The organism is Pantoea sp. AG1095 (genome assembly GCF_003208415.1).
Classification (GTDB): Bacteria; Pseudomonadota; Gammaproteobacteria; order Enterobacterales; family Enterobacteriaceae; genus Pantoea; species Pantoea leporis.
The window spans coordinates 1-57,671 of sequence record NZ_QKMJ01000005.1 but is presented as its reverse complement, the minus strand read 5'-3'; the positions used below and the strand labels follow the sequence as shown (position 1 = coordinate 57,671).

General features: G+C 55.6%; 53 protein-coding genes and 1 tRNA gene (1 of these 54 running past the window's edge). 37 read left to right on the top strand and 17 right to left on the bottom strand.

Translation table 11 applies throughout. The features are described from left to right. From DEU53_RS12325 to DEU53_RS12315, 3 genes are all read left to right on the top strand, one after another. Window positions 1–266: the 3' end of an ABC transporter substrate-binding protein gene (locus DEU53_RS12325; RefSeq protein WP_370445570.1), read on the top strand. 715 nt of this gene lie to the left of the window's left edge; only the last 266 of its 981 coding nucleotides appear in the window; its start codon lies off the left edge, out of view; its stop codon occupies window positions 264–266. Between the two features lie 2 nt (window positions 267–268). Then, on the top strand, window positions 269–2,005 hold the full coding sequence (locus DEU53_RS12320) for an iron ABC transporter permease (protein WP_110867279.1): 1,737 nt from the start codon (window positions 269–271) through the stop codon (window positions 2,003–2,005). Window positions 2,006–2,205: 200 nt separating this feature from the next. Further along, window positions 2,206–5,049, top strand: a complete 2,844-nt coding sequence (locus DEU53_RS12315) for a bifunctional diguanylate cyclase/phosphodiesterase (protein WP_110867278.1) — start codon at window positions 2,206–2,208, stop codon at window positions 5,047–5,049. A gap of 60 nt (window positions 5,050–5,109) precedes the next feature. Here the strand turns inward: DEU53_RS12315 and ftnA are convergent, their stop codons facing one another. Next, entirely contained in the window at window positions 5,110–5,616 is a 507-nt protein-coding gene (ftnA, locus tag DEU53_RS12310) for a non-heme ferritin (protein WP_101761821.1), read from the bottom strand. 238 nt (window positions 5,617–5,854) lie between these two features. Between ftnA and DEU53_RS12305 the strand changes: the two genes are divergently transcribed. The 11 genes from DEU53_RS12305 (at window position 5,855) to mrdA (ending at window position 18,637) form a co-directional block, all read left to right on the top strand. Then, window positions 5,855–6,958, top strand: a complete 1,104-nt coding sequence (locus DEU53_RS12305) for an amidohydrolase (RefSeq protein ID WP_110867277.1) — start codon at window positions 5,855–5,857, stop codon at window positions 6,956–6,958. A 238-nt stretch (window positions 6,959–7,196) separates the two neighbouring features. Further along, complete coding sequence (gene prfC / locus DEU53_RS12300) at window positions 7,197–8,786, top strand: peptide chain release factor 3 (RefSeq protein WP_101761823.1); 1,590 nt, start codon at window positions 7,197–7,199, stop codon at window positions 8,784–8,786. Between the two features lie 261 nt (window positions 8,787–9,047). Beyond that, window positions 9,048–9,662 carry a molecular chaperone OsmY gene (gene osmY, locus DEU53_RS12295; protein WP_101761824.1) on the top strand — a complete coding sequence of 205 codons (615 nt, stop codon included), beginning with the start codon at window positions 9,048–9,050 and terminating at the stop codon, window positions 9,660–9,662. 93 nt (window positions 9,663–9,755) lie between these two features. Next, complete coding sequence (locus DEU53_RS12290) at window positions 9,756–9,917, top strand: DUF1328 domain-containing protein (protein ID WP_007893192.1); 162 nt, start codon at window positions 9,756–9,758, stop codon at window positions 9,915–9,917. Window positions 9,918–10,096: 179 nt separating this feature from the next. Next, complete coding sequence (locus DEU53_RS12285; protein WP_110867276.1) at window positions 10,097–11,149, top strand: patatin family protein; 1,053 nt, start codon at window positions 10,097–10,099, stop codon at window positions 11,147–11,149. Next, window positions 11,146–11,925, top strand: a complete 780-nt coding sequence (locus DEU53_RS12280) for a TatD family hydrolase (RefSeq protein WP_110867275.1) — start codon at window positions 11,146–11,148, stop codon at window positions 11,923–11,925. Before DEU53_RS12285 ends, DEU53_RS12280 begins: the two co-directional genes overlap by 4 nt. 291 nt (window positions 11,926–12,216) lie before the next feature. Next, window positions 12,217–12,996, top strand: coding sequence for a deoxyribose-phosphate aldolase (gene deoC / locus DEU53_RS12275; protein ID WP_110867274.1), 780 nt, complete (start codon window positions 12,217–12,219; stop codon window positions 12,994–12,996). Between the two features lie 157 nt (window positions 12,997–13,153). Next, on the top strand, window positions 13,154–14,476 hold the full coding sequence (deoA, locus tag DEU53_RS12270) for a thymidine phosphorylase (protein ID WP_101761828.1): 1,323 nt from the start codon (window positions 13,154–13,156) through the stop codon (window positions 14,474–14,476). 94 nt (window positions 14,477–14,570) lie between these two features. Beyond that, entirely contained in the window at window positions 14,571–15,794 is a 1,224-nt protein-coding gene (gene deoB, locus DEU53_RS12265) for a phosphopentomutase (protein WP_101761829.1), read from the top strand. A 33-nt stretch (window positions 15,795–15,827) separates the two neighbouring features. Beyond that, entirely contained in the window at window positions 15,828–16,541 is a 714-nt protein-coding gene (deoD, locus tag DEU53_RS12260; protein ID WP_008103284.1) for a purine-nucleoside phosphorylase, read from the top strand. Window positions 16,542–16,762: 221 nt separating this feature from the next. Further along, window positions 16,763–18,637: a penicillin-binding protein 2 gene (gene mrdA, locus DEU53_RS12255; RefSeq protein WP_101761830.1), complete on the top strand. Its 1,875-nt coding sequence runs from the start codon at window positions 16,763–16,765 to the stop codon at window positions 18,635–18,637. Window positions 18,638–18,711: 74 nt separating this feature from the next. On the opposite strand, the gene DEU53_RS23285 is transcribed toward mrdA, so the two are convergent. Next, on the bottom strand, window positions 18,712–20,034 hold the full coding sequence (locus DEU53_RS23285; RefSeq protein WP_110867273.1) for a PAS domain-containing methyl-accepting chemotaxis protein: 1,323 nt from the start codon (window positions 20,032–20,034) through the stop codon (window positions 18,712–18,714). A gap of 193 nt (window positions 20,035–20,227) precedes the next feature. Here DEU53_RS23285 and DEU53_RS12245 point away from each other — a divergent pair. Next, a tRNA-Phe gene (locus DEU53_RS12245) sits at window positions 20,228–20,303 on the top strand. Between the two features lie 57 nt (window positions 20,304–20,360). On the opposite strand, the gene DEU53_RS23005 is transcribed toward DEU53_RS12245, so the two are convergent. Further along, window positions 20,361–20,510: a hypothetical protein gene (locus DEU53_RS23005; protein ID WP_158527635.1), complete on the bottom strand. Its 150-nt coding sequence runs from the start codon at window positions 20,508–20,510 to the stop codon at window positions 20,361–20,363. A gap of 55 nt (window positions 20,511–20,565) precedes the next feature. On the opposite strand from DEU53_RS23005, the gene DEU53_RS12240 reads away from it, so the two are divergent. Continuing rightward, window positions 20,566–21,024: a GNAT family N-acetyltransferase gene (locus DEU53_RS12240; protein WP_110867272.1), complete on the top strand. Its 459-nt coding sequence runs from the start codon at window positions 20,566–20,568 to the stop codon at window positions 21,022–21,024. 6 nt (window positions 21,025–21,030) lie between these two features. On the opposite strand, the gene DEU53_RS12235 is transcribed toward DEU53_RS12240, so the two are convergent. From DEU53_RS12235 to DEU53_RS12205, 7 genes are all read right to left on the bottom strand, one after another. After that, complete coding sequence (locus DEU53_RS12235; RefSeq protein WP_110867271.1) at window positions 21,031–23,073, bottom strand: pyridoxamine 5'-phosphate oxidase family protein; 2,043 nt, start codon at window positions 23,071–23,073, stop codon at window positions 21,031–21,033. Window positions 23,074–23,083: 10 nt separating this feature from the next. Then, on the bottom strand, window positions 23,084–23,701 hold the full coding sequence (locus tag DEU53_RS12230) for a glutathione S-transferase family protein (RefSeq protein WP_101761859.1): 618 nt from the start codon (window positions 23,699–23,701) through the stop codon (window positions 23,084–23,086). A gap of 129 nt (window positions 23,702–23,830) precedes the next feature. Further along, entirely contained in the window at window positions 23,831–24,343 is a 513-nt protein-coding gene (locus DEU53_RS12225; protein ID WP_110867270.1) for a ferritin-like domain-containing protein, read from the bottom strand. A gap of 70 nt (window positions 24,344–24,413) precedes the next feature. Next, complete coding sequence (locus tag DEU53_RS12220; protein WP_110867269.1) at window positions 24,414–24,596, bottom strand: general stress protein; 183 nt, start codon at window positions 24,594–24,596, stop codon at window positions 24,414–24,416. Between the two features lie 415 nt (window positions 24,597–25,011). Further along, window positions 25,012–26,418 (bottom strand): MFS transporter, encoded by a 1,407-nt coding sequence (locus tag DEU53_RS12215; RefSeq protein ID WP_110867268.1) that lies wholly within the window; start codon window positions 26,416–26,418, stop codon window positions 25,012–25,014. A gap of 161 nt (window positions 26,419–26,579) precedes the next feature. Continuing rightward, window positions 26,580–27,668, bottom strand: coding sequence for a tartrate dehydrogenase (locus tag DEU53_RS12210; protein ID WP_110867267.1), 1,089 nt, complete (start codon window positions 27,666–27,668; stop codon window positions 26,580–26,582). Window positions 27,669–27,686: 18 nt separating this feature from the next. After that, a complete protein-coding gene (locus DEU53_RS12205; protein ID WP_110867266.1) occupies window positions 27,687–28,997 on the bottom strand; it encodes an MFS transporter in 1,311 nt (436 codons plus the stop codon). Window positions 28,998–29,126: 129 nt separating this feature from the next. Here DEU53_RS12205 and DEU53_RS12200 point away from each other — a divergent pair, with 129 nt between their 5' ends. The 12 genes from DEU53_RS12200 to DEU53_RS12145 all read left to right on the top strand — a co-directional run bounded on the left by DEU53_RS12200 (window position 29,127) and on the right by DEU53_RS12145 (window position 39,744). Next, window positions 29,127–30,035 carry a LysR family transcriptional regulator gene (locus tag DEU53_RS12200; RefSeq protein WP_110867265.1) on the top strand — a complete coding sequence of 303 codons (909 nt, stop codon included), beginning with the start codon at window positions 29,127–29,129 and terminating at the stop codon, window positions 30,033–30,035. Between the two features lie 207 nt (window positions 30,036–30,242). Then, entirely contained in the window at window positions 30,243–31,202 is a 960-nt protein-coding gene (locus DEU53_RS12195; protein ID WP_199559714.1) for a LysR family transcriptional regulator, read from the top strand. Window positions 31,203–31,553: 351 nt separating this feature from the next. Beyond that, window positions 31,554–33,008: an NAD(P)-binding domain-containing protein gene (locus DEU53_RS12190; RefSeq protein WP_110867454.1), complete on the top strand. Its 1,455-nt coding sequence runs from the start codon at window positions 31,554–31,556 to the stop codon at window positions 33,006–33,008. Then, window positions 33,005–33,487: a CMD domain-containing protein gene (locus tag DEU53_RS12185; RefSeq protein ID WP_110867263.1), complete on the top strand. Its 483-nt coding sequence runs from the start codon at window positions 33,005–33,007 to the stop codon at window positions 33,485–33,487. Before DEU53_RS12190 ends, DEU53_RS12185 begins: the two co-directional genes overlap by 4 nt. After that, entirely contained in the window at window positions 33,484–34,050 is a 567-nt protein-coding gene (locus DEU53_RS12180; protein ID WP_110867262.1) for a peroxidase-related enzyme, read from the top strand. The genes DEU53_RS12185 and DEU53_RS12180 overlap by 4 nt, the downstream gene beginning before the upstream one ends. 10 nt (window positions 34,051–34,060) lie before the next feature. Further along, window positions 34,061–34,798 carry an amino acid ABC transporter ATP-binding protein gene (locus tag DEU53_RS12175; RefSeq protein WP_110867261.1) on the top strand — a complete coding sequence of 246 codons (738 nt, stop codon included), beginning with the start codon at window positions 34,061–34,063 and terminating at the stop codon, window positions 34,796–34,798. A gap of 20 nt (window positions 34,799–34,818) precedes the next feature. Further along, entirely contained in the window at window positions 34,819–35,634 is an 816-nt protein-coding gene (locus DEU53_RS12170) for a transporter substrate-binding domain-containing protein (protein ID WP_110867260.1), read from the top strand. An 82-nt stretch (window positions 35,635–35,716) separates the two neighbouring features. Further along, a complete protein-coding gene (locus tag DEU53_RS12165) occupies window positions 35,717–36,403 on the top strand; it encodes an amino acid ABC transporter permease (RefSeq protein ID WP_154155525.1) in 687 nt (228 codons plus the stop codon). 15 nt (window positions 36,404–36,418) lie between these two features. Next, window positions 36,419–37,111 (top strand): amino acid ABC transporter permease, encoded by a 693-nt coding sequence (locus tag DEU53_RS12160; protein ID WP_110867259.1) that lies wholly within the window; start codon window positions 36,419–36,421, stop codon window positions 37,109–37,111. Window positions 37,112–37,283: 172 nt separating this feature from the next. Beyond that, window positions 37,284–37,829 (top strand): helix-turn-helix domain-containing protein, encoded by a 546-nt coding sequence (locus DEU53_RS12155; protein ID WP_110867258.1) that lies wholly within the window; start codon window positions 37,284–37,286, stop codon window positions 37,827–37,829. Window positions 37,830–37,867: 38 nt separating this feature from the next. After that, window positions 37,868–39,130, top strand: a complete 1,263-nt coding sequence (fabF, locus tag DEU53_RS12150; RefSeq protein ID WP_110867257.1) for a beta-ketoacyl-ACP synthase II — start codon at window positions 37,868–37,870, stop codon at window positions 39,128–39,130. 191 nt (window positions 39,131–39,321) lie between these two features. After that, on the top strand, window positions 39,322–39,744 hold the full coding sequence (locus DEU53_RS12145; protein WP_110867256.1) for a MarR family winged helix-turn-helix transcriptional regulator: 423 nt from the start codon (window positions 39,322–39,324) through the stop codon (window positions 39,742–39,744). On the opposite strand, the gene DEU53_RS12140 is transcribed toward DEU53_RS12145, so the two are convergent. The 4 genes from DEU53_RS12140 to DEU53_RS12125 form a co-directional block, all read right to left on the bottom strand. Next, window positions 39,727–40,140 carry an ester cyclase gene (locus DEU53_RS12140; RefSeq protein WP_101761876.1) on the bottom strand — a complete coding sequence of 138 codons (414 nt, stop codon included), beginning with the start codon at window positions 40,138–40,140 and terminating at the stop codon, window positions 39,727–39,729. The two genes, DEU53_RS12145 and DEU53_RS12140, sit on opposite strands and share 18 nt — an antisense overlap. A 198-nt stretch (window positions 40,141–40,338) precedes the next feature. Then, window positions 40,339–41,403, bottom strand: a complete 1,065-nt coding sequence (gene uxuA, locus DEU53_RS12135) for a mannonate dehydratase (protein ID WP_110867255.1) — start codon at window positions 41,401–41,403, stop codon at window positions 40,339–40,341. A 118-nt stretch (window positions 41,404–41,521) separates the two neighbouring features. Beyond that, a complete protein-coding gene (locus DEU53_RS12130) occupies window positions 41,522–42,226 on the bottom strand; it encodes a response regulator transcription factor (protein WP_110867254.1) in 705 nt (234 codons plus the stop codon). Then, a complete protein-coding gene (locus DEU53_RS12125; protein WP_233501757.1) occupies window positions 42,223–45,447 on the bottom strand; it encodes a transporter substrate-binding domain-containing protein in 3,225 nt (1,074 codons plus the stop codon). The genes DEU53_RS12130 and DEU53_RS12125 overlap by 4 nt, the downstream gene beginning before the upstream one ends. Window positions 45,448–45,797: 350 nt before the next feature. On the opposite strand from DEU53_RS12125, the gene DEU53_RS12120 reads away from it, so the two are divergent. Then, window positions 45,798–46,745 carry a sensor domain-containing diguanylate cyclase gene (locus tag DEU53_RS12120; protein WP_110867252.1) on the top strand — a complete coding sequence of 316 codons (948 nt, stop codon included), beginning with the start codon at window positions 45,798–45,800 and terminating at the stop codon, window positions 46,743–46,745. Between the two features lie 123 nt (window positions 46,746–46,868). Here DEU53_RS12120 and treF read toward each other — a convergent pair whose 3' ends face one another. Both treF and DEU53_RS12110 read right to left on the bottom strand, forming a co-directional pair. Next, entirely contained in the window at window positions 46,869–48,527 is a 1,659-nt protein-coding gene (gene treF / locus DEU53_RS12115; RefSeq protein ID WP_052026007.1) for an alpha,alpha-trehalase TreF, read from the bottom strand. A 464-nt stretch (window positions 48,528–48,991) separates the two neighbouring features. Continuing rightward, window positions 48,992–49,846: an SDR family oxidoreductase gene (locus tag DEU53_RS12110; RefSeq protein WP_110867251.1), complete on the bottom strand. Its 855-nt coding sequence runs from the start codon at window positions 49,844–49,846 to the stop codon at window positions 48,992–48,994. A 97-nt stretch (window positions 49,847–49,943) separates the two neighbouring features. On the opposite strand from DEU53_RS12110, the gene DEU53_RS12105 reads away from it, so the two are divergent. Continuing rightward, window positions 49,944–50,306, top strand: a complete 363-nt coding sequence (locus DEU53_RS12105) for a helix-turn-helix domain-containing protein (RefSeq protein WP_110867250.1) — start codon at window positions 49,944–49,946, stop codon at window positions 50,304–50,306. A gap of 33 nt (window positions 50,307–50,339) precedes the next feature. Here the strand turns inward: DEU53_RS12105 and yghX are convergent, their stop codons facing one another. Further along, window positions 50,340–51,230 (bottom strand): YghX family hydrolase, encoded by an 891-nt coding sequence (yghX, locus tag DEU53_RS12100; protein WP_110867249.1) that lies wholly within the window; start codon window positions 51,228–51,230, stop codon window positions 50,340–50,342. Between the two features lie 566 nt (window positions 51,231–51,796). Between yghX and DEU53_RS12095 the strand changes: the two genes are divergently transcribed. The 7 genes from DEU53_RS12095 to DEU53_RS12065 all read left to right on the top strand — a co-directional run bounded on the left by DEU53_RS12095 (window position 51,797) and on the right by DEU53_RS12065 (window position 57,564). Then, window positions 51,797–53,218 carry a cytochrome ubiquinol oxidase subunit I gene (locus DEU53_RS12095; protein WP_101761884.1) on the top strand — a complete coding sequence of 474 codons (1,422 nt, stop codon included), beginning with the start codon at window positions 51,797–51,799 and terminating at the stop codon, window positions 53,216–53,218. A gap of 1 nt (window position 53,219) precedes the next feature. Continuing rightward, window positions 53,220–54,224 (top strand): cytochrome d ubiquinol oxidase subunit II, encoded by a 1,005-nt coding sequence (gene cydB / locus DEU53_RS12090; protein WP_064738586.1) that lies wholly within the window; start codon window positions 53,220–53,222, stop codon window positions 54,222–54,224. A gap of 1 nt (window position 54,225) precedes the next feature. Further along, entirely contained in the window at window positions 54,226–54,393 is a 168-nt protein-coding gene (locus DEU53_RS12085; RefSeq protein ID WP_101761885.1) for a DUF2474 domain-containing protein, read from the top strand. A gap of 222 nt (window positions 54,394–54,615) precedes the next feature. Further along, window positions 54,616–55,482, top strand: coding sequence for a helix-turn-helix domain-containing protein (locus DEU53_RS12080; protein WP_110867248.1), 867 nt, complete (start codon window positions 54,616–54,618; stop codon window positions 55,480–55,482). A 252-nt stretch (window positions 55,483–55,734) separates the two neighbouring features. Continuing rightward, on the top strand, window positions 55,735–55,878 hold the full coding sequence (locus DEU53_RS12075; protein WP_233501756.1) for a hypothetical protein: 144 nt from the start codon (window positions 55,735–55,737) through the stop codon (window positions 55,876–55,878). A gap of 274 nt (window positions 55,879–56,152) precedes the next feature. Next, complete coding sequence (locus tag DEU53_RS12070; protein ID WP_110867246.1) at window positions 56,153–56,935, top strand: siderophore-interacting protein; 783 nt, start codon at window positions 56,153–56,155, stop codon at window positions 56,933–56,935. Between the two features lie 89 nt (window positions 56,936–57,024). Beyond that, the gene (locus DEU53_RS12065) at window positions 57,025–57,564 is read left to right on the top strand and encodes a PadR family transcriptional regulator (protein WP_101761889.1); all 540 of its coding nucleotides are present in this window, start codon (window positions 57,025–57,027) and stop codon (window positions 57,562–57,564) included. The last annotated feature ends 107 nt before the right edge of the window (window positions 57,565–57,671 follow it).

Sequence of the window (57,671 nt, the reverse complement as noted above, 5' to 3'; positions counted from 1 at the left end):
GCGTGTCGTATGTCACCGAACCGGTTGCCATCATGAAAACCGCGCACAACCTGCCGGCCGCCAAAGCCTTCGTTAACTTTATGCTTTCCGAGCCAGGCCAGAAGCTGGTGGTCGAGCAGGGCAACCGTCCGGTGGATGATCGCGTCTCAGCACCGGCAGGTTTCACGCCGATCAATAAAATCAAGCTGCTGTCGCCGGACGTGGCGAAAGCGATCAAAGAAGATGCGGCAGTGCGCGATCGGTTCAGCGCGCTGTTTGGTGGCTAAGCATGAGCGTGTTGAGCAACGAATGGCGCAATGTGACGCGCAAAGCGCCGCGCGTTAACAGCGAACGGCTGATTCTGGCGCTGCTGGTGTTGCTGATTGGTTTGCTGTCGGTGGCGCCGCTGATGCGGCTGGTGTGGACCGCCATTGCGCCCAGCGGCGTGCCGGATATCGCACGCTTAACGCGCCTGCTGGCGAGCGATCGCGTGTTGATCGCCAGCGCCAATACGTTGCTCATCGCGCTCAGTTCTACTTTGATTTCCGTGGTGCTCGGCACCGCCGCTGCGTGGCTGGTGGCGCTTAGCGATCTGCGCGCCAAAACCGCGTGGGTGTTTGCGTTTATCCTGCCGCTGATGATTCCGCCGCAGGTGACGGCGCTGGCCTGGCTGCAGGCGCTGGCTCCGAGCAGTCCGCTGGCGCTGCTGTTCGCCACGCTGGAGTTGCCGTGGTTTGCGCCCGGCGAGCAGCCGCTCTACTCCTTAACCGGCATTGTGCTGCTGCTCGGCACGCACAATGCGCCGTTGGTGTTCCTCACCGTGCGCGCCGGTTTGCGCCGCTTGCCCGCCGACTTGGTGGAAGCGGCCCAGGCCAGCGGTGCGTCACGCGCGCGCATCCTGTTCACCATTGTGCTGCCGCTGGCGCGCCCGGCAATTTTTGCCGGTGCCGCGCTGACCTTCGTTGCGGCGGCGGGCAACTTCGGTATTCAGGCGATGCTGGGGATTCCGGCGCGCGTGCCAACGCTGATCACGCTGGTGTATCAGCAGTTGAATGGCATTGGTCCGAGCGCGCTGCCAAACACCGCGGTGTATGCGTTATTGATTGCGGTAATTACGCTGGCGGGCATGGCGGCCAGCGCCTGGTTGGGCGGACGCCATGATGTGCGCGTCAACGGTGCACCGCGCCTGTGGCAGCAATCGCTGGGGCGCTGGCGTATGGCGGTTGAGGGCGTCGCCTGGCTGTGGATGGCGCTGACCTTGCTGTTGCCGCTCAGCGCGCTGTTGATCACCGCGCTCACCAGCGGTTTTGGCCAGGCGCTGAGCTGGCAAACGCTGACGCTGGAGAACTTCTGCGCCGCGTTGTGGGGTTATCCGGCGGTGCGACAGGCGTTTCTCACCAGCCTCGGATTGACCACGCTGGCGGCGCTGATTTTAACGGTTTGCGCGCTGTTTCTCGCCTATTTCCTCAGCTGGCGGCGAACCAAATTAGTGCGCGGTTTGTGGCTGGCGAGTGAACTGACTTACGCGCTGCCGGGCATTGTCACCGGCGTAGCGGCGATGCTGTTCTTCCTGCGTCCGCTGCCGATCGTTAATGTCTCGCTGTATGGCACGGTGTGGATCATCCTTGCCGCCTATCTGGCGAACTTCCTCGCGCTGGTGCTGCGCCCAACGCTGGCCGGATTCGCCCAGTTGGAACCGGCATTAGATGAAGCGGCACGTTTGTGCGGCGCCGGTTTTCTGCGCCGCATGCGCGACATCTTATTGCCACTGGCGGCACCGTCGGCGCTGGCGGGCAGCGTGCTGGTGTTTCTCACCGCGCTGAATGAAATCCAGGTTTCGGTGCTGCTGGTCACCTCGCAAACGCAAACCATCGGACCGACCATCGTATTCCTTGATGAAGGCGGATCCGCGTCGCTGGCGGCGGCGGTGGGCTGCCTGATGATTGTGGTGGTTTGCTTATTAATGGCGGTTGCCACACGCCTGACGCGACGCTTGCCGCACGGCATTTTACCGTGGCAAGCGTAACGCCAGCCTGCCGTCAACGTATGATGATTTGTGAAGTATCCTACTGAACATTTTCTCGCCACTGCCGATAACTTACCTACCAACATTTGTCTGCGGATGAATAGCGCTTGTCAGCGCTGCGTATTTGCGCTTAAGTCTGCTTGATAATTAAGAATTTTCTTAAGTTTCGACGATACCAGCCCAGCAATAGGCGAATAACAATGAATAATAACTCTGACGTCATGTACCGACTTTTGGTACAGAGCGTGGTGGATTACGCCATTTACATGCTCAAACCCGATGGCACGGTGGCGAACTGGAATAGCGGCGCGCAGCGCGCCAAAGGTTACACGCCCGATGAAATCGTAGGGAAGAATTTTGCGCTGTTCTACAGCGAAGACGATCGTAAAAACGGCGCGCCACAGCGCGGACTGGCGACCGCGACAGCAACCGGGCGCTTTGAAACCGAAGGCTGGCGTTACCGTAAAGATGGCAGCGCGTTTTGGGCGCATGTGGTGATCGACGCTGTCCGCGATGAGTTTGGTGAGCTGCTGGGTTTTGCCAAAATCACCCGTGACTGCACCGAGCAGCAAGAGCAGCAGCGCAAACAGCGCGAGCAGGAACAGCGCTTTCGCATGCTGGTGGAAGGCGTCAGTGATTACGCCATCTATATGCTCGATTTGGACGGCAACGTGGAAAACTGGAACGTAGGCGCACAGCGCGCGAAAGGCTACGTTGCCGAAGAGATTGTTGGACAGCACTTCTCGCGCTTCTACAGCGCCCAGGATCGTAAAAACCATATCCCGGAAAAAAACCTCACCACCGCCTTCAAAACCGGTCGTTTCGAAGACGAAGGCTACCGGTACCGCAAAGATGGCAGCGCGTTTTGGGCACATGTCATCATTGACGCAATCCGTGATGATGCTGGCAAGCTGATTGGCTACGCCAAAATCACCCGCGACTGCACCGAACAACAGGCGCTGCTGCGTAAACAACACGAGCAGGAGAAGAACTTCCGTCTGCTGGTGGAAGGCGTGCGCGATTACGCCATCTATATGCTGGATGTGCAGGGCCGCGTGGTGAACTGGAACAACGGTGCACAGCGCGCTAAAGGTTATCTGGCTGACGAGATTGTCGGTCAGCACTTCTCGGTGTTTTACAGTTCAGCGGAACGTCATGCCAATGCGCCCGAAGCTAACCTCGGCATTGCGTTGAAAACCGGGCGTTTTGAAGATGAAGGCTGGCGCTACCGCAAAGATGGCTCGGCATTTTGGGCCCACGTTGTTATCGAAGCGATTTATGATGAAAACGGCAAACTGATCGGCTTCGCCAAAATTACCCGCGATATCACCGAACGGCGTGAGAACGAGCAGCAACTGCTGCGCGCACGGGATCTGGCGCAGTCGCAGAGCGCGAAAATGTCGGAGCTGTCGGGTTTTCTCGACACCATCATCAGCAATATTCCCTCATGCGTGATCGTTGAAGATGCCATCAGCCGTGAAATCCTGATGGTGAATGACAAAGCTGAGCAGCTGTTTGGCATTAACAAAGCGCTGATCATGCACAAGCGCCTGCACGAATGTATGTCGGCGGAGCTGGGTGATTACTTCAACAGCCTGGCAGATGTGGCGCTGCGCAGCGAAGGCATCCACTCGCGCGAACAGCTGCTGCTGACGGCGGGCGGCGAGCGCATTCTGCATACGCGTGCCACCACCATCAGCGGCAAAGATATGCGTCAGAACTACGTGATGCTGATTGTCGAGGACGTGACCGATCAGCGCGAAGCCGATGCGCGTATTCGTCATATGGCGCATCACGACAATCTCACCAGCCTGCCGAACCGCGTGCTGTTCCGCCAGAAGCTGAGTGAAGCGCTGCGCGTCGATAGTCAGAACCACCAGGTCAGCGCCACGCTGTGTCTCGATCTCGATAACTTCAAAAACGTCAACGATGCGCTCGGCCACCAGATTGGTGATGACCTGCTGCGCGTGGTGGCGAAACGCCTGCGCAGCGCGCTGCGCGATCACGATACGCTGGCGCGCATTGGCGGCGATGAGTTTGCCATCGTGTTACCCAATGTTCGTGCTGCCGATGAAGCAGCGGTGGTGGCGCAGCGGCTGATCGAGGCGATTCGTCCGCCGATCAACGTTGAAGGGCATAATCTGTCGGTGGGCTTGAGCGTTGGTATCGCGCTCACCTCGCAGGCCACCAACACGCCGGAGCATATGCTGCGCTGCGCCGATATGGCGCTGTACGAAGCCAAACGTAATGGCCGTAATCGCTTCGAACACTTCACCATTGAGATGGACAATCAGGCGCGCAGCCGTCGCGTGATTGAGAACGATCTGCGTGATGCGATTTCTGGTCGTCAGCTCAAGCTTTACTATCAGCCGATTACCAACGAGCAGGGCATCATCGGCTATGAAGCGCTGATGCGCTGGCATCACCCGATCAAAGGGCTGATCATGCCGAACGACTTCATCCCGATCGCTGAAGAGACCGGTTTGATTCACATGCTCGGCGCCTATGCGCTGTATGAAGCCTGCCGCGAAGCGCAGAGCTGGAACACCGAACAATCGGTGTCGGTGAACCTGTCGCCGCTGCAGTTTAAAAACAGCTCGCTGGTGTCGGTGGTGGAAGGTGCGCTGCGGGAATCCGGGCTGGCGCCGCATCGGCTGGAAGTGGAGATCACCGAATCAGTGCTGCTGGACGACACGCTCGGTAATATCCGCACCTTGCAGAGTTTGAAAACGCTTGGCGTGCAGATTGCGCTGGATGATTTCGGCACCGGCTACTCATCGCTCAGCTATTTGCGCTCGTTCCCGTTCGATAAAATCAAAATCGATAAGTCGTTTATCAACGATATGGGCGACAGCCGCGAGGCGCTGGCGATTATCCGCGCCATTACCGGCATGAGCCGCAGCCTCGATATTCAGATCACCGCTGAAGGCGTGGAGAACGGCGAGCAGTTTGCGAAGCTGCGCGAAGAGGGGTGTACGCTATTCCAGGGCTATTTCTTTGGCCGTCCGCAGCCGTCGGAGTTGCGGTTGAAAGAGTTGGAATAGGCATAAAAAAACGCCCGACATGTCGGGCGTTCTCTATTTTGCTGTGTGTAATCTTTATTATTATGCGCCGTGGCCGTCGACGGACATGTGGCCGAGATCTTTGTCCACCAGGAACAGGCCTTCGCCTTTGTTGCCGACCATCGCCAGTTTATCCAGCACGGTTTTGAACAGCTTCTCTTCTTCATGCTGCTCGGCAACGTACCACTGCAGGAAGTTGAACGTTGAGTAATCCTGGGTGGTTAAGGCGGTGTGCACCAGCTCGTTGATTTTTTTGGTGATCAGCTGCTCATGCTTCAGTGCTTCTTCCAGCACGTCGTTCAGTGAAGTCCAGCTAATCGCCGGCGCCGCAATGCTGCCCAGCACCGGCAAAGCGCCGGCATCGCTGACGTAATCGAACAGCTTCTGCATGTGCTGCATCTCTTCGCGAGAATGCATTTTCAGGAATGAAGCGGCACCTTCATAGCCTTTATCGCTGCACCAGGCGCTCATCTGCAGATAGAGGTTGGCAGAGAAGAATTCGAGGTTCAGTTGGTCGTTTAAACGTGAGGTCATTTCAGCAGTTAACATGGCTGAGTCCTTTTTAATTTGTCAGGTGAAGTACGGCGAATTATGCATCAATCTATACTTTTTTGTGAAGGTTTTTTCGCAAAAAGGTTGAATTTATCTTATTGATTGTAAATGGAATTATTCCACATGTTGAATGCGAGGAGTTCTCATTTTTGACTAATTTTCATTCACGCTGGATTGATTATAGCTGCGCATCGGGCGATGCTGAGGCTTGCCTTTACTTGTCAGGAGCTTAGCGGTGTCGAACGTCTTAGAGCATTACCATTTTCTGCATGAAATTCCCGAACTGGGTTTTCAGGAATTCAAAACCTCTGCTTATATTGCCGAACAGCTGGAAAGCGCCGGAATTAAGGTGACGCGCGGCATCAATAACACCACTGGCATGGTGGCGGAAATCGACAGCGGCGTGCCCGGTCCGGTGCTGGCGCTGCGTGCGGATATGGATGCGCTCGGCCATATCATTGATGGCGTAGCCTGTGCGCGTCACACCTGCGGCCACGATGGCCATTCGTCGGTGGTGCTGACGGCAGCGCAAGAGCTGATGAAAGAGGGCGCGATCAAGAAAGGGCGGCTAAAGCTGCTGTTCCAGCCGGCGGAAGAGCTCGGTGCGGGTGCGCTGGCGATGATTGAGGGCGGCGCGCTGGAGGATGTGGAGATGATTCTCGGCTTCCATGTGCGTCCGCTGGAAGAGTGTCATGTGGGACAGGCGACGCCAGCGGTGATTTACTCTGCCTGCAGCACGCTGGAAGCCACCATCAAAGGTGCACCGGCGCATGCGGCGCGTCCGCATTTGGGCGTCAACGCGCTGGATGCGGCGGTGCAAGCGGTACAGGCCGTCAACGCCATCCATCTGCCGCCGGGTTTGACCTGGAGCGTGAAAGCTACACGCTTTCTGTGCGATGCGGGCGTGACCAACTCGGTGCCGGATGAGGCGCGCGTGGTGTGGGATCTGCGTTCGCAGGAAAACGCGCCAATGGCGGTGCTGAAAGAGAAAGTCACGCTGGCGATTCAGCACAGCGTGGCGGCGCTGGGTGCCACGGCCGACGTGGTGGTGCTAAAAGAGATGCCGGCGGCAGAAATTCATGAAGAAGCCACGGCGGTGATTCGCGCGGCGATTGTCGACGTGCTGGGCGACGCCGGTTTGCTGGATACCAAAACCACGCCGGGCAGCGAAGATTTCTTCTATTACCCGGTGAAAAACCCGCAGGTGAAAGCCGGTTTCTGGGGATTGGGAACCAATCTGGTGCCGGGTTTACATCATCCTGAGATGCGCTTTGAGCTGAGCTCGCTGGAGATTGGGGTGAAGATCTTCAAGGCGGCAGTGGTGCGGGTGTTGGGGTGATTAGAGGGTTAGGGTGAGGGCTAATAGGGCACCGATTCCCCCTTTCTGCGAAATATTGTATGCTATGCCGCCTCAATGCTGACGGGATTCAGGACTGCCGCCAATGTAGATCGCACACCTCTTGCTGTGAACCGACGCCACTGCGTCGCCATTGGCCGCGTTATCCTGCGGAATGACCTCGAAACGATTTATTCGCAGCGCGCTGTCCGCGTGTTGCCCTTGAAGAAGAATTCACTCAATGTCTAATGCCTCCTTTTTAGAAGAAGTGGCGCGCCGCCGTACCTTTGCGATCATCTCGCATCCGGACGCCGGTAAAACCACAATCACCGAAAAAGTGCTGCTGTTCGGACAGGCGATTCAAACCGCCGGTACCGTCAAAGGCCGCGGCTCCAACCAGCACGCGAAATCGGACTGGATGGAGATGGAGAAACAACGTGGTATCTCCATCACCACCTCGGTGATGCAGTTCCCGTATCGCGACAGCCTCGTGAACCTGCTGGATACGCCAGGACACGAAGACTTCTCTGAAGATACTTACCGTACGCTGACGGCGGTTGACTGCTGTTTGATGGTGATCGACGCCGCGAAAGGTGTTGAAGATCGCACCCGCAAGCTGATGGAAGTGACGCGCCTGCGCGATACGCCAATCATCACCTTTATGAACAAACTCGACCGTGACATCCGCGATCCCATGGAGCTGCTGGATGAAGTGGAGAGTGAGCTGAAAATCGCCTGCGCACCTATTACCTGGCCGATTGGCTGCGGCAAGTTGTTCAAAGGGGTTTATCACCTCTACAACGACGAAACTTACCTGTATCAAACCGGTAAAGGCCACACCATTCAGGAAGTGCGCATTGTTAAGGGGCTGGCGAATCCAGAACTGGATGCCGCAGTAGGCGAAGATCTGGCACAGCAGCTGCGCGATGAGCTGGAGCTGGTGCAGGGCGCTTCGCACGAGTTCGATCAGGAGCTGTTCCTGAGTGGCGAAATCACGCCGGTGTTCTTCGGCACCGCGCTGGGTAACTTCGGCGTTGATCATATGCTGGATGGCCTGGTTAGCTGGGCGCCGCGTCCAATGCCGCGCAACACCGACGCGCGTTTGGTGGAAGCAAAGGAAGAGAAATTTAGCGGCTTCGTGTTTAAGATCCAGGCAAACATGGACCCGAAGCACCGCGACCGCGTCGCCTTTATGCGTGTGGTATCCGGCAAGTACGAAAAAGGCATGAAGCTGCGTCAGGTGCGTACCGGTAAAGATGTGGTGATTTCCGATGCACTGACCTTTATGGCTGGCGACCGTTCGCACGTAGAAGAAGCCTATCCGGGCGACATCATTGGTCTGCACAACCACGGCACCATTCAGATTGGCGACACCTTTACGCAGGGTGAAAACATGAAGTTCACCGGCATTCCGAACTTCGCGCCAGAGCTGTTCCGCCGTATCCGTCTGCGCGATCCGCTGAAGCAGAAACAGCTGCTGAAAGGGCTGGTTCAGCTGTCGGAAGAGGGCGCGGTGCAGGTGTTCCGCCCGGTACACAACAACGATCTGATTGTGGGCGCGGTCGGTGTGCTGCAGTTCGAAGTGGTGGTCGCGCGCCTGAAAAGCGAATACAACGTTGAAGCGATCTACGAAGCCATCAACGTCTCAACCGCTCGCTGGGTTGAGTGTGATGATGCGAAGAAATTCGACGATTTCCAGCGTAAAAACGAAGTAAACCTGGCGCTCGATGGCGGTGATAACCTCACGTATATCGCGCCAACCATGGTGAACCTCAACATCACTCAGGAACGCTATCCTGACGTGAGATTCCGCAAAACGCGCGAGCACTAATCGCCGTTACCAGCAGGGCCTGTGATTTTCACTGGCCCTGTTTTGTTTGTTACAGACTCCTCCTAATTCCGCTGTTTTTTTCTCTTTTTGGCGATATATCAACCACAAGAGCCAGCAAAAGCTGTAATCCCTACTACTATTATCCTGTCGGACGAGAAAAGAGACCTTGCGGGTTTCATTACGTCCAGTAACTCAGCAACGCCGTTCGTTGCTGGCGCATCCGCGATAACGGATGAGTTAACTGATAGAAGGATGATATCGATGAATAAGACTAAGATTGCTAAAACCCTGATTGCTGCCCTGGCCGGTTCTGCTCTGCTGAGCGGTGCGGCGTTTGCAGATGAATCACTGTCGCAGAAAGCACAGCAAACCTCCGACAGCGCGGGTGCGAAGATCGATAGCTCTATGAAAAAAGTCGATGGTTATATGGATGACAGCGGCATCACGGCTAAAGCCAAAGCGGCGCTGGTGGACGATGACGCAATTAAAAGCACGGATATCTCCGTCAAAACGCACGATGGCGTGGTGACACTGAGCGGCTTCGTGGCTTCTCAGGATCAGGCTGAAAAAGCCGTCGCGCTGGTGCAGAAAGTCGAAGGTGTGAAATCCGTCAGCGACAAACTACACGTTAAAGACAGCAAAAATGCTTCTCTGAAAGGTTATGCGGGCGATACCGCAACCACCAGCGAAATTAAAGCTAAGCTTTTAGCAGATGATATCGTGCCATCACGCAACGTTAAGGTTGAAACCACCGACGGCGTGGTGCAGTTATCAGGGGAAGTGGCGAATCAGGCACAGTCCGATCGTGCTGAGAAGATCGCCAAAGCCATTGAAGGCGTGAAAAGCGTGAAGAATGACCTGAAGGTGAAATCTTAACGCGAGCGACTCGGCACCAGCAGGTGCCGTTTCGTAATAAAAACAAAGGTGTAAATAAGCAGTTCGATTTTCACAATGGTAAAGGAGAGGCTTATGTTTCGTTGGGGTATTATCTTTCTGGTCATCGCTCTGATTGCTGCGGCATTAGGTTTCGGCGGTCTGGCGGGTACGGCAGCATGGGCAGCTAAAATTGTCTTCATTGTCGGTATTATTCTGTTCCTCGTGAGCCTGTTTACCGGGCGCAAACGACCCTGACTACTTGCGTCTCAATAGACGCTAACCCGCGAGTCACCTAAAGCGGAGACCGGTCTTGTGCGGCATACTACGAAGCCGCAACGATTGCAGAAGCAATTGGTCAGGGAACGACAATGACTGGTTCTCCGGGATGCTGCTTCGGCGACTCCCTCAGAGCAAGCAACACTGAGGGACATCCATTGGGCACACGTATTCCGTTGACATTAGGTTCATTCGAACCGCTGGCTTTAACTCCTTTCAAATCAAATAAAATCGCCTTGGTGTGCGAAGGCGGCGGTCAGCGCGGCATCTTTACCGCAGGCGTGCTGGACGAATTTCAACGCGCAGGCTTCAATCCTTTTCAACTGTTACTCGGCACCTCGGCCGGGGCGCAAAACCTGTCGGCTTTTGTCTGTGGCCAGCCTGGCTACGCGCGACGCGTGATCTCCCGTTACACCACCAGCAAACTGTTCTTTGATCCGCTACGATTCGTGCGCGGCGGGCATCTTATCGATCTCGATTGGCTGATCGATATCACTAAACAGGAATTCCCGCTGGCGCTCAACACCGCCGAAGGGCTGTTTGCCAAAGGCAGCGAATTCTATATGTGCGCCTGCCGCAGCGACGATTACCGCGCCGAGTACTTCAACCCGATCAGCACCAACTGGCACGACATCCTAAAAGCCTCCAGCGCGATCCCCGGTTTTTACCGCAGCGGCGTGCAGATGGACGGCGTGAGCTATCTTGACGGCGGCATCAGCGATGCGATTCCGGTACGCGAAGCTGCGCGCCGTGGCGCGGATACCATTGTGGTGATCCGCACCGTGCCGTCGCAGGTGTCCTACACACCGAAGTGGTTTAAACGCATGGAACGCTTTTTGTCCGACAGCGCATTGCAGCCGATGATCAACATCCTGCATCAGCATGAAGAGAGCTATCGCGAGATTCAGCAGTTCATCGAGCAGCCGCCGGATAATCTGCGCATCATCGAAATCTGTCCGCCGAAACCGCTGGCGAGCATGGCGCTTGGCAGCCGCTTGTCATCGCTGAATCAGGATTACCATTTAGGCCGCCGCAGCGGGCGCTATTTCCTCGCCACGCTTGGTCAATGGTTGAGTGATGCTGAGCCGCTGGTGCGTTCAACCACGGTTACGCCGCCGGCCGCCGTGGCGAATGCGCCTGACAATCGCCCGCTGATTACGCCCGCGTTGGCGGAAAACGATGCCGATTTTGATAAAGGCTCGCTGGCATGAAGTTTATCGACACGCATTGCCACTTCGATTTCCCGCCGCTCGTTGATGATGCGCACGCCAGCATTGCACGCGCTGCGCAGGCCGGCGTGGAACGCATCATTGTACCGAGCGTGGATGCCAGCCGTTTCGCGCTTGTGACGCAACTGGCGCAGCAGCATCCGGCGCTATATGCCGCGCTGGGTCTGCATCCAATCAATATTGCTGAGCATCAGGAAGATGCGCACCTTGATGAATTAGCGCGCTGGCTGAAAAAGCCGGATAGCAAGCGTGTGGCGATCGGCGAGATCGGCCTCGATCTCTATATGGACGATGCGCAATTTGCCAAACAGACGCGGCTGCTCGATAAGCAGCTCAAGCTGGCGAAGCAGCACGATCTGCCAGTGATTTTGCACTCGCGCCGCACCCACGATCAATTAGCGCTGCATTTACGTCGTCACGATCTGCCACGTCGCGGCGTGGTACACGGTTTTGCGGGTAGCCAGCAGCAGGCGGAGCGCTTTATTCAGCTTGGCTATGCCATTGGCGTTGGCGGCACCATCACCTATGAACGCGCCAGTAAAACCCGCAACACCATCGCCAACCTGCCGCTCAAGGCGTTATTACTGGAAACCGACGCGCCCGATATGCCGCTGCACGGTTTTCAGGGCCAGCCCAATCGTCCGGAGCGGGCGCGCAATGTGTTTGACGTGCTGTGTCAGTTACGCAGCGAATCCCCTGAAGAGATCGCCGATGCGCTTTGGCATAACAGCCAGCAGCTGTTCGCCTTGCCTGCCTGATTCTCACCCGACAGATTCTGCATTTACGCTGCCTTACGCCTGATTAGCTACATTGATAAAGCTGAGAGTACACTTTTGCGTCCATTTTTGTGATAATAATAACAATGGCCATCACGGCGCATTCCCGCCTGGTTAGCAATTATTTGTGATAATCATCACTAAATAATTGTATTTAAATGACAGGTTTTCTTTTTCATGTGACGTGAGGCGCAATTTAACGTCGCGGTAGTTGTTAGAATTATCACATTCCCCGGTGGGTTGTGCCCGCCGATCTGAATTTTGGAGAGCATCATGACCGACTTGAAAGCAGCAGCACAGCGCGCATTGCAACTGATGGATTTAACCACCCTGAACGAAGACGACACCGACGAGAAGGTGATCGCGCTGTGCCGTCAGGCGAAATCCCCAGCCGGTAACACCGCTGCCATCTGCATCTATCCGCGTTTCATCCCGGCAGCACGTAAAGCGCTGCGCGAGCAGGGCACGCCGGAAATCCACATCGCCACCGTCACCAACTTCCCGCACGGCAACGATGACGTTGAGATCGCGCTGGCTGAAACCCGCGCGGCCATCGCCTACGGCGCTGACGAAGTGGATGTGGTGTTTCCGTATCGTGCGCTGATTGCCGGCAACCGCGATATCGGTTTCGAGCTGGTAAAAGCCTGTAAAGAAGCCTGCGCGGCGGCGAACGTGCTGCTGAAAGTGATTATCGAAAGCGGCGAGCTGAAAGATGAAGCGCTGATTCGTGCCGCTTCGGAAATCGCTATTGATGCGGGTGCCGATTTCATCAAAACCTCCACCGGTAAAGTGCCGGTCAACGCGACGCCAGAAGTGGCGGCGATCATGATGCAAGTGATCCGCGATAAAGGCGTGAAGCAGCAGGTTGGTTTCAAACCGGCGGGCGGCGTGCGCACTGCAGAAGACGCGGCGCTTTATCTGCAGCTGGCGGACGACATTCTGGGTGAAGGCTGGGCGGATGCGCGTCATTTCCGCTTCGGTGCCTCCAGCCTGCTGGCAAGCCTGCTGAATACGCTGGGCCACGAAACCGCGACCAGCAAAGCCGGTTATTAATCTCTTTCGCTGATGGTTTCGCGATTCGTAGCGACGCGATTTATCGCGCTGGTTTTTACGCTTCAGCCCCGACTTAACATCGCGCGATAAATCGCGCCGCTACGGCAGGTGCAAGCTGCCGTAACATTTCAATTTCTATCCCTTCAGGGAGGCAACCGTGTTCCTGCCACAAGAAATTATTCGTAAAAAACGCGACGGCCAGGCGCTGAGTGAAGCGGAGATTCGCTTCTTCATCAACGGCGTGCGCGACAACAGCGTTTCCGAAGGTCAAATTGCCGCATTGGCGATGACCATCTATTTCCATGATATGACGCTCGACGAGCGCGTGGCACTGACTATGGCGATGCGCGACTCCGGCACGGTGCTGAACTGGAAATCGCTGAATCTCAACGGCCCGATTGTTGATAAACACTCCACCGGCGGCGTTGGCGATGTCACTTCGCTGATGCTCGGCCCAATGGTAGCGGCGTGCGGCGGTTATGTGCCGATGATATCCGGGCGCGGCCTCGGCCACACCGGCGGCACGCTGGATAAACTGGAAGCGATTCCGGGCTTTGATATCTTCCCGAGCGACGACCGTTTCCGCCAGATTATCAAAGACGTCGGCATCGCGATTATTGGCCAGACCAACTCGCTGGCGCCGGCCGACAAACGTTTTTACGCCACGCGCGATATCACCGCCACCGTGGACTCCATTCCGCTGATCACCGCGTCGATCCTCGCCAAAAAACTGGCGGAAGGATTGGATGCGCTGGTGATGGACGTGAAAGTGGGCTCCGGCGCCTTTATGCCGACCTTCGAAGCCTCAGAAAATCTGGCACAGGCGATTGTTGGCGTCGCCAATGGCGCAGGTTGTAAAACCACCGCGCTGCTCACCGACATGAATCAGGTGCTGGCTTCTACCGCCGGTAATGCGCTGGAAGTGCGTGAAGCGGTGCAGTTCCTGACCGGCGAGGCGCGCAATCCGCGCCTGCTGGAAGTGACGATGGCGCTGTGCGCGGAAATGCTGATCTCCGGCAAACTGGCTGAGAATGACGCCGATGCGCGCCAAAAGCTGCAGCAGGTGCTGGATAACGGCAAAGCCGCTGAAGTATTTGCCCGCATGGTGGCGGCGCAAAAGGGTCCGGTAGATTTCATCGAGCGCATGGACAGCTATCTGCCCGCGCCAACGCTGAGCAAAGCGGTATACGCCGATGGCGCCGGTATCGTCAGCGCAATGGATACGCGTGCGCTCGGCATGGCGGTGGTTGCGCTCGGCGGGGGGCGCCAGCGCGCCAGCGACAGCATTGATTACAGCGTGGGCTTGAGCGACGTGACCACGCTCGGCACGCAGATTGACGCGCAGCGTCCGCTGGCAATTATCCACGCCGCGTCGGAAGCGCAGTGGCAGCAGGCCGCCGCCGCCGTTAAAGCAGCCATCACGCTGAGCGATACTGCGCCAGCGATCACGCCGGTAGTTTATCGTCGCATTAGCGAATAACTGGCGCTTCTTCGTGCCAGGCAGCGGCCGTTCGGGTATACTGATCTGATCGCTTTTTTTTGACTTGTCATCGCGCATTGCGCAGGAGACTTGCATGAAACGTGCTTTTATTATGGTTCTCGACTCCTTCGGGATCGGCTCCAGCAAAGACGCCGATAAATTCGGTGATGAAGGATCGGACACGCTCGGCCATATCGCCGAAGCCTGTTTCGAAGGCCGCGCCAATGAAGGTCGCGAAGGCCCGCTGCACTTACCGAACCTGACCAAACTGGGCCTCGGCAAAGCGGCTGAGCTCTCTACCGGTCGTTTCCCGCCAGGCCTCGATCCCAACGCGGAAATCATCGGTGCGTATGCTTACGCCAGCGAATTGTCGTCCGGTAAAGATACGCCGTCGGGCCACTGGGAAATCGCCGGCGTGCCGGTGCTGTTTGATTGGGGCTACTTCAGCGATAAAGAGAACAGCTTCCCGCAGGCGCTGCTGGATACTCTGGTGAAACGTGCCGATCTGCCGGGATATCTCGGTAATTGTCACTCATCGGGCACGGTGATCCTCGACCAGCTCGGCGAAGAGCACATGAAAACCGGTAAGCCGATTTTCTACACCTCGGCGGATTCGGTTTTCCAGATTGCCTGCCATGAAGAGACCTTTGGCCTTGATCGTCTGTACGAACTGTGTGAAATCGCCCGTGAGGAGCTGACCAATGGTGGCTACAACATCGGTCGCGTGATTGCGCGTCCGTTCGTGGGCGACAAAGCGGGTAACTTCGAGCGTACCGGCAACCGTCACGATCTGGCGGTGGAGCCGCCTTCAGCGACCATGCTGAAAAAACTGGTCGATGAGAAGGGCGGTGAAGTGATTTCGGTGGGTAAAATTGCCGATATCTACGCCGAGCAGGGCATCACGCAGAAAGTCAAAGCCACCGGCTTAGACGCGCTGTTCAACGCTACCATCGAGCAGATGAAGAAAGCGCCAGATACTTCGATTGTGTTCACTAACTTCGTTGATTTTGACTCAACGTGGGGACATCGTCGCGATATCGCCGGTTATGCGGGCGGACTGGAGTTGTTCGATCGTCGTTTGCCAGAGCTGATGGAGTTGGTGAAAGAGGGCGACATTCTGATCCTCACCGCCGATCACGGCTGCGATCCAAGCTGGAAAGGCACCGAGCACACGCGTGAGCACATTCCGATTCTGATCTATGGCCCGAATGTGAAGCCAGGATCGCTGGGATACCGCGATACCTTCGCGGATATCGGTCAGACCATCGCAAAATATTTTGGCCTGTCCAGCATGGACTACGGCAAGAGCATGCTGTAAAACAGCGCCCCAAATTTAATAAGGAAAATAACCATGGCAACGCCTCATATTAATGCAGAAATGGGTGATTTCGCGGACGTCGTGCTGATGCCAGGCGATCCGCTGCGCGCAAAGCACATTGCGGAAACCTTCCTCGAAGATGTGGTGGAAGTGAACAACGTGCGCGGCATGCTGGGTTACACCGGGACTTATAAAGGCCGCAAGATTTCGGTGATGGGTCACGGCATGGGCATTCCATCCTGCTCGATCTACACCAAAGAGCTGATCACCGACTTCGGCGTGAAGAAGATTATCCGTGTCGGTTCTTGCGGCGCAGTGCGCGCAGACGTGAAACTGCGCGACGTGGTGATTGGTATGGGTGCCTGCACCGATTCCAAAGTGAACCGCATGCGCTTCAAGGATCACGACTTCGCGGCGATTGCTGACTTCGACATGGTGCGTAACGCCGTGGATGCCGCGAAAGCGCTGGGCGTTGATGCGCGCGTGGGTAACATCTTCTCCGCCGATCTGTTCTATACGCCAGATCCGCAGATGTTCGACGTGATGGAGAAGTACGGCATTCTGGGTGTGGAGATGGAAGCGGCGGGTATTTACGGCGTGGCAGCAGAGTTTGGTGCGAAAGCGCTGACCATCTGTACCGTGTCGGACCACATCCGCACCCACGAGCAGACCACGGCGGCTGAGCGTCAGACCACCTTCAACGATATGATTAAGATCGCGCTGGAGTCAGTGCTGCTGGGCGATTGATTTTTTCCCTCACCCTAACCCTCTCCCGCACGCGGGAGAGGGGACCAGTCGGCGCTTTTTTTCTCCCTCTCCCGGTGGGAGAGGGCCGGGGTGAGGGCACCAGACCGCACCATCCCGTAAACATCTGACACACTTTTACCCAGGCTTGTGCATCTTCGTGCTGGCTCTGAAACAATCTCTGCTTATCATTAGCGTGATAACAAAGAGATTAAGCCCACCTGATGAATTTCCGTAATTTCGAAGCAGAAGAAAAGCTGTTTGCCCGCCGTGCGATTGTCGCTTTTGCCCTGGTTGTCATCTGCTTTACCATTTTAGGCATCAACCTGTATCGCCTGCAGGTCGATCAGCACAGCTATTACCAGACGCGTTCCAACGAAAACGACATCAAAATGATCCCCATCGCGCCCACGCGTGGATTGATCTTCGATCGCAACGGCATTCCGCTGGTGCGCAACGTCAGCTGGTATGACATTCACATCACGCCGTACAAAATCGACAACATGCAGGAAACGCTGAAAGAGCTGACGCCGATTGTCGATCTCACGCCGGAAGAGATTGAAACCTTCGAGCACGAGCTCAAACAGAACAGCCGCTACAAGCCGGTTGAACTGAAAGCGGAACTGACTGACGAAGAAGTCGCGCGCTTCGCCGTCAATCAATTCCGCTTTAGCGGCGTCACCGTCGATACCTATCAGGACCGTGAATATCCTTACGGTGCCGACCTGGCGCACGTGCTTGGCTATGTTTCGAAAATCAACGATAACGACTACAAACGCCTGAACGCAGAAGGCGTTGGCGAGAACTACGCGGCTGACCACAACATCGGTAAGCAGGGCATTGAAGGCTATTATGAATCGCTGCTGCACGGCAAAACCGGCTATCAGGAAGTGGAAGTGGATAACCACGGCCGCATCGTGCGCGTGCTGAAAGAGGTGCCGCCGGTGGCCGGTCAGAACATCACGCTGACGCTCGATCTGCATCTGCAGCAGTACGTCGAGAGTCAGCTCGCCGGGCAACGTGCGGCGGCGCTGATTGAAGATCCGCACGACGGCAGCGTGCTGGCGATGGTTTCCGCGCCGAGCTACGATCCCAATCCGTTCGTCAAAGGCATCAGCTACAAAGCCTATAAAGCCCTGCTGCAGGATAAAGATCTGCCGCTGATCAACCGCGTTACGCAAGGCTTGTATCCACCGGCGTCCACCGTGAAGCCTTATATGGCGATGTCGGCGCTGCTGACCAAAGTCATCACGCCGAGCTTTACCCTATTTGGCGCGCCGACCTGGACGCTGCCGGGCACCGATCGTAAATATCGCGACTGGAAAAAAACCGGTCACGGCATGCTGGACGTCACCAAAGCCATCGAAGAGTCGGCGGACAGCTTCTTCTATCAGGTGGCGTTTATGATGGGCATTGATCGCATCCACACCATGCTGAGCCAGTTTGGCTACGGAAAATCGACCGGCATCGATCTTAACGAAGAGTACGCTGGATTGCTGCCGAGCCGCGAATGGAAGCAGAAGGTGCACAAACACGTGTGGTATCAGGGCGATACCGTTTCGGTGGGCATTGGGCAAGGTTATTGGGTGGCGACGCCGATTCAGATGGTGAAAGCGATGGTGGCGCTCATCAACAACGGGCGTGTGATCAATCCCCATCTGCTGGAGAAATCACAGCGCGGCAAGGAGGTGCAGCTCTACCAGGCAAAACTACCCCAGCCGCAGATTGGCGATGCTAAATCGCCGTATTGGTCGCTGGTGCGCCACGCGATGTTCGGTATGGCGAATGCGCCGAACGGCACCGGCTACAAATACTTTCACACCGCGCCGTACGGCATTGCGGCGAAATCCGGCACCTCGCAGGTATTCAGCCTGAAACAGAATCAGGTGTATAACGCCAAAATGACGCCGATGCGCCTGCGTGACCACATCTTCTACACCGCGTTTGCGCCGTTTAACGATCCCAAAGTGGCGGTGGCGTTGATTCTGGAAAACGGCGGCAACGAAGGCGTCACGGCGGCACCGCTGATGCGCAATATTCTCGACCACATCTTTATGCCGGAAGCCACACCGCCGCCAGTGGCGACGGCGGCGCAGTAAACCATGCGGCCATGGCAGGTTATTGTCATGCCGCATAGTTTGTGGGGTCGCGGTGCATTGCGACCTGCAACGCATCACTCCTCTCGCAATGTCGCGGTAACATGCCCAATCGCGCGTACCACTTCGCTGGAACTGTCACGAATATCCGCCATCATGCCTCCAGCTTCCTTCGCCAACCCCACGCCCTGATCGGCGCGTTTCAGGTTGGAGGCGATACCTTTCAGCGCTTTCTCGGCCAGCGTATGGTTCTGCTGCACCATGTTCTCAATTTCGGTGGTGGCGCGATTGATGTTGGCCGCCAGCGTGCGCACTTCATTGGCCACCACGGCAAAGCTGCGACCATGCTGACCGGCGCGCGCCGCTTCCACCGCGGCGTTCAGCGCCAGCAGGTTGGTTTGATCGGCAATCCGGCGAATACTCTCAACAATGGCGCCAATGCGATCCGACGACTGACTCAGATCGTTGATATCACCAGAAATGCCGTGCAGCTCGCCCGCCAAATCATTCATGGTCTGCACGCTGTTCTCAATCACCGTGGCGCCAAGGCGCGTGCTTTCGCTGGTTTGCAGTGCGGTTTGATACGCCTGCTGCGCCGCGTCGCGCTCTTGCTGATTCTTCTCCACCTGCGCGGTGACATCGGTAGCGAACTTCACCACTTTGTACAGCTCGCCGGTTTCGTTAAACACCGGGTTGTAAGTGGCGCGCAGCCACACCGTTTGGCCGCGTTTATTCACGCGCTGGAACTGGCCGGAGATAAATTCGCCCTGATTCAGCTTGTGCCAGAAGCGGCGATATTCGTCGCTGTTGCGCATCTCCGGCGGGCAGAACTGGCTGTGATGCACGCCGATCACTTCTGACGCGTTATAGCCCATGGTTTTCAGGAAGTTGTCGTTGGTCATCAACACTTCGCCTTTGAGATTGAAGGCGATCACCGCCATCGAACGCTCAATCGCAGTGGTCATGGCGCGCTGCTCTTGCGCGTCCATGATGCGCGCGGTGATATCGCTCGCCAGCTTGACGATTTTAATCACGCGACCGCTGCGATCCTGCACCGGCACGTAATTCGCCTCCAGCCAGATAGGACGGCTGTGTTTCGCCACGCGCAGGAATTTATCGCTGAAGCCTTCGCCGCGATTCAGGCGTCGCCAGAAGTCGCGGTATTGCGGTGAGTTAAGCATATCGGCGGTGCAGAACATGCTGTGATGCTGACCAACAATCTCTTTGAGCGTGTAACCCATACGCTCGAGAAACAGCTCGTTGGCGGTAAGGATCTTCCCTTCTGGGGTGAATTCGACCATGGCGATGGCATCTTGTAATGAACTGAGCGTTGCCTTGCTGTGACCGCGTTTTTGCCACGCAAGGCGTGACAATATTCCTGATGTAATAGTGCTGAACATGGTGGACCTTATTATTGGTATCGGATGTCAGCAAGGTTATCGGCACAAGCGACTAAAAATTCACCTATACCAGCGATAGGCGAATGAATTTTTACCGGTTGGTCTGGAGGTTGCTGTAAAAGGCATCAGTCAGCTGATTTTTGCCGAAAAGCGTTTGACGGTGCCGCGCGAGTAGGGTTTAATGCGCCCCGTTGCCCGGATAGCTCAGTCGGTAGAGCAGGGGATTGAAAATCCCCGTGTCCGTGGTTCGATTCCGCGTCCGGGCACCAACATTCTGAGAACCCAGCTTATGGCTGGGTTTTTGCTTTTCTGGGTTTCAACTCTCTTCATACAAGCATCAATTCCTTGCGCCTGACCCAAGTCTGCGTCATAAAATTCGTCGCCATTCCGATACCTGCACCCAAAGCAATAATCACCAGCAAGCCAAGGTAATTGATGCCGCTGGCGATGCGAATAAAGAATCGCTTGTCGCCCACAACAATCCTTCATAAATTCTCTTACACCCCAACCAAATTAACGTAGGCCGCAGAGATGAGTGAGTTCGTTACAGAGGAGTGGAACAAAGAGGGTTATTTGATCAGCACGGACGAAAATAAACTGGACCTCGCCGCCATACACCGTTATCTCACCACCTCGACATGGGCAGCAGGCATTGATGAAGAGACGGTCAATGCTTCGATACAAAACAGTCTTAACTTTGGTCTTTACCATCAGGGCGAACAGATTGGCTTTGCGCGGTTAATCACGGATTACGCCACCTTCGCTTATCTGTGCGATGTTTACGTGCTCGACGCGTATCAGGGAAACGGCCTGGCACGCTGGTTGATGGCGTGCATTCATGCGCATCCGGTTTTTGCGCGGCTGCGCAGAATTACGCTGTTCACCAGCACGGCGCCGTGGCTGTATGAAAAGTTTGGCTATCAACCGGTTAACCAGCCGAATTACGCGTGGACGATTACCCGGCCTGAGATCTACAAAAACAAAGCGTGATAAATCTCACAGCGCCAGCTGAATCGCCTGCACCTCATCCTCCTGCTGCGCCGGCCGCGCGCAGCAGATCAGCACTTCATCATCCGCCACTTGCGCGCTCGGTGGCGTTGGGTAAGTCACCGCGCCTTGCAGCAGTTTGGTTTTACAGCTGCCGCAATGTCCGGCGCGACAGCTGTACGCTGGGCTCAGGCCACGCGCTTCAGCCAGCTCAAGCAGCGAACCGGTATCCGGCGTCCAACGCGCCTCTTTCAGTGAATCCATGAACTTCACCGGCACCGATTGGGTTGCTATCGGCAACAGCGGTTTTGCTTCTTTAACAATATCGTTGGTGCGCTGCAGCGACGACGGCCCAAAGGCTTCGGCGTGAATGCGATCGTCGGCGATATTCAAGGCGCGCAGCCCGTCGTACAGCGCCTGGGTAAATTGCGGCGGACCGCACAGATAGAAGTCGTAATCGTTAAACGGCAGCACCCGCGAGAGCAGCGCCATATCGATGCGGCCGGCAAAATCGTAATCAACATCCGGTTGTGCATCCGCCGTCTGGCTCAGCACGCGCACTAGCTTCACCGCGCCGTGCGCTGCCGCCAGCAACTGGTCGAGTTCGCGCGCAAAAGGGCGCTCGGCTTTGCTGCGCGCCGACTGGAACAGAAACGTAGGGCGCAGGCGCTGTTTGCGCACTCCTTCGTATATCAGATGTCGCAGCATCGCCAGCATCGGCGTGATGCCCACGCCAGCGGCAAGCAGCACCGCCGGACGCGGTTCGCTGGCGTCGAGAGTAAAATCACCCGCCGGCGCACGCGCTTCCAGCGTATCTCCGGTGTGGAGATGATCGTGCAGGTAGCACGAAACCACGCCATCGCGCTTGACGCTGATGCGGTAAAAATTCTCCGATGGCGCGACCGAAAGCGTGTAGGCGCGCATCAGCGGCTTATCCGTACCGGGCAACTGCAGGCGAATCGGCAGATGTTGACCGGCCAGATGCGGCAACAGACCCGCGCCATCATCCGGCACTAAATGAAACGAGCGGATCGTGGCGCTCTCATCCACCACCTTAATCACCTTGAACGGACGCCAGCGCGATGCCAGATCTGCTGCACGCAGGCGTTCGGCGGCGGCTTGCCAGTCGCCGGTCATCAGCGAACTGGGTGCGACGCCATCCGGCGGCGTTAACCAGCGTAAGGCGAGGGCGGCACGACGACGCACGATACGGCGCGGGCGAAACGTCCACAGCCGCTCGGCACCCTGAAAAGCGGCGATCTCGGGCGAGTCGAGAATCACTTCGGCATCGCCGCTCAGTTGCAGCGTGTCGCCGCTGGCGTAATCAACAAACAGCAATCCCGCTTTGCCATTATGGTGAATGTTGCCCAGCGTGGAGAAAAACAGATTGCCGTTGAAGTCGGGAATGGTCAGCAGACCACTTTCGCTCACGCGCACGAAACCCGGTTTGCCGCCGCGATGCGAGGCATCAACCTGTCGTTCGGCATAGGTGGCGACGTAGAAGGTATCCGCCGCGCCGATGCTGGCGCGCGCGGCATCATCCAGCGCGCTCAGGGTTTCCACCTCACCGCGATAAGGTTCAGCGGGAGGATGTGCAAAGTGAAAGTCACGCAGCTGGATATAGCGCGGGCAGTTGCCAAAACTCTGCTCCACCTGCACGCGAAAACCAGCGCCAATCGCTTGCAGCACGCCGTTCATGCGGTTACGTCGCCGCGTGTGCAGTTCGATGCCGAGCAGCCCAATCGGCGCGCCATCCTGCATGCCCGCCGCCGCGGGATCGCCTTGATGCGGACGCGCCTCGATATCCAGCGTGGTGGCATTGGGCGAGAAGATAAAACCGGGTTGGCCTTCCAGCAGCGTGGCCCACGCATCGCCGTGCGCATCCACGCTGCCCGCCACAATAAACGGCAGCTGCGCGTAGAAGTCGCGGTGTTGATCGGGCATGTGATCGCGGATCACGCGCTGGCCGACGTCCGCCATGCGCTCCGCCACACCCGCCTGTTGCTGAAGCGCAATTTCACCCTGATGCCAAACCGGTAGTTTCTTGCTCATGATGGTGGACTCAGGCGATGCTGCGCAGGCCAGCCGCAGTTTGAGGGAAGGGCACAAAGCCCGGCAGCGCTTCGATGCGACGCAACAGCGCGTTCACCGCCGGATAGCCGGAGAGATCGACATTGCCTTCTGGCGCACCCACGATATAGCTGTACTGCGCGACGTCGGCGATAGTCGGACGATCGCCGACCAGCCATTCACGGCCTTCGAGATGCTGCTCAATGCGTGACAGCACCAGATGCGCGCGGGCAATCACCTCTTCTGGATTGAACGGGCGGCCAAATACGGTAATCAAACGCGCCGCGGCTGGACCAAAGGCGATATCACCGGCTGCCACGGTGAGCCAGCGCTGTACCGCCGCCGCGCCCAGCGCATCTTCCGGCAGCCATTCGCTGCGACCGCTTTTCTTCGCCAGATAGACCAGAATGGCGTTGGAATCGGCAATAAACACGCCGTCATCCTCCAGCACCGGCACCTGACCAAACGGATTCATGGCGAGGAATTCCGGCGTTTTGTTTTCGCCAGATTTGAGATCAACATCGATGACTTCATGCGGTAAATCCAGCAGCGACAGGAACAGACGTGCGCGGTGAGCATGACCAGAAAGCGGGAAGTGATAGAGTTTCATGTTGCGGTTCCTTAGGTGTTGCTCGGGATAATCCCGAGCCTTGCCATAAGGTTCGCACAGACAATTTAGCGGCAGAATAGCCGGGTTAGCGAAGTCATTGTTGCGAAAAATGGAAGAATCGTGCCGGAGCTACTTCTTAGCTTCCACGCCTGGCGTAGCGGAGCGAATCAAATACTGTTCGGTCACGTCCGGCAAATGCGTCAAGGTCCAGTCGGCCATGGCGATTTCCTGCTCGCGGATGCGCGAGAAGATATCGGCACTTTCGTGATCGTTGAGATGCTGCGCCGCCGCAATCAGTGAGGTGTAACTGGCAATCTCAAGGTGCTCAAACACGTGGCCGCTGATCGCGCCTTTCACCACTTCATCTTCCACCATCACGCCGCCAATCGACTGACCGAAAGCGGAGATTTTGCCGGCGAGATCTTTCAATACCGATTGAGAAGTGGAGTAGCGATCGATCACGCTCTGCACCAGCGTCTGATGTTCACGGGTCTCAACAATATGCTGTTCGATACGCAGTTTAAGGTCGAGATAGTGTTCAAGGCGCGAGGCCATTTTTTCCAGCATGCTTTCAGCCTGTTTTTCCATGGCATGGGCATCTTTTACCCAATCGAGAAAGTGCTCTTCGCTGTTGTGGCTCATAATATTTTCCTGACAAATAAATAAAAGGAGATTGCGGCTGTTGCCGAATTACCGGCCAGCCGCAATAACGTTATGCGGGAGATTTATCGACGACTCGACGGCTTTTTTTACCGCCTTTTCGTCCCGCTTCAATCGCACGCTCTGGATTATTACGAAAATTGCCGCCGCTTAATTGGCCGCCTTTTTTACCCGCTTCGCGGGCTCTTTCCGGGTCCATGGCAAAATTGCCAGAACCGCCACGTGGTGTTGTCATAATGAATACCTCAGATAAAGGGGATAACGCATATTTCATTTGCTACTTAAGGTTAGCTCTAAAAGCCAAACGTACAACCAATTGCAATTAGGAATTATCCTAAGAGGATTGAAATCGTTAAGTTATTTTACATGCCTAAAATAATTTGATTTGGCAAAAAAGATAATTAAAGCTTCGCGATTAATGGGTGAGAGAAAATAATTGACCGCTGCGCTTATAACTTTTTTCTCTTCCAACGTGATGAAATAAATTAACATTCCTGATGCTTTTATTTATTTCTCAGACAGAGAGTGGCGACCAGACCATTAGCCATAATCTTAAAAGGGGTTTAATAAATATAAATGCTAATAAAAAAGGGATTATTTTAAGCGAAGCGCACTATTTCTGTTTTTTAACCATAAATAGTGCGTTGGGATTATTTTACCAGCACCTGCGCACCGGCGTTTTTCTCCAGTCGCATTACGTCAAATAGCGACAGCAGCACCAACAGCGCCACACCGGCGAAGGCGATATGAATATCGCTTTGCGCAATCTCGCTATGCTCCTGCCATAGCATGGATGCGCGCAGGAACAGCGCCGCCAGCGCAATACCCGCGCTCATGCTGAACTGGAAGAAGATGCTGAACACCACCGAGGCATCGCTCATCTTGTTTTGCGGCACATCGGCGAAGCCCAAGCTGTTGTAGCAGCTGAACTGCAGCGAGCGCGACAGCCCGCCAACAAACAGAATCGCGGCAATCGCGAAGTAGCCCAGCGACGGATTGAGCAGCAAGCAGCCGAGCATCGCCGCAAGGCTGATCATGCCATTGAACATCAGCACGCGACGAAAGCCCCAGCGCTTCATTAACCAGGTTGTCGCTGGCTTCATCGCCAGGTTTCCGGCAAATACCCACAGCACCATCGCACCGGCCTGCGCCGCGCTCCAGCCAAAGCCAAGCTGAAACAGCAACGGCAGCAAATAGGGCACCGCGTTGATCGAGGCGCGGAAGAACGAGCCGCCAATCACCGCATTGCGGAAGGTGGCAATTTTCATCGCGCTAAACGGCAGCAGCGGCTGCGCATGGCGGAAGCTGTGACGATACGCCAGCCAGCTGCACAGCATGCCCAGCAGCAGCAACGGAATGCCAAAACTGAGATGCATCTGTCCCAGCGCTTCCAGCGCGATAATTAATGAGGTGCAGGCGGTGGCGGTAAGCACAAAGCCGCGCACATCAAACGGCCGCCGCTGTTCGCTTTTAAACTGCGGCACCAGATAAGCGGTGGCGATAATGGCGAGGATGCCGAGCGGAATATTGAGCCAGAAAATCCACGGCCAATGGCCGTAAGTGACAATCAAACCGCCCAGCGGCGGGCCGAGCACCGGCGCAATCAAACCCGGCCAGGTAATAAAGGCGATGGTTTTCACCATCTCCTTTTTCTCCGTGACGCGCAGCACTACCATGCGACCGACCGGCACCATCATCGCGCCGCCAATCCCTTGCAGAATGCGGCTCAACGTGAACATCGCGAGCGTGTCGCTCAATCCACACAGAATCGACGCGAGGGTGAAAATCAGGATCGCGCTGGCAAACACCGTACGCGCGCCAAAGCGCTCTGCCAGCCAGCCGCTCATCGGAATAAATACTGCCACCGCCAATAAATAGGCGCTGACGCCAATGTTCAGCGCCACCGGGCTGGAAGCGAAGTCGCGCGCCATCTGCGGAATCGCGGTGGTGATCACCGTGGCATCGAGGTTTTCCATAAAGAAGGTCACGGCGACCAGCAACGCTAACAGCAGGGTGCGATGGGAATTCGGTCTGGCTTCTCTGCCTGAGTCGATCATGCGAGGTCCTGCGAAAACAGAAGGATGCAAAGACTTTTAATGAAAAGCGCAGCAGGTGCAAATCAAAATCACAGAATGTATAAGTCTTAGCGGCGCAATTCATTGCTCGATGAATCGCGCCGCTAAGCAATGTGCGATGACAGGATGCGCACTGGATAAAATCAGATGGTTTCTGCCACGGTAGCTTTTGCCTCAATAAACGCTATCACCGCTTTCGTCACCTCTGCGGTATTCGCTGTGCCGCCAACATCCGGTGTCAAAATGCCCTTAGCGCAGACATATTCAATACCTTGCATAATCAGCGCCGCAGCATCCCGCTCGCCGAGATGCTCCAGCATCTGCACCGCCGTCCAGAACGTGGCGATTGGGTTGGCGATGCCTTTGCCGGTGATATCAAACGCCGAGCCGTGAATCGGTTCGAACATCGACGGGAAGCGACGTTCAGGATCGATGTTGGCGGTGGGCGCCACGCCTAAACTGCCCGCCAGCGCGCCGGCCAGATCCGACAGAATATCGGCGTGCAGATTGGTGGCGACAATGGTATCGAGGCTCTGCGGATGCAGCGTCATGCGATGCGTCATCGCATCCACCAGCATTTTGTCCCACTGCACGTCCGGGAACTCCTGCGCCACTTCGGCGGCAATCTCATCCCACATCACCATGCCGTGACGCTGGGCGTTGGATTTGGTCACCACCGTCAGCAGCTTGCGTGGACGCGACTGCGCCAGTTTGAAGGCATAACGCATAATGCGCGTCACGCCAACGCGGGTGAAGATCGCCACTTCGGTGCCGACTTCTTCCGGCAAACCACGATGCGCGCGCCCACCATTACCGGAATATTCGCCTTCTGAGTTTTCCCGCACAATCACCCAGTCGAGATCGCCGGGGCCGCGCTTGCGCAGCGGCGAGGTGACGCCCGGCAGAATTTTGGTCGGACGCACGTTGGCGTACTGGTCAAAGCCCTGACAAATTGGCAAACGCAAACCCCACAGCGTGATGTGATCCGGCACGTCGGGCGCGCCGACCGCACCAAAGTAAATCGCATCAAAGGTCTTCAGCGTTTGCAGGCCATCTTCCGGCATCATTACGCCGTGTTGCTTGTAGTAATCCGAGCCCCAGTCAAAGGTTTGCACCGCAAACGTCAGCTGCGGATCGTGACGCGTCAACGCGTGCAGCACGGCTACGCCAGCAGAGATCACTTCCGGGCCAATACCATCCGCAGGAATCGCGGCAATTGAGTAGTTACGCATGATGTTTCTCCAGTTAGGTCAATGTGTATGAGGATGAGCAAGCTCTGCGGGATGCGGTGTTTTGCCGCGGGCAGAGAGAATCAGAACCACAATCGCCGATAGCACCAGCAGCCCGGCAACAAAATAGAGGCCCCACGTATAGCTGCCCGTTTGCTGACGGATCACGCCAATCATCATCGGGCCGACAAAACCTCCGAGATTACCGATGGAGTTAATGGTGGCGATGCCCGCCGCAGCGGCCGGTCCGCTCAGGAACAGCGTCGGCATGCTCCACAGCGGCGGTTTGGAGGCGCTGATGCCGACGGTGACCAGCGTCAGGGCGATAATCACCGTAAACAGCGTGCTGACGTTCCCGGCATAAATCAGTCCGGCAGCCGCCAGCAAACAGGCACCGATAACATGCCAGCTGCGCTCTTTGGTGCGGTCCGAATGGCGCGCCCACAGAATCATGCCGATCACGCCCAGTACCGCCGGGAAGGCGTTGAGGAAACCAATTTCTATTGAGGACGCGCCGAAGCTGCGGATGATTTGCGGTGACCAAATGCCCAACGTGTACAAGCCTGCGGATGTGCCGAAATAGACCAGCGCCAGCGCTAACACACGCTTATCCATCAGTCCGCGCCAGGCGCTGCTGTGGCTTTGATTGGCCGCGCGCGCCTGTTCTTCGGCCTGCATGGTCTTTTCCAGCCACGCCCGTTCTTCATCGGTGAGCCACTTGGCTTTCGCCGGGCGATCGGTGAGGTAAAACAGCACCACGATGCCGAATATCAGTGCCGGTATCGCTTCCAGCACAAACATCCATTGCCAACCGGCGTAGCCAAGCAGGCCATGCATCTCCAGTAATGCGGCGGAAATGGGCGAACCTAACGCAGTGGAAAGTGGGGCCGCAGCCATAAAGATGGCGGTAACCTGCGCACGTTTCGCCGCCGGGAACCAGTAACTGAGATAAAGGATGATGCCGGGGAAGAAACCGGCTTCCGCTACGCCAAGCAGAAAGCGCAGCAGGTAGAAGCTGGTGGTGCCCTGCACAAATGCCATGCAGCCGGAAACCAATCCCCATGTGATCATGACGCGCGCAATCCAGATGCGGGCGCCGACTTTATGCAGAATTAAATTCGACGGCACTTCAAACAGAAAATAACCGAGGAAAAAGATTCCAGCGCCAAAGCCAAATACCGTGGGCGAGAAACCTAAATCCTGATTCATAGTTAATGCAGCAAAACCAATATTGACGCGATCGAGAAAAGCGATGAAGTAGAGCAGCATGATGAAGGGCACAATGCGTAACGTCACTTTACGCATCACCCTTTTTTCGAGGTGAGAGTTCATATTAAAGTGCTCCAGATTGTGTAGGGTGGTGTTATTTTTTGTAATCGAGTTCAGTATGCAGTTTTGCTTTGGCTTATCATCAGATGTGGATTATATAAACTATTTGCATAATCAACGGGTGAGGGGAATGTGGATATAAATCAATTGCGTTGCTTTGTTGCGGTCGGTAAAGAACTGCATTTTGGCCGTGCCGCACAAAAGATGGAAATGATGCCTGCGTCACTTTCTCGCTTCATTCGTTTACTGGAAGAGGACCTCGGCGTGCGTCTGTTAAATCGATCGACGCGTAATGTTTCATTAACTGCCGAAGGCGCGCTCTTTTTTGACGACGCCAGCAAATTAATCGATCAATTTGATGCGCTGGCGAAACGTTTTAAAGTGGGATTAAAAGATGAACGCCGCACATTACGTATTGGTGCGATTGATAGTGCCGCGCGTGGATTAGTTCCGGCGTTACTTAATTTATTTGTTCCGCTGCATCCGCACAGCGATATTCATATTATTGAAGACAAAACCATTAATTTAATTCCGAAATTAAAGTCGGGTTGGCTGGATATGATTTTTATTCGCGAGCCGCAAAGTATTGATGCGTCATTAGCGGTGCGCTTTATCACGCGCGAAAGCTGCGTGCTGGCGGTGCCGATTCAGCATGCGCTGGCGGATCGTGAACGGGTGGCGGTGGCTGATTTTCAACACGAAGCGATGATCATTCCAGACCGGCGCACACGCCCGCACAGTCACGATCTCACCATGAGCCTGTTTAAACTGGCGGGATTCACGCCGCACATCGCGCAGTTTGCCGAAGAGAAACAAACCATCCTGAGCCTGGTTGCTGCGGGGCTGGGATTGGCGGTGGTGCCCGCCTCGTATCGCACCATGAACAGCGACAGCGTTAGCTATATTGCGCTGGATCTGCCGGAGCAGATTAAAGGATTGCCATTGAGCATTGCCTGGCAGAAGGGCAACGAAGATCGGTTTCTGCGCGAGATGCTGCGCCTGTTGCATGAGCATCAGCGTGAGCTGACGGAGAAGTTGTGATTTCCCTCACCCTAACCCTCTCCCGGAGGGAGAGGGAACTGGCCGCTGCGGAGTCTAACAATTCCCTCTCCCGCCTGCGGCAGAGGGCCAGGGTGAGGGGCAATGCGCACTTTCCACCCTGTGGCTAATTCCCACCACTCTCTCTATGATGAAAACTTTCCCGCGCCAATGTCGGGAACGATCAATGAGTTAGGGAAAAATTGCGCGATGACCATTTTAAACGACCTGGATTTGCGGCAGCTGGAAGCCTTCTCGGCGGTGATCTCTGCCGGTAGCGTCACGGCGGCGGCGAAGGCGCTCAATCGCTCGCAGCCGGCGGTGTCGCGTTTGATTCAGGAACTGGAACAATCGCTGGGTTATCCGCTGTTTATCCGCAACGGGCCGCGCATTCATCCTTCGGAAGAGGCGTTACAGCTGCATCAATACGTGCAGAAAGCGCTGCTCTCGCTGCAGCAGATTCGCCTGCGCGCGCAGGAGATCGCCCATCAGCAGCATCGTCCGCTGAGCATCGCCGCCACGCCGGCATTGGCGGCGGGTTTGCTGCCGCAGGCGCTGGCCGCGCTGAATCTGCAGAACAAAGTGCAGATCATCAGCGAATCCGCCGTGCAGACGGCACATGCGGTGATCACTGCCGAAGCCGATCTCGGTTTATGCAGTTTGCCGCTGGAGCATCACGCGGTGGAGCTGCACTGGATTGGCCAGTCGCAATGCGTGGTGGCGCTGCCAGAGCATGACGAGCTGGCGGCGCAATCTCAGCTGTCGTTGAGCAGCCTGGCGGGACGCCGTTTGATTGCACCGTGGAGCCCGCAGCGGTTGCGCGGGCGCTACGAAAAGGCGCTGAAAATGGTCAAAACGCCGCTGCACGAAACCATCGAAACCAACTCCTCCGCCAATATTCTTGGCTGCGTGCGCGCCGGGCTGGGCGTGGCGATTCTCGAACCGGTCACCGGTTGGGGCATGCCGCTGGCCGGTGTGGCGATCCGTCCGATTGAGGAGGATATTCCCTACTACTTTGGCGTGATCACGCCGCAGGGAAGACAGATTTCAGCTGCCGCGCAGGCGCTGGTTGAGGCGTTAGCCAGCGTGGCCGCCGATTTGCTGCCGGGTTTTGAGCGTCTGCCCGCCAGCGAGCATCCGCGTATTATGCGGTTGATTAATCAGGATTAAATATCTCACCCCAATCGTATTTTGTAGCGGCGCAATGTTTTGCGCGATAAATCGCGCCGCTACGGAATGTACGTGATTTCAGTCATCAGCCTGCGTAGGAAAATCTTCTTTTAAAAGCCTTATAACATTTCCGGCATAAGATATAAGAAATCCATTGGTCAAAAGCTGAGCGCGATTATTGACTCTGTTTTAGGGCAAGAGGATTATGCGAAACCTTAGCTCTTACTATGTGATTTAGTGATTAATGACCATTAACTATGTGTTATCAGGATAATGGAAATGCACAATCACTTACGCGATTTGGTGGTTTCGTCCGCACCCTGGCCGCCGCTTATTTCTGGGAAAACATGTATGACTTATGCCGCCGATGGCCTTGCCGCGCTGGAAGCTCAGCTTCAGCAGGATCTGGAATATCTTGAACTGCCCGCTAAATCCTGGGTGCCCGAGCGCACGCAGGATGGCGCACCCGTGCGTGACGTGGTGGTGATCGGCGCGGGCATGTGCGGGCTGGCGGCGGTGGCGAAATTGCAGTTCAGCGGCATCAGCAATGTGGTGGCGTATGACGCCGCACCCGCCGGGCTGGAAGGTCCGTGGGTGACCTTTGCGCGCATGGAAACGCTGCGTTCACCTAAATCTCTACAAGGCCCGGCGCTCGGCATGGCGCAACTGACGTTCCGCGCGTGGTTCACCGCGCAGTGGGGCAAAGAAGCCTGGCAAGCGCTGGATAAAATTCCCAAAGCGCAGTGGATGGATTATCTGATTTGGTATCGCAAGGTGCTGAATCTGCCGGTGCGCAACAATGTGCGCGTCACCCATATTGGCTTTGCTGGCGATCTGATTGCGCTCGATGTAAGCGGTGCCGAAACCGGCCGCATATACACTCGCCGCTTGGTGCTGGCCACCGGACGTTCTGGTCTTGGCGGCTTCGCCGTGCCGGATTTCCTGCAAGGTATTAGCCGCCAGTTCTGGGCGCACTCCGCTGACGACATTGATTTCTCAGCCCTAAAAGGCAAACGCATCGCGGTGATTGGCGCAGGTGCATCGTCAATGGATAACGCCGCCACCGCGCTGGAAAACGGCGCGGGCGCGGTGGATCTGCTGATTCGTCGCAAGCAGATGCCGCGCATAAACAAAATGACCGGCATCGGCAGTCAGGGCGTGGTGCACGGCATGCATCAGCTGCCGGACGCGTGGAAGTGGAAGTTTGTCGATTACACCGCCACCACGCAAACGCCGCCGCCGCGCTCCTCGACGCTGCGCGTATCGCGTCATGCCAATGCTCGCTTCTTGCTTAATTGCGGCATCAAAGCGGTTAAGCAAGAGGCCGATGGGCTGCTGATCGAAACCACGCAAGGCGCGCTGCGCTACGACTACCTCATTGCGGCTACCGGCTTTAGTAACGATTTCCACGACCGCCCGGAGTTTGCCGCGCTCGCGCCACATATCCGCAGCTGGCGCGACGGACGTTATCAGCCCGAAATGGGCGCGCCGCGAGCTAATCTGCTGGAAGCGCCGGATCTCGGCCCCGCCTTTGAATTCCGCGAACTGACACCAGGCGCATGCCCGCTGTTGGCGCACATTCACTGCTTCAACGATGCCGCGATGCTGACGCACGGCAAAGTCTCCGGCGATATCCCGGCGGTGAGCGCCGGTGCCGATCGTCTGGTGCGCGGCATTACCGCTTCGCTGTTTGCCGAAGACGTCGAGCAGCATTACGCCAACTTACAGGCTTTTGACACCCCTGAATTGCAGGGCGATGAATGGGTGGATTCTACGCCCTTACTCAACCAGGAGAACGCGCAGTGAGTGACGCAATTGATCGCGCAGTCGGTTTAAACGCTGAAGATGCGCTGTACGGCACGCGCCGCCTGCGCCCGGAATTTGTTGACGGCGCGGAGCAGTGCCGCATCTCGGTGCTGGCACCCAACGACGATCAGGGCTTAGCGCCGGATGTGCGTTTAGCGCTGGCGCAGCGCATGGCGCAGCTGAATAACGATGCCGCGCTGCAACAGGATTATCAGACGCAGCTGGCGGCGTTGCAGCCGTCAGAGGCGCTGCTGGCGCTGGCGGCAGGCGCCACCGATCTGCCAGAACCGCTGGCGACCATCGCGCGCCACGCCGATCTCATTACCCAGCAGCCAATGCACGCCACCGAGCAGCACATTCGCCTGCTGGAGCAAGCCGGATTGAGCAATTCACAGATTGTGGCGCTCTCCGAGCTGATCGCTTTTATTAACTTCCAGACGCGCGTCGCGGCCGGATTACGTTTGCTGAGGTCTGCATGATTCCGTCGGTTAATCTCAAGCCGCTGCACTGGCATCCGTATATTGCGCCGGTTGAGGTAGAAGAGGCCACGCCCGCGCAGCTCGATGCGATGAAAGTGACGCCATCCAACAAGAAAATCTCCGAATATGTGCGCACGTTAGCGCACGATCCCGACAGCTACGTGGCGCGTACCGTGCTCTTCAACGCCATTATGTATGTCGATGGCGGGCTGGATCGCGCGGATCGTGAACTCGGCGCGCTGGGCGCGTCGATCGTTAACGGCTGCAAATATTGCGCGGTGGTGCACGCGCGTCGCCATGCGCAGCTGGCCGAAAGTGATGCAGTGGTGAGCGCCATCTACTTTGATCGTGCGGATGTGCTCGGCGAGCGTGATGCGGCGATCTACCGTTTTGCCCGTCGCCTGTCGGTGACGCCGTCAGAAGCCAGCGCCGAAGATATGGCGGCACTGCACGCGGTCGGCATGAACGATCAGGAGATTATCGATCTGATCCACGCCATCGCCATTTTTGGCTGGGCTAACCGTCTAATGCATGTGCTTGGCCATGCTGACCTGAACAAATAAGGGCTGCTGCATGTTAGAACTCAACGATATTAAGCTCTCTTACGGCAGCACGCCGATCCTGAAAGGTGTCGATTTGTCGGTGAAACGCGGCGATGTGGTGTCGATCATCGGGCCAAGCGGCACCGGTAAAACCACGCTGTTGCGCTGCATTAACTATCTGGCGAAACCGGCGGCGGGCACCATTCAGCTCGATCAGATCCGCATGGATTATCAGGCACCGGATAAAGCGGCGATCCAGGCGATCCGCCTGCGCACCGCGATGGTGTTTCAGCAGTTCAACGTGTTCAAAAACATGACGGTGCTGGAAAACGTGATGGATCCGCTGATCGTCATTCAACGCAAAAGCAAACAGCAAGCGCGCGATATCGCCGTGCAGGAGCTGGAGCGCGTCGGATTGGGCGCCAAACTCGATCACTATCCGTCGCAGCTTTCCGGCGGTCAGCTGCAGCGTACCGGCATCGCCCGCGCGCTGGCGGTGCGTCCTGATGTGATGTTGTTTGATGAACCGACCTCATCGCTCGATCCGGAGCTGGTGGGCGAGGTGCTGAAAGTGATTAAAGATGTGGCGTCCTCCGGCATTACCTCGCTGCTGGTGACACACGAAATGCAGTTCGCCAAAAGTATCTCGAACCGCATCGTCTTTATGGATCAGGGCGTGGTGGCCGCGCAGGGCAGCCCGACTGAGATGTTTGATAATCCAACCCTGCCGCGACTTGCTCAGTTCCTCAATTCAGAACGCGTATTCTAATAATTAAAGGAATCAACGACATGCCTGCAATCAAAACCACTTTACGTCGCCTGGCCGCGCCTGGCATCATCGCGCTGGCACTCATCAGCGGTAACAGCTTCGCCGACGCGGTGCGCACTATCAAAATCGCCACTGCGGCGGAGTCTAAACCGCTGTCGTGGGGCGCGATTGGTCACGAGCCGCAGGGCTACGAGCCGGACGTGCTGAAAGCCATCAACGCTAAACTGCCGCAGTACAAATTTGTGATGGAAGGTGCGGCGGATATCGCCCAGGAAACGGGCCTCGCCACCGGCAAATATGACATGGCGACCGGCGGTTATTACAAAGCGCCAACGCGCAGCAAACAGTTCCTGATCCCGGATGCGCCGATCGGTGCCAGCCTGATGAAGATCTACAGCCGCAGCGATAGCACCATCAACAGCATGAAAGATCTGGTCGGCAAGAAGATTGTGCCGGTTACCGCAGGCGGCGGCGTTTACAAATTTGTGACGCTGTGGCAGCAGGACAACCCGAACGACAAAGTTGAGATCAAAGCTTCGAGCGCAGGCGTGCCTTATCCGGATCGTCTGAAAGAGGTGCAGCGTGGCAAATATGATGCGCTGATCCTGCCTTCGAACCTTGGCGAGCAAACGGTGATCGACAACCAGAAACTGGCGATCAAAGCCAGCGAGCCGGTTGCCATTAACAACACTTACGTGCTGATTCACCGTTCAGCCGAGAACCAGGCGCTGAACGATGACATCAACAAAACGCTGCAACAGCTGAAAGCGGACGGCACGCTGGATAAGCTGGCGCAGAAGTGGTTTGGCGAAGACGTCACGAAGTACATGAAGTAAGGATTCACTAAAGCTGCGCCCGGTGCTGAGCCGGGCGTTGCTTCATTGTTAGCAGGAGTGTTTCACCGTGAATCTGACTTCGATGATTCCCGAGCTGCTCTCGGCGCTGCCGTTGACGCTTGGCATAATGTTTGTCGCGATGATCGTCGGGTTCTTCCTGGCGCTGATCGCCACCGTATTCCGCGTGCGCCGCATCCCGGTTATCAGCCAGTTTGTGGATTTGTACGTCTCATACGCGCGCAGCGTGCCGGTGGTGCTGCAGCTGTTTGTCGCGTTTTATGGCTTGCCGCTGGTGGCCGAGCAGTTTGGCTTCAGCGATTTTGTCACCGCCAACATCGCGGCGATGATTGGCCTGAGTCTGTATCACGGCGGTTATCTGTCGGAAGTGATGCGCCCGGCGTTTCTCGCCGTGGAGAGCGGCCAGCATGACGCCGCCGACAGCATGGGCTACAGCTTCCGCCAGAAAATGCTGCGTATTGTCGGTCCGCAAGCGGTGCACTATGCGCTGCCGGGTTACGGCAATGCGATTATCTATCTGATTCATAACGTGGCGCTGGTGATGTACATCGGTGCGGCGGATGTGATGGCGACCGCGCATCTGATCATGGAACGCGACTACAACCAATATCAGTTCGGCACTTATCTGGTGCTGGCGGTGCTCTATTCGCTGCTGTGCGGCGTGGCCTGGTTGATTATCCGTTTCTTCGAACAACGTCACGCGAAGTACAGCTCGAAAACTGCTGCACGCGTCAAATTCACCAGCGTCTGATAAGGGAGAGAAACCATGTTTGATCTTGAGGTTTTACTGCCGGACTTCTGGAGCATTCTCGATGCGGTGCCGGTGACGCTGCTGATGGCGGTGACGGTGTTTATCTGTTCAACGCTGCTCGGCGGGCTGTTTGCCTTTGTTGAACATCGCCGCCTTCCGGTGCTGCGTCAGTTGGTGATCGCCTACAAAATTGCCTTTAAAGGCGTGCCGATGGTGGTGGTGATTTTCCTCGCCTATTACGGTTTGCCGCCGGCGCTGGATTTCGTCGCCACGCTGTTTGGCGTGAAAGTGAATGCGCACTCGCTGCCGAACTGGGTGATCATCATCGTCGCCCTGAGCGCCTGCGTCGCGGCGTTTCAGGCGGAAGTGTGGAAGGGCGCGCTCAACTCATTTGATAGCGGACAATCGGATGCAGCGCTGTCGCTCGGTTACAGCGGCGGCCAGCTGTTCCGCCGCGTAATGTTCCCGCAGATTATCGTGGCGGCGATTCCTGATCTGGCGAACGCCTTTATGGTGATCATGAAAGCGCTGTCGCTGGCGTTTGCCATCGAAGTGGTGGATATCTTCGCCCAGGCGCAACTGACCGCGGCGCTGAATTTCTACTACCTCGAAGCCTTCCTGGTGGCGGTGGTGTTTTACATGGTGATTGCCTATGTGGTGACCAAGATCGCCGATAAGATTGAGGCGAGATTGCGGGTACGGACCTGACCAAATCCGCGCGATAAATCGCGCCGCTACGATCAAGTGCGCCCAACCGTAGCGGCGCACTTTATTGTGCAAAGAAGCCATCGCCAAATCACTTTCACTCTGCAAGTTACTTGCAAAATGAAAGTCACTCTGCAACAGTATCCGCCATCAAACCGATGCGGGATAGCCAACCTTGAAAAACCAAACGCTCCACAACATGCCTTGTCCCATCGCGCGCAGCCTTGGGCGCATTGGCGATGGCTGGAGCATACTGATTATGCGCGATGCGCTGGCCGGTTTTACGCGCTTCGATGAGTTCCAGAAAAGCAGCGGTGTAGCGCCCAACATATTGTCGCGGCGGCTGAAAGAGCTGGTGGACGATGGCTTGCTGGAGAAGGTGTGTTACAGCACCAGCCCGGCGCGCTTCGAATATCACCTGACGGCCGTCGGTCGCGATTTTCGCGGCGTAATTCTGGCGCTCACCGAGTGGGGCAGCACGCATTTCTCGCCGGAAGGTCGCCAGATGCAGCTGGTGGAAAGCGCTACGCAGCGTCCGGTGAAGATGCAGCTGGTCGATAGCGAAAACGGCCAGCCGCTGACGCTGGATAACTATCAGATGGTGCCCGGCCCGGCAGCGGAGCCGGTGATGCACTATCGCCATGATTATCTGCAGAAAAAACGCGCTGGAGATAACACCCAGAAATTTGCGCCGCCGCCGCTGCACCAGCCGCAGTCATAACGGCAACGCGCAAGTATCCGCAGATTAAGGAATGAAAAATGAAACGAATTGTCATTACCGGCATGGGGCTGGTATCGCCGCTGGGCTGCGGCACGGAAGCGGTTTGGCAGTCGCTGCTAGCGGGGAAATCGGGCATCAGCGCCTTGCCGCCAGAGATGGTGCAGGATATCGCCTGCAAAGTGGCGGGACAGGTGCCGACGCTGGAGCAGGATCCCCAGCACGGTTTTAATCCCGACGGGATTATCGCCGCCAAAGATCGCAAGAAAATGGATCGCTTTATCGAGTTCGCGCTGGTGGCGGCGCATGAAGCGCTGACGCAAGCCAACTGGTTCCCGCAGGACAGTGCGCAACAGCAGCGCACCGCCACGGTGATCGCCACCGGCATCGGCGGCTTTAACGAAATCGCCAACGCGGTTGAAACCACCGCCGAGCGTGGGCCGCGTCGCTTGTCGCCGTTTACCATTCCTTCGTTTCTCGCCAATCTGGCCGCCGGACACGTTTCGATTGCACACGGTTTTCGTGGGCCGATTGGCGCGCCGGTGACGGCGTGCGCGGCGGGTGCGCAGGCGATTGGCGATGCAGCACGGCTAATTCGCAGCGGCGAAGCGGATATTGCGCTGTGCGGCGGCACCGAAGCGGCGATCCATCGCGTGAGCCTGGCCGGATTTGCCGCAGCGAAAGCGATGTCGGGCGGCTTTAACGATCGTCCAGAGCAGGCTTCGCGTCCGTTTGATCGCGACCGCGACGGTTTTGTGATGGGTGAGGGCGCGGGATTGCTGGTGATTGAATCGCTGGAACATGCGCAGGCGCGCGGCGCGACACCGCTGGCGGAGCTGGTGGGTTACGGTACCAGCGCGGACGCTTACCACCTCACCGCCGGCCCGGAAAATGGTGAAGGGGCACGCCGGGCAATGGAAACCGCGCTGGCGCAGGCGGGCATTACGGCGAGCGAGGTGCAGCATATCAATGCGCATGCCACGTCGACGCCGGTCGGCGACAAGGGCGAATTGGCAGCAATTAGCTCGCTGTTTGCTGGCAGCAAGGTGGCAATCACTTCCACCAAATCGGCCACCGGACATCTGCTCGGTGCGGCGGGTGGCGTGGAAGCGATCTTCTCGATTCTGGCGCTGCGCGATCAGGTTGCTCCGCCGACGCTCAATCTGCAGCATCCGGATGAAGCGGCTGTTGGGCTGAATCTGGTGGCACTCAAGCCACAGCCGACGGCAATGACCTATGCGCTTTCCAACGGTTTTGGCTTTGGCGGCGTGAATGCCAGTTTGTTGTTTAAAGCCTGGCAATAGGTTTCCTAATGCTCGTTAGTTAAGACATGAAAACCCTTAATCACTGAGAGCACACATTGTAGCGGCGCAATTCATTGCGCGATAAATCGCGCCGCTACGAAATGTGCGGTGATTTGATAGGGTGCTTAACTGAGGCATTAGGCAATAGGTTTCCTATAATGGACCGACGATAGCGCGCAGGAATCGCCCCTTTGAGCACTGAAAATGAAACCCAGCAGCTGGCGGAAGAGCTCCGTAAGATGGTCAGTCATTTGGTACGTAACGTCCGCGTCAGCACCGCGACCGTGCGCACCTCGCAATATGAAACCTTAGATCTGCTCGACAGCCATGACGAGCTTTCTATCGCCGATCTCGCGCGGCTGCGCGGCGTGAAGCATCAAAGCATGCGATTAGTGATTAACGAACTCGAGGCGCAAGATTTGGTGCTGCGACAAAAAAGCGCGCAGGACGCGCGGGCGCAGGTGATTGTGCTGAGCGATCAGGCGCGCGTTGCGTTGGCGGCCGCACGTCAACAGCGTGCCGACTGGCTTGCGGCGCGCATCAATGAAACACTCGACCAGCAGGATCGCGACGATCTGCAAAAAGGGCTGGCTGCGTTACGCAAACTGCTTTAACTGCGTCATCACCGCCGCCAGCGTGTTCATGCCCCAATGTTCCGCGTATTTTCCCTCTTCAATACGCACCATATCGATCACCGCGATCGTTACAGGTAAACCGGTGGGCGCGATGCCCATCAGCGATCCGCTGTGAACGCCGGTTATTGTTTTGCGCGTGGTGACCCAATCGCGCTCGGCGATTTGATCTTCAATGTGCACCTGAAGATGGGAGAAAGCGGGGCGCAGGATCTGATCGAAGGTGTGCCAAAGACTTTCGCGATCGCTGGGCGCGCCGGCTGGCGCTGAGCGGTTAATGAAGTTTTCGCCAACGAGCTGATCGAAAGCCTGGCGATCGCCTTCGGCAATCACCTGCTGATTGAATCGACGCACAACGGCTTTGTTATGTTCTGACACGGTGATTCCCCGCTGAATATGTACAGTTTGACTGTATATATTTAACGGCAAGTGGGGAAGGCGAGTTTGTCAGGTTGTGCGGTGATTATGGTGCGCGCTGATGCCCTCACCCCGGCCCTCTCCCACGGGGAGAGGGAGCAAAAAGTTCCTCTCCCGCTTGCGGGAGAGGGTTAGGGTGAGGGACAAAGCGCATCCAACTCAGCGCTTACTCAGCGCTTCCCACAATCCCAGCAGATAGGTGGTGCCTAGCGCGCGGTCGTACAAACCGTAGCCCGGACGGCCGGTTTCGCCCCAGATAAAGCGGCCGTGATCCGAACGGATGTAGCCATCAAAGCCGTTGTCATACATCGATTGCAGCACTTTATACATATCCAGCGAACCGTATTCGGTTGGGTGCGCGCATTCGTAGAAATCTTTATCCCGAATAATCTTGATGTTACGCACATGGGCGAACGGAATACGTTTGCGGCGCGAGAACTCCGCCAGAATGGCGTACACATCATTACTCGGATCTTCGGCAATCGATCCGGTACATAGCGTGATGCCGTTAGCCTCGGAATCGACCACGTTACAGATCCAGTCGAGATCGTCGCGGTTCTTCACCACGCGCGGCAGGCCGAAGATCGAATACGGTGGATCGTCCGGGTGGATCGCCATCTTCACGCCCACTTCTTCACATACCGGGATCACCGCTTTCAGAAAGTAAGCGAGGTTTTCACGCAGCTTAGCGTCATCAACATCTTTGTATTGGGCAAACAGATCCTGCACTTTTGCCAGACGCTCCGGTTCCCAGCCCGGCAGGGCGAAACCATTGGCGTTGCCCAGTACTTCCTGCACCACTTCGTCGAGGCTCTTATCAATGCCTTTCTTCTCGAACGCCATGGTGAGCGAGCCGTCTGGCAGCACGTAGTTCATGTCGGTCTTCATCCAGTCAAACACTGGCATGAAGTTGTAGCAAATCACTTTCACACCCGCTTCGGCCAGGTTACGGATGCTCTGCTGATAATTTTCGATGTAACGATCGCGGCTTGGCAGACCGATTTTGATGTCGTCGTGAATGTTGACGCTTTCGATCACTTCCACGGTCAGCCCGGCGGCATGCACCTGCTTAACCAGCGCGTTAATATTCTCTTTCGGCCAGGTTTCACCTACCGGCACGTCATACAGCGCGCCCACGACGCCGCGCACGCCCGGCACCTGACGAATATATTCCAGCGAAACTTTATCTTCTTTCGGACCAAACCAACGCATTGTCAGTTGCATAATGTCATCCACCGTTATCGTGTCTGTGATAACTGATAAACTACCATTCTAGTAAACATCATGACAGCGCAGCGCGGCCAATAAGCCTTGATCCGCGTCACAGAACACAATTTATGCATCAGTGATGCAGCACAATTTCACCGAAATGCTCTTTATATTTGAATAATTCCAAATCAGATCGCAGACCCAATTTACGCAGTGCAGTCTGTTTTTGCCCGCTGATGGTTTTACGGCTGCGCGCATATTTTCCGGCGATTTGCGTAATGCTTAATCCATCCAGATAGCAACGGATCACCTCGATCTCACGTGGGCTGAGATTGCGCAGCAGCAGCGTGATATCTTCGCCAGTTTGACGCGGCAATAAATAGTCATGCATTTCCCTATCGCTTTCCTGAAACTTATCCATCTCCAGCAGCATATCGGCGGTGAGAAAACGCTTGTTACGGCATACCTGATGCAGGGCGGAAATCAGCACTTCCTGATCTTCACTTTTACCCACAAAACCATGCACACCCGCTTTTAACAGCAGTTGCACTATTGCCGGTTTTTCAACTGCCGAGGAGATCAGGATTTTTAAATCGGGATATCGCGCGCGCAGCTGTTTCACCATCTGCAGGCCGTCGAGTTCGTCCTCGCCAAGCATGTAGTCCAGCACCAGCACGTCCACTGAATGACGCTGTAGAAATGCCATCAGCTGCTGGCGTTGTGAAAAAGCGCCAGCCAGGTCCAGCAGCGCTTCCTGCGCCAGACGATACTGAATTGCTTTGCCGATCAGGGGATGATCGTCTAATACGACAACCTGCCAGATTGCATCTTGTTTCATGGTTTCACCTCATTATCAGGATTATTTTTTAGTGCGTGGAGGAAGATCGCTTCCAGTTCGGCCACTGCTGTAGCGACTGCGGGAATCAGCTGCTGCAGGAACGCACTCTCTCGTTGTTCGGCTGCCTGCTCGGCGGCGAGGCAACTCTGTTGTAGGCTTTCAGCGCGCAGTAATTTGGCGCTGCCAAGTAATTGATGTGCAGCGTGGTGTGCACCAGGGAAGTCCTCCGCCATGGCAGCTTGCTCCAGTTGTGCAAGATCGCGCGCATTTTGCTGCTGAGCGGTGGTGACCAGATCGCGCCAGGCTTGCGGATCATTGGCTGCGAGGTTTTCCAGGGTAAGCAGGGTTTCATTGCGCACACTGCTGGCAGCGCTGCCAGTGACCACTCGCAGCAGCTGGGTGCGCTCCAGCGGTTTAAACAGGCAACCATCCATGCCAGCCTGCGTCGCGAGTTGTGCAACACGCTCTTCTGCCATCGCCGTCAGGCCATAAATCGGGACTGCGCGGCGATTCATTAGCTTCTCCTCAATACGTAACTGGCGGGTAAATTCAAAGCCATCCATGCCTGGCATATTGCAATCGGTAATCACACGATCAACGTCATGTTCGCGCCACAGTGCCAGCGCCGTTTCACCGTCTTCTGCCACCAACACATGATGCCCGGCGTAACGCAACTGTTGTGCCAGCAGCAGGCGATTGGTGGCGTTGTCATCCACAACCAGCATTCTTAAGGATGCGTGCACAACGTCATCAACTGGCTCAGCTTCTGCTTCAGTCAGCGTGGCGGGCTGGGCGATGAAGCGCAGCATAAACACGCTGCCCTCATCGGGCTCGCTCTCTACATGCAGCTCGGTTCCCAGCATCACCGCCAGACGGCGACAGATGTTGAGACCCAGTCCGGTGCCACTGACGCGATTAGTGCCCTGATCCACCTGAACAAAGGGCTCGAAAATCGCCTTTTGCTGTTCTGGCGTGAGACCCACCCCACTGTCGCAGACTTCCAGTACGTATTCGGGTTTAGTGATATCTGCCTGGTAAAGCGCCACTTCAACTTCACCCCGCGCGGTAAACTTAATGGCATTGCTGACCAGGTTCGCCAGGATCTGCTTCAACGCCACGGGATCGAACAGCACGCTGTCCTGATCGATATCCAGCATGACATTGAGCGCCAGCCCTTTATTTAGCGCCACCTGACGGAATAGCGCTTCAGTGTCGTAAACCACATCGCTCAGTGACATCGGCATGTGGCGAATGCTGAAATGACCGGATTCGATTTTCGCCAGGTCGAGAATATCGCCGACCAGCGAGAGCAGTGAACGAGAAGATTCCCACGCCAAATCGATATTCTTTTGCCGCTGCGCTTCGTCGCTCTGACCTAAATGTTCAATCTCCAACAGGCCAATCAGTGCCGCCAACGGCGTGCGGATTTCATGGCTCATATGTGAAAGGAAAGTACTTTTCGCCTCGCTGGAGCGCAGTGCCGCACGCTTCGCTTTACGCACGTCCTCTAACAAGGTTTCGATCGTGTGCAGTTGGTCACTGATTTCACGCTCGTGCTGGCGCTGCCTCGCCAGCGACGATTTCAGCAGATGGTTGCGCCACAGGAAAAAAAGCAGGCAAATGCCGGCCACCGCAGCAATACGCAGCACGTAACTGCGATAGCTCTGCCAGGACGTGCTGGTGGCGGGCGGCGTGTACTTGATCCAGCGCTCCATCAGTGACTGCATGGTTGGCTGCGGAATATCGGACAGCGCTTTATTCAGGATGGAATTCAGATGCTCATCCGCCACATTGGTGGCCATCGCCATGCGAAACATCGGCAACGGTGCGACAAACGCCACTTTGAAGCGATCGTTGAAGTGGTTATTCAGCAAATATTGCGCCGATTCGTAGGGCACGATAAAGCCGTCAACCTCTTTGTCCTGCAGCTGCCCGAGGGAGTCGAGCGAAACCGCATTTTCACTAAAATCGATGGTTGGCCAGCGGCGACGCAGATCAAAGCGATAATAAGAACGCTCGTAGATGCCGATGCGTTTCCCTGTCATCTCATCGAAACTGTGCCAGTTACTGTCGCTGCGGGTCATCACCACCCAAGGCGAATAGACATAAGATCGCGTGTATTGAATCTGCGGGCTCTGCTTTGACGCGCCGTCACTCACCACAATCAGGGAATCGCGTTGATTAACCAACGCATCGCGCATGTTGCTCAAGCCCCGCATTGGGTTGTAATGAAAACGAATACCGGTGCGTTGCGAGATGAGATTTAACAAATCAACGCTGAGTCCGGCGACACGCTGTTTGCTGTCGAGAAAGGTGAAAGGCAGATGTGTAGGGTCGTAATTCACCGTGATATCGCGGTGCTCCGCCAGCCATTTTGCTTCGGCTTCGCTAAGGTCCAAAGGATGATTCTTCACCACCGACTGGTAATCAAGCCCCCAGGCTTCGGCAATTTGTACGGCATTACGTAGCGGGATATTTTTAAGAATTTCATTAATGGCGTCGATCAGCTCAGCATTGTCCGCGCGGGCGGCAAAGCGCGCATCCACATCATTCATGTAAGGCGTGCTATGGCCTTCAATGATGTTCTGCAAGCCGCGCTGCGACAAATAACGCTGCGTGGCGGAGTTGCTCCAGAAAACCATGTCCTCATTGAAAGCGGTATCGGTATAGGCCCAGAGCGGCGGTGAGGCGGGCGCTAATGTGGCTTCGGGATAGCGTTTATGCAGCAGCGCTTTCAGTTCGTCGTCACCGTAGTACATCAGGCGATAGCGGCTGTCATTCAGCTGACGATCAAATTTTGCCTGGCGGCGGCTAATCAACACGCTTTGCGCCAGCGAATAGGGAATACTCAGCGCCAGTTTGGTTTCATGATTAGCAGCCTGCGGGTAGTAAGGAATTAAATCGACTTGCTTGTTATTGAGCGCGTTAACCAGATCGAGACGGGTGTTATAGCGCTTAACTTCGACCGGGCGATTCAGCGTTTTCGCGATGATGGCCAGATAATCGGCGGACAGTCCTTCAAAGGTGTCCTCTTCGAATTCAACCGAATAGGGCGGTAACGTATGGCTCCATACGCCGATGCGCAGCACCGGATGACGTTTTAGCCACTGCTGTCCCTCTGCATTCAGCGTCACTTCAGGGGAAACCAGACCGTAACGCGGCGTGAATTTTAAGGTGGTGGCGCTCCAGGCCGACAGGCAAAAGCCCAACAAAAAAATCATGCTAAAAATGCGTTTGCCCACGAATTGATTCTCAGTTTTCTTTGCTGCTTTAGGCACTGCCGTGCGGCGGTGCGGCCCTCTGGCTGCGCTTTAATGCGCCAGTGCCCCTTCACAGCGGCACGAAGCTCAACGGTTATTAAATGCTTTTTAAGAAATTTCTTACGTATGTAGGCGGGGCTTACTACAGGCTGGTACTTAAGTAAGTTAAGTCAGCTGTTTTGACAGGAAACTTTCGACGTAACTCCTGAAGTTTCTCCAATTTGCCGCTGCTAATCGGCTTTTCATTTGTTTTATTTACAGAAACTTCCTGGCAGGCAAAATAGCGCTTATTTCCTCTCCTTCAGCCAACCATGTCAGAAGAAGCGCTGCGTCAGCAGATTCAGAACCTGAAAAAGCATAATGCGCGGTTAAAGCGTATAGCGCATGACGCGCGTAATAAGCTGAGTGCAGCGCTGGATGGAACCGGTTTATGTTTGTGGCAGCTGGATATTCCCAGCGGCAAGCTGGTGATTTTTAATCGTCGCTGGGGTGCGATGCTGGGTTTTCAGCCGAAAGAGACCAAAGCGCAGTTCGATGTGTGGCGCGAACGCCTGCATCCGGATGACGCCGACGAAGTGCTCAAAGCCTTTTACGATCACATTGAAGGGCGCGCGCCTTATTACGAAGCGCTGCACCGCATGCTGGGCAAAAACGACAACATTAAATGGGTGCTGGATCGCGGACGCGTTACAGAATGGGACGCAGCGGGCAATCCGCTCAAAGTCACCGGTACGCACATCGATATGACCAAAGAGAAGCAGTACGAAGCGCAGCTCTCATCGCTGGCGCATCACGATCCGCTAACCGGACTGACTAATCGCCATGCGCTCAATACGCAGTTCAGCAGGATGAAAGCGCAGGGCCCGCTGTGCGTGGCGTTTATCGATCTTGATAACTTCAAACACGTCAACGATACCTTGGGACATCGCAGTGGTGATGAGGTGTTGATTCAGCTGAGCCAGCGCATCATCGACGTGGTGCCGCCAAACGTGGTGATTGGCCGACTCGGCGGCGACGAGTTTGTGCTGCTGATGCCGTTCCTGATCGACTATCCGAAAGTGCGCATTATGATGCAGGCGGTGCTGGATGCCGCGCTGACGCCGTTTGATATTGATAATGGACATGCGCAGATTGGCGCGTCAATTGGCATTGCGCAGGTGCAGGAACGCGACAGCTTCGATGAAGCGCTGACGCGGGCCGATGAGGCGATGTATCAGATTAAGAAGAATGGTAAGCAGGGTTTTGGGTTGGCGGGGTAGCTTTTACCCTCGCCCTAACCCCCTCCCGCAGGCGGGAGAGGGGACTGAACGAGCTTACATATGGCAGCGTTTCCCTCTCCCTGTGGGAGAGGGTCAGGGTGAGGGCATCAGGCCGCACCGATCTCAATCCGCCAACAAATGCCCATACATGGTCATCAATCTGCGGGTGACGCCATTAGTCCAGCCGAAGCCGTCCTGCAGCGGATATTCGCCGCCGCCACCCGGACGGGCGCGATCGCCGCTGATGTCATACTTCTCCACCAGCTTATGATGCAGTGAATAGAAATTATTTACCGTATTCAGCCAGTTAACGGCAATTTCTGTCGCCAGCGTCTCTTCACCGTAGTGATTCAAACCGACCACCGCCATCCACTGCAACGGCGCCCAGGCATTGGGTTTATCCCATTGTTCGCCGCTCTCCACCATTGAGGTTAACAAGCCGCCTTGCGTCAGTAACAGATGACGCAGCGCAACGGCCTGCAGGTGCGCCTGCTCGGGCGAGGCGAGGCCGAGGAACAGCGGCACCACCGCAGCAGCGGTGAAGGCGCCAAAGCGTTCGCGACGCCAGTCGTAATCGCGGTACACCCCGGCGGTGTTATCCCATAGATAGCGATGAATCGCCTGCTTACGCGCATCGGCTTTTTTTTGCCACGCCAGCGCCGTGAGCTCTTCACCTTTGGCATGTGACAGCGTCGAAATCATCAGCTCCAGCTTGTAGAGGAACGCGTTGAGATCGATCGGAATAAATTGCGTGGTGCGGATACTCGCCAGACGCTGCGGATCGCGCAGCCAGCGTGAAGAGTAATCCCAGCCCGATGCGGCACCGGCACGCAGATCGCGATAAACCTCGTTGGCCGGACGACCTGATTTCTTCGCGGTTTCAATATCTTCCAGCCACGACTCATCGCGCGGCGTGTCGCGATCGTCCCAGTAACGGTTGAGCAGCGAACCATCTGGCATGCGCACCACGTGGCGATAGGCCTGATGCGGCATCAGCTCACCCGCGCCGTCCATCCAGAACTGGTACTCTTTCATCAGCTGATCGAGATAGCGTTTCGCGCCGCGAATGCCATCTTCTTCAAACAGTTCCACCATCAGCGCAAACACCGGCGGCTGCGAACGGCTGAGGTAGTAAGTACGGTTGCCGTTCGGCACGTGACCGTAGTTATCAATCAGCCAGGCGAAGTTATCCGCCATATGACGCAGCAGATCGTCGCGTCCAGCATCGGCGAGGCCGAGCATGCTGAAGTAGGAGTCCCAGTAATAGGTTTCTCCAAATCGGCCGCCGGGCACCACGTAAGGTTTCGGCAACGGCAGCAGTGAAGAATGCGCTAAATGTTGCTGTGGCATTTTGGTTAACACCGGCCACAGATCGTCAATATGTTCGGTTAAGGTTTTATCTGGATTGGAAACATAAAAACTCTCATTCACCTGAGGTGAATAAAAATGTTCGTGCACGAATGCTTCCAGATCAAAATCCGCTGCGCGTTTACGGCGACGAAAACGGATTAAAATATCCAGCGGATCGAATTTTGGTGCGCAGTCCGGAAACGTTTTGCTGTCAGCAAATATGTGCGATGTCTGTACCTGCTCAAACAGTTCCATGTAGCGATCGGCAGGCGTCAGCGCATCCGGCGCGGGCAAACCTTCAATCAGCTCGGGTTCCGGCTCCGAATCCTGCATACCTTCGCGAACGAACTCGTGAGGATTATATTGATACTCCAGTTCAGCATCAGCGCGTCGATCCTCGAAAGCGTTATATTGCTGTTGGTTAGTATTAATAGCAGCCTCCTGGTAAATTCTTGAATGCGTAAAGAACAAATTATAGAGCTCTGAACGGGCGAAACAACAATGCGATTTATCTATGAACGTAATAAATCATGTCGATGGATCCGGAGTTTTTATGATTTTTCAGTGATTACAACGGACTATATTTCAGGAAATGAAAGCGGCTTTTAGGATGGATGTTTAAATAGCTGCACAGAAATATCTGTATTTAAGAAAATCGCTAAAATTTGCGCAGAAAAGCGTGGGGGGGCTTGATCAATTTATGGCAAACGCAGCGGAAATAGAGCTGTATTTCCCTCACCCTAACCCTCTCCCGCAGGCGGGAGAGGGAACCGATCGAGTTAACATGTGGCAGCGCCTCACTCTCCCACAGGGAGAGGGAATCGATAGAGCTAACATGTGGCAGCGTCTCCCTCTCCCACAGGGAGAGGGCCGGGGTGAGGGCATCAGGCCGCACCTTACTTCTGCAAAGCCGCCTTTATCACGTCCGCATACGGTGTAGTGGGGCGGCCAATCAGTTTGCTTAGCGTATGGCTATCGTCAAACAAACCGCCTTTTTCGGCGCCGGCATCTGAATCTGCCAGCATCTCTGACAAGCCCTCTGGCAAACCGGCACCTTTCAGCGCGGCGGCAAATTCGGCTTGTGGCAGATTGATGTAATCCACTTGCTCGCCAGACTGTTTAGCAATCTCGGCGCTGAACTGCGCCAGCGTGTAGCTGTCGTCGCCAGCCAGTTCATACACCTTGCCCGCCTGATCGTCACGGCTGATCACTTCGGCCGCTGCCGCCGCATAGTCAGCGCGCGCCGCGGAAGCGATGCGACCTTCGCCGACCGCACCAATAAAGGCATGATGCGCCAGCGCGGGTGCAATACTCGCGGCATAGTTTTCGGTGTACCAGCCGTTACGCAGCAGCGCGAAAGGAATGCCCGAGGCTTTCAACTGGGCTTCAGTCGCACGATGCTCAACGCCTAATCCCAACGGCGAGGTATCGGCATGCAGTAAGCTGGTGTAGGCGATAAAGCCAACGCCAGCGGCTTTTGCCGCATCGATCACCGCCTTGTGCTGCACTTCACGCTGGCCGACTTCACTGGAAGAGATCAGCAGCAGTTTATCGACACCGGCAAAGGCGCTTTGCAGCGTTTCCGGTTGGCTGTAATCCGCCGCTCGCAGCGTTACGCCCAGCGCCTGCAGATCGGCCGCTTTCTCGGGCGAACGCACCGCCGCAATGATTTCGCTAGCCGGCACTTTTTTCAATAACGCGTTAATCACCAGACGGCCCAGTTGGCCTGTGGCACCTGTAATCGCAATCATGTTGTTCTCCTTTTGAACTGGTATGAAAACAGCCTAAGCGATAAACTAACTTTTAGTAAGTACTTACAGATTTGTTAGTTTGGAGAAGCTGAGTTAAATGTCTGAAAAGTTGAGTGTAAAATTTACGCGCGGTGAGTTGCTTAACGTGAATTGCCCGTCACGCGACGTTTTGAAGCGCATTACCAGCCGCTGGAGCGTACTGATTTTGCTGGCGCTGCGCGAAGAAACCCTGCGTTTTAGCGAGCTGCGCCGCAAGATTGGCGGCGTCAGCGAACGTATGCTGGCGCAGACGCTGCGCCATATGGAAGAGGATGGTTTTGTGGAACGCATTGCCTATGACGTGGTGCCACCGCACGTTGAGTATCGTTTGACGTCGTTAGGCCGCGAAGTGGAAGGGCAGGTGACTGGACTGGCGGATTGGCTGGAGAGCAATGTGCATCGGATTTTGAAGGCGCATTGAGAAGGGCCGCCATTTATGGCGACCGCCGCACCCTCAAGCGCGTAAATACTTCTCAAACCAACCCAGCGTGCGGCTCCACGCTAATTCGGCGGCGGCTTTGTCATAACGCGGCGTCGAATCATTGTGGAAGCCATGATTCACACCGGGATAAACATAGCCTTCATAGATTTTGTGATTGGCTTTCAACGCCTCTTCATAGGCTGGCCAACCTTCGTTGATGCCTTTATCCAGCGCGGCGTAGTGCAGCAACAGCGGCGCTTTGATGCGCGGCACATCTTCCGCTTTAGGCTGACGGCCGTAGAACGGTACCGCGCAGGCCAAATCAGGGAACGCGACGGCCGCCGCATTGGCTACGCCGCCGCCGTAGCAGAAGCCGGTGATACCCACTTTGCCGGTGCCCTCTTCGTGGTGCATCATGAAATCAATCGCGGCGAAGAAGTCATTCATCAACTTGGTGGGGTCGACTTTGGCCTGCATCACTTTGCCTTCATCATCATTCCCCGGATAACCGCCCAGCGAGCTCAAACCATCGGGTGCCAGCGCGATGTAACCGGCTTTCGCTACCCGTCGCGCCACGTCTTCGATGTAGGGATTGAGGCCACGATTCTCGTGCACCACTACCACCGCAGGCACTTTGCCGGATGCATTGGCCGGTCGCACCAGATAGCCGCGCACCTCGCCGTGACCTTGCGGTGACGGATAGTGAATGTATTCCGGTTTGATCGCCGGATCGGTAAATTCCACCTGCTGCGCCAGCGCATAATTGGGGCTCATGGCGCTGAGCAGCGTGGCGCCGGTCATGCCGGCGATGGTGAATTTCGCCGCCATCGCGATAAATTCGCGTTTGCTGATTTTGCCGTGCGCGTAGTAATCGTAAAGCTCGAGCAGTTCCTGAGGGAAATCCTGTGCAGTAAGACGGGCCATAACCTCTCCTTCGCTGTTTAACTGGTTGATTACTGCTCTAAAAAAGCACAGCTTGTCGCCGCTGGCAAATACCATGCCGCAGTAGGTTAACGTCACTGCGTTTACATCACCTGTTTAATAAACAGCAGAAATATATCTTTTTGTTCTAAAAATATTAGCTTTTAATTAACAATTCTGATCATTCTGCGCTGTCCGGAAATATTTACATGCTCAACGTATTTACCGTAAATAACGCCATTTTTTCTTCGCACTAAAAAATAAATAAATGAAGTGCTTACCTGATAAGCACAGCGGGAATAGGCGGAAAACAATAACAATATTGTCACAATGAATGAGGGTGTTTAACCTTAACATCGTGATTTTTAAAGTATTAGTTTCTGCTGAAAACAATGATCGAAATCAAAAAACACTGTTATAGTTTTACCGTCTTCCCCTGTATCTTTTTGTTCGCACCACTTCCTTTTACATTGGCGCGACATTTCTTTAAGCACGGCGAAATAACCGCTGCGCTCTGCTTGTTAATTATAAGTAAAAATTCGGTGTAATTTGTGGCAATGAGGTAAGCAATGTTTGGATTAGACGCCTTTCATCTGGCCAGGATTCAGTTCGCATTTACTGTTTCCTTCCATATTATCTTTCCAGCCATCACCATCGGTCTCGCCAGTTTCCTGGCGGTGCTTGAAGGGATGTGGCTGAAAACCCGTAACGAGACCTATCGCGATCTCTACCATTTCTGGTCAAAAGCGTTTGCCGTTAACTTCGGCATGGGCGTGGTATCCGGATTGGTGATGGCGTACCAGTTCGGTACTAACTGGAGCGGTTTCTCACAGTTTGCTGGCAGTATCACCGGCCCGCTGCTCACCTATGAAGTGTTAACCGCCTTCTTCCTTGAAGCGGGCTTCCTTGGCGTGATGCTGTTTGGCTGGAACCGCGTCGGTCCAGGCTTGCACTTCTTTGCAACCTGCATGGTCGCGCTCGGCACCATCTTCTCCACCTTCTGGATTCTGGCGTCAAACAGCTGGATGCATACGCCGCAGGGCTACATCATCCAGAACGGCATCGTGGTACCGGAAGATTGGCTGAAAATTATCTTCAACCCCTCGTTCCCTTATCGCTTGTTCCACATGTCGGTCGGTGCCTTCCTGGCCAGCGCCTTCTTTGTCGGCGCGTCGGGCGCATGGCATTTACTGCGCGGTAACGACAATCCAGCGATTCGTAAGATGTTCTCGATGGCGCTGTGGATGGCGCTGATCGTGGCACCGATTCAGGCGATGATCGGTGATGCGCACGGCCTGAACACCCTTGAGCATCAGCCTGCGAAAATCGCGGCAATTGAAGGACACTGGGAAAACAAGCCGGGTGAAGCCACGCCGCTGATTCTGTTCGGTGTGCCGGATATGGAGCAGGAGCGCACCAAGTACGCACTGGAAATCCCGTACCTCGGCAGCCTGATTCTGACGCACAGCCTGGAGAAGCAAATCCCTGCGCTGAAGAGCTTCCCGAAAGAGGACCGTCCAAACTCCACCATTATCTTCTGGTCATTCCGCGTGATGGTGGCGCTGGGCCTGCTGATGATTACGCTCGGCGTGGTGTCTTTGTGGCTGCGTTTCAAAGGCCGTTTGTATCACTCGCGTCCGTTCCTGTGGTTCACGCTGCTGATGGGGCCATCGGGTTTGATCGCCATTCTGGCCGGTTGGTTTACCACCGAGATTGGGCGTCAGCCGTGGGTAGTATATGGCGTGCAGCGCACCATTGATGCGGTCTCGGCGCATGGCGATATGCACATGAGCATCAGCCTGCTGGCGTTCATTCTGGTCTACTCGTCGGTGTTTGGTGTCGGTTACCTCTACATGATGCGTCTGATCAAAGAGGGTCCGGTGACCGGCGAAGGTAAAGAGGTTGATCACGGTGGCCCGGGTCAGCATCACACGCCAGCGCGTCCGTTGTCGGCGGCCAAAACCCATAGCGAAAAGAGTGGGGAGCACTAAGATGATCGACTTTTCAATTATCTGGTTTGCCATCATCGTGTTTGGCACCTTGATGTACATCGTGATGGATGGTTTCGATCTCGGCATTGGCTTGCTGTTGCCGTTCAATAAAGATCCCATTGAACGCGACATGATGGTTAATACCGTTGCCCCGGTTTGGGATGGCAACGAAACCTGGCTGGTGCTGGGCGGCGCGGCGCTGTATGGCGCGTTCCCGCTGGCCTACTCGGTGCTGCTGGATGCGCTGTCGATTCCTTTGACGGCGATGCTGATTGGCCTGATCTTCCGTGGCGTAGCGTTTGAGTTCCGCTTTAAAGCCACGCTAGAACACCGTGCATTCTGGGATAAGTCATTCATTGCCGGTTCACTGCTGGCCACCTTCAGTCAGGGCGTGGCCGTGGGCGCTATTCTGAATGGTTTCCCGGTGGTGGGCCGTGAATATGCGGGTTCAGCGATGAGCTGGTTAGCGCCGTTCCCGCTGTTCTGCGGCGTCGGTCTGGTCATCGCCTATGCACTGCTGGGTTGTACCTGGCTGATCATGAAAACCGAACACGATCTGCACCGTAAAATGTCTGCGCTGGCGACGCCGCTGACGCTGACGTTGCTGCTGGTGGTGGGCATTATCAGTATCTGGACGCCGCTGACGCACGCGGATATCGCGCAGCGCTGGTTCTCGCGTCCGAACCTGTTCTGGTTCCTGCCGGTTCCGGTACTGGTGGTGCTGTGTTCGTGGGGGATTGTGCGCGCCATCAAACGTGAAGCGCATTACTCGCCGTTCATCCTGACATTGGCGCTGATTTTCCTTGGCTTCTCGGGCCTCGGTATCAGCATCTGGCCGAACATCATTCCACCGTCAATCACCATCTGGCAGGCGGCGTCTCCGGCGAGCAGCCAGGCGTTTATGCTGGTGGGCGGCCTGCTGATTATTCCGGTAATTCTGGGTTACACCTTCTGGAGTTACTACGTGTTCCGCGGAAAAATCAAAGCCGACGAAGGATACCATTGATATGAAAACCGAGGTCAGCAACATGAAAACTCACTCTGAAACGAAGATTCCGTGGTGGAAGCAGGTGATGTGGCTGGTAGTCATTTACGGCGCAAGCGTGCTGGCACTCGGTGTGGTGGCATCACTGTTTCGTATGATGATGACGGCAGCGGGCATGCGTTCGCACTGAGCCCGCGCACCGCTTCAAGCAGTTGATATCACCGTAAGGTCGTCATTCGTGACGACCTTTTTCTTTTCGTGCGCGATAAAAACGTTAGTAACCTAAGCAATTAATGCTTTTCCCGTTGCGCTACCTTTACTCTTCCTTACGTTGGTAATACGTTTTTGTTATATTTATGTGACGAATAACGCAAATTCATGACGTTAACCACCTCATTCGACTATCAAAATCATGCTCAGCCTGAATGTAAAAAAACAGTACATCAACGATCTGGTGGACTGGATAGAAGCGAACCTGACCGACGAGCTCAACATCGATCTGATTACCCTGAAATCCGGTTACTCCAAATGGCACATGCAGCGCATGTTCAAAGAGATGACCGGACAAACGCTGGCGTCCTACACGCGCAAACGTCGTCTGACCATGGCGGCGATGGCGCTGCGTCTGACCAGCATGCCGCTGATCGATATTGCGGTGCGCTTTGGTTTTGATAATCAGCAGAATTTTACCCGTGTGTTTAAAAGTCACTTCTCGATGACGCCGGGTGCTTATCGTCGCATTCCGGAAATGCTGATGAAGGATTTCCACAGCCGCATCTCCACGCAGCGTGAGTGGGTCAATGCGCGTCTGGCGCAGAAGCCGGAGATTCAGCTGTGTGGCGAAGTGATTGAGTGGGAATGCCGTTTCGGGGAATACATCGATCATCAAAATCATGTGGTGGCGCAGCATACGCGCGATTTCATCGCTTTTGCCGGTCAGCATGTGAACCGCGGCTGGCTGGGCTTTCAGTTCAGTCCGGGCGTGCATTCTGCCGACCAGCAACACATCAGCCTGTTCCAGGCGCTGGAGAGTCAATACGCCGATGTGCTGCCGCGTAACGTGCAGAACTGGACCGGCGAGAGGGGTTTGTGTGCGGAGATTGACTGGCACGGCGCGCCGGAAGAGATCAACGCATTCACCGCGGAGATTTACTACAACCATTTGCCAGCGCTGGGCGTGGCACGCCGTACGGGCAAAGATTTACTTAAGCTGGATCTGAAATACAGCACGCCCGATCTGCTGCAAGGCACCTTCTATATTCCGGTGACGGATAAGTAATGCATAATTCGTGCGGTAAACCGTGACAAACCGCACGATTTTATAAACTCATTGACGTAATGAGCGTAAAATTCTTCATCGAAACCTGATTGGCCGCGTAAATCACCAGCCGCCATACATCAGGCTGGATAATCACCTGCATTTCTGGTCCATTTCGGGCCGCTATAGTGAACAGACAAAAAAATTATGCGACTTCTCCCGTTGTTCCTCATGACAGCGCTTGTAGCGTTTTCTTCGCTGGCAAGTGCACAAATGGCTGAGCCTTTTTCACCGCCGGGCGGACTGCATCCGCATCAAACGCATTGTGCGCAGCATGAAATTCTGGGCGACAATGTGCTGCCGAAACATAGCCAGGATGATGGCAGTTTCGTGACCTGCGGCAATCACCAAGCGTAATCCGGTTTTAAAATCCGTGACCGCTGCAATCTAAGCGCGGTCTCGGCAGTCAAACGCATCTATGTATTGCGCAATAAATTGCGCCGCTCCACTTCCTGCTTGTCATTTGCACCTTATCACTGACTGCTCTTCATCGTAGCGGCGCGATTTATCGCGCTGTTTAAACATGCCAATTTTCCAATAGCATTTTTCGGCATTGCGTCGAAGATATATCATAACTATTCTCTCCCCATCAGATGAGAATGACTTTCACTATCTTTTAGGGAGACACTACTTGCAAACTCACCCTTCCGAACGCGCGCCACGTCGTGTGCGCAATGAACTGCGTTTCCGCCACATCAGCGTGGTCAGCAAGACGCTGATTGCCGGTGAATTCTGGCGCATTGTTTTCAACGGCAGCGATCTGGCCGGCTTCAACTCGCCATCGTTTGACGATCACATCAAAGTGTTCTTCCCGGAACATGCCGGTGCAGAGCTGGCGCTGCCGCAGATCACCGATGAAGGCATCGTTTGGCCGAATGGCGTGCGTCCTGCCGCGCGTGATTACACGCCGCTGGAATTTAACGGCGTCGATTCTCTGACCATCGATTTCTACATCCACGACGGCGGCGTTGCCAGCAGCTGGGCAAGCCAAGCCAAAGTGGGCGATCGAATCGCGATGGGCGGTCCGCGCGGTTCGTTGGTGATCCCGGCGGATTACGCCTGCCAGATTTACGTCTGTGATGAGACCGGTCTGCCCGCCTTTAAACGTCGTTACCGCGAAATCCAGGCGCAGGAAATTCACCTGCTGGCCTATGCCGATGAAGCCACCGGCCGCGATTATCTCGGTGATCTGCCAAATGTGCAGGTGAGCTGGTTGGGCAGCGGCACCATGCAGGCCGATAACCTGGCATCAATAACGGCGCAGCTGGATAAGATTGCGCTACCCGCCACTGAATACTTCATCTGGCTGACGGGCGAGGGCGAAGCGGTGAAACTGCTGAGCGATTACTTCACCCAGGGACGCGGTGCACATACCGATTTCGTGCGCGCCGTAGCTTATTGGCATCAGAAATAACGCCAACGCCGCGCGCGCTGCCGCCTGTGTTGAATTTTGCCAGGTGGCAGACTACTATCAACCTCCCTTAATTAGCGCTCAGGAAGGCAATGAAACAGCAGCGGGATTTTCCATGGCAGTCCGATCACGCACAGCGCACCGTCTGTGCAGGCGCACGCAAGAAGCGTCGGGAGCGGATGCTGGATGCCAGCGATATCCGCTTGTTAATGCTGCACTTTCTCGCCATCAGCTCTGCGCACGGCTATGAGCTGATCAAATCGGTTGAAGAGCTCTCCAAAGGGGAATATTCACCCAGCCCCGGCATTATCTATCCTAACCTGACGCTGCTCGAAGAGATGGATGCGATTCGCGTGGTCGATGCGCAGGCATCGCGTAAAGCCTATGCGCTGAATGAAGGCGGCGAGGCGCTGCTGGCGGAGAATCGTGACAATGTGAATGCGATTATCGAGCGCTTAACCTCGCTGGCGATTCTGGTGAATAACCGCAGCATTCCGCAGGTTGAACAGGCGATTCATCTGATCAAACACACCTTGAATCATCGTCTGGCGCAGGAAGATATTTCGGATGAGGCGCTGGAGATCGTGATCAGCGCGCTGCAGGAAGCGGCGGAAAAGATCGCTAAAAGTTAGCAGGTCGCCATGAATGAACTGAACCCCATAACCTGGACCGTTTAGTTAAAGCGCTGCGTAATGCTGAGTCCTGTACGCTACCGGACTCAGCCCACCCAACCCCATTT

What these genes read in the sequence shown, in the direction of transcription:
- deoC (WP_110867274.1), top strand. Translation starts at nt 12,217, where the DNA reads ATGACCGACTTGAAAGCAGCAGCACAGCGCGCATTGCAACTGATGGAT.
- DEU53_RS12230 (WP_101761859.1), bottom strand. Translation starts at nt 23,701, where the DNA reads ATGAAACTCTATCACTTCCCGCTTTCTGGTCATGCTCACCGCGCACGT.
- uxuA (WP_110867255.1), bottom strand. Translation starts at nt 41,403, where the DNA reads ATGCAACTGACAATGCGTTGGTTTGGTCCGAAAGAAGATAAAGTTTCG.
- cydB (WP_064738586.1), top strand. Translation starts at nt 53,220, where the DNA reads ATGATCGACTTTTCAATTATCTGGTTTGCCATCATCGTGTTTGGCACC.
- mrdA (WP_101761830.1), top strand. Translation starts at nt 16,763, where the DNA reads ATGAATTTCCGTAATTTCGAAGCAGAAGAAAAGCTGTTTGCCCGCCGT.
- DEU53_RS12110 (WP_110867251.1), bottom strand. Translation starts at nt 49,846, where the DNA reads ATGATTGCGATTACAGGTGCCACAGGCCAACTGGGCCGTCTGGTGATT.
- DEU53_RS12315 (WP_110867278.1), top strand. Translation starts at nt 2,206, where the DNA reads ATGAATAATAACTCTGACGTCATGTACCGACTTTTGGTACAGAGCGTG.
- DEU53_RS12095 (WP_101761884.1), top strand. Translation starts at nt 51,797, where the DNA reads ATGTTTGGATTAGACGCCTTTCATCTGGCCAGGATTCAGTTCGCATTT.
- DEU53_RS12290 (WP_007893192.1), top strand. Translation starts at nt 9,756, where the DNA reads ATGTTTCGTTGGGGTATTATCTTTCTGGTCATCGCTCTGATTGCTGCG.
- DEU53_RS12190 (WP_110867454.1), top strand. Translation starts at nt 31,554, where the DNA reads ATGACTTATGCCGCCGATGGCCTTGCCGCGCTGGAAGCTCAGCTTCAG.
- DEU53_RS12240 (WP_110867272.1), top strand. Translation starts at nt 20,566, where the DNA reads ATGAGTGAGTTCGTTACAGAGGAGTGGAACAAAGAGGGTTATTTGATC.
- fabF (WP_110867257.1), top strand. Translation starts at nt 37,868, where the DNA reads ATGAAACGAATTGTCATTACCGGCATGGGGCTGGTATCGCCGCTGGGC.
- DEU53_RS12160 (WP_110867259.1), top strand. Translation starts at nt 36,419, where the DNA reads ATGTTTGATCTTGAGGTTTTACTGCCGGACTTCTGGAGCATTCTCGAT.
- DEU53_RS12130 (WP_110867254.1), bottom strand. Translation starts at nt 42,226, where the DNA reads ATGAAACAAGATGCAATCTGGCAGGTTGTCGTATTAGACGATCATCCC.
- osmY (WP_101761824.1), top strand. Translation starts at nt 9,048, where the DNA reads ATGAATAAGACTAAGATTGCTAAAACCCTGATTGCTGCCCTGGCCGGT.
- DEU53_RS12125 (WP_233501757.1), bottom strand. Translation starts at nt 45,447, where the DNA reads ATGATTTTTTTGTTGGGCTTTTGCCTGTCGGCCTGGAGCGCCACCACC.
- DEU53_RS12215 (WP_110867268.1), bottom strand. Translation starts at nt 26,418, where the DNA reads ATGATCGACTCAGGCAGAGAAGCCAGACCGAATTCCCATCGCACCCTG.
- DEU53_RS12085 (WP_101761885.1), top strand. Translation starts at nt 54,226, where the DNA reads ATGAAAACCGAGGTCAGCAACATGAAAACTCACTCTGAAACGAAGATT.
- DEU53_RS12280 (WP_110867275.1), top strand. Translation starts at nt 11,146, where the DNA reads ATGAAGTTTATCGACACGCATTGCCACTTCGATTTCCCGCCGCTCGTT.
- DEU53_RS12180 (WP_110867262.1), top strand. Translation starts at nt 33,484, where the DNA reads ATGATTCCGTCGGTTAATCTCAAGCCGCTGCACTGGCATCCGTATATT.
- DEU53_RS12195 (WP_199559714.1), top strand. Translation starts at nt 30,243, where the DNA reads ATGACCATTTTAAACGACCTGGATTTGCGGCAGCTGGAAGCCTTCTCG.
- DEU53_RS12170 (WP_110867260.1), top strand. Translation starts at nt 34,819, where the DNA reads ATGCCTGCAATCAAAACCACTTTACGTCGCCTGGCCGCGCCTGGCATC.
- DEU53_RS12065 (WP_101761889.1), top strand. Translation starts at nt 57,025, where the DNA reads ATGAAACAGCAGCGGGATTTTCCATGGCAGTCCGATCACGCACAGCGC.
- DEU53_RS12120 (WP_110867252.1), top strand. Translation starts at nt 45,798, where the DNA reads ATGTCAGAAGAAGCGCTGCGTCAGCAGATTCAGAACCTGAAAAAGCAT.
- yghX (WP_110867249.1), bottom strand. Translation starts at nt 51,230, where the DNA reads ATGGCCCGTCTTACTGCACAGGATTTCCCTCAGGAACTGCTCGAGCTT.
- DEU53_RS12320 (WP_110867279.1), top strand. Translation starts at nt 269, where the DNA reads ATGAGCGTGTTGAGCAACGAATGGCGCAATGTGACGCGCAAAGCGCCG.
- DEU53_RS23285 (WP_110867273.1), bottom strand. Translation starts at nt 20,034, where the DNA reads ATGTTCAGCACTATTACATCAGGAATATTGTCACGCCTTGCGTGGCAA.
- prfC (WP_101761823.1), top strand. Translation starts at nt 7,197, where the DNA reads ATGTCTAATGCCTCCTTTTTAGAAGAAGTGGCGCGCCGCCGTACCTTT.
- DEU53_RS12225 (WP_110867270.1), bottom strand. Translation starts at nt 24,343, where the DNA reads ATGAGCCACAACAGCGAAGAGCACTTTCTCGATTGGGTAAAAGATGCC.
- DEU53_RS12175 (WP_110867261.1), top strand. Translation starts at nt 34,061, where the DNA reads ATGTTAGAACTCAACGATATTAAGCTCTCTTACGGCAGCACGCCGATC.
- DEU53_RS12080 (WP_110867248.1), top strand. Translation starts at nt 54,616, where the DNA reads ATGCTCAGCCTGAATGTAAAAAAACAGTACATCAACGATCTGGTGGAC.
- deoB (WP_101761829.1), top strand. Translation starts at nt 14,571, where the DNA reads ATGAAACGTGCTTTTATTATGGTTCTCGACTCCTTCGGGATCGGCTCC.
- DEU53_RS12105 (WP_110867250.1), top strand. Translation starts at nt 49,944, where the DNA reads ATGTCTGAAAAGTTGAGTGTAAAATTTACGCGCGGTGAGTTGCTTAAC.
- DEU53_RS12205 (WP_110867266.1), bottom strand. Translation starts at nt 28,997, where the DNA reads ATGAACTCTCACCTCGAAAAAAGGGTGATGCGTAAAGTGACGTTACGC.
- DEU53_RS12075 (WP_233501756.1), top strand. Translation starts at nt 55,735, where the DNA reads ATGGCTGAGCCTTTTTCACCGCCGGGCGGACTGCATCCGCATCAAACG.
- DEU53_RS12165 (WP_154155525.1), top strand. Translation starts at nt 35,717, where the DNA reads ATGATTCCCGAGCTGCTCTCGGCGCTGCCGTTGACGCTTGGCATAATG.
- DEU53_RS12210 (WP_110867267.1), bottom strand. Translation starts at nt 27,668, where the DNA reads ATGCGTAACTACTCAATTGCCGCGATTCCTGCGGATGGTATTGGCCCG.
- ftnA (WP_101761821.1), bottom strand. Translation starts at nt 5,616, where the DNA reads ATGTTAACTGCTGAAATGACCTCACGTTTAAACGACCAACTGAACCTC.
- deoD (WP_008103284.1), top strand. Translation starts at nt 15,828, where the DNA reads ATGGCAACGCCTCATATTAATGCAGAAATGGGTGATTTCGCGGACGTC.
- DEU53_RS12220 (WP_110867269.1), bottom strand. Translation starts at nt 24,596, where the DNA reads ATGACAACACCACGTGGCGGTTCTGGCAATTTTGCCATGGACCCGGAA.
- DEU53_RS12235 (WP_110867271.1), bottom strand. Translation starts at nt 23,073, where the DNA reads ATGAGCAAGAAACTACCGGTTTGGCATCAGGGTGAAATTGCGCTTCAG.